The 57,671-nt window shown below is 49.1% G+C and carries 48 protein-coding genes (1 of these 48 running past the window's edge); 30 read left to right on the forward strand and 18 right to left on the reverse strand.

The annotated features are described in order from the left end of the window. The first annotated feature begins 52 nt into the window (after window positions 1-52). The 3 genes from DWY89_RS12825 to pepD all read left to right on the forward strand — a co-directional run bounded on the left by DWY89_RS12825 (window position 53) and on the right by pepD (window position 3,999). Window positions 53-1,318, forward strand: coding sequence for an OPT/YSL family transporter (locus DWY89_RS12825; protein WP_147353339.1), 1,266 nt, complete (start codon window positions 53-55; stop codon window positions 1,316-1,318). 27 nt (window positions 1,319-1,345) lie between these two features. Further along, the gene (locus DWY89_RS12830) at window positions 1,346-2,410 is read left to right on the forward strand and encodes a hypothetical protein (RefSeq protein WP_022360655.1); all 1,065 of its coding nucleotides are present in this window, start codon (window positions 1,346-1,348) and stop codon (window positions 2,408-2,410) included. A gap of 140 nt (window positions 2,411-2,550) precedes the next feature. Beyond that, window positions 2,551-3,999 carry a beta-Ala-His dipeptidase gene (gene pepD, locus DWY89_RS12835; RefSeq protein WP_182426687.1) on the forward strand — a complete coding sequence of 483 codons (1,449 nt, stop codon included), beginning with the start codon at window positions 2,551-2,553 and terminating at the stop codon, window positions 3,997-3,999. 75 nt (window positions 4,000-4,074) lie between these two features. Here the strand turns inward: pepD and DWY89_RS12840 are convergent, their stop codons facing one another. The 3 genes from DWY89_RS12840 to DWY89_RS12850 all read right to left on the reverse strand — a co-directional run bounded on the left by DWY89_RS12840 (window position 4,075) and on the right by DWY89_RS12850 (window position 7,649). Next, entirely contained in the window at window positions 4,075-5,073 is a 999-nt protein-coding gene (locus DWY89_RS12840; RefSeq protein ID WP_022360657.1) for an isocitrate/isopropylmalate dehydrogenase family protein, read from the reverse strand. A gap of 385 nt (window positions 5,074-5,458) precedes the next feature. Next, entirely contained in the window at window positions 5,459-6,772 is a 1,314-nt protein-coding gene (locus tag DWY89_RS12845; protein ID WP_118469468.1) for an SLC13 family permease, read from the reverse strand. Between the two features lie 13 nt (window positions 6,773-6,785). Then, window positions 6,786-7,649: a DUF6282 family protein gene (locus DWY89_RS12850; RefSeq protein ID WP_022360659.1), complete on the reverse strand. Its 864-nt coding sequence runs from the start codon at window positions 7,647-7,649 to the stop codon at window positions 6,786-6,788. Window positions 7,650-7,860: 211 nt separating this feature from the next. Between DWY89_RS12850 and DWY89_RS12855 the strand changes: the two genes are divergently transcribed. Next, a complete protein-coding gene (locus DWY89_RS12855) occupies window positions 7,861-8,781 on the forward strand; it encodes a LysR family transcriptional regulator (RefSeq protein ID WP_022360660.1) in 921 nt (306 codons plus the stop codon). Window positions 8,782-8,787: 6 nt separating this feature from the next. On the opposite strand, the gene DWY89_RS12860 is transcribed toward DWY89_RS12855, so the two are convergent. After that, complete coding sequence (locus DWY89_RS12860; RefSeq protein ID WP_118469467.1) at window positions 8,788-10,767, reverse strand: LacI family DNA-binding transcriptional regulator; 1,980 nt, start codon at window positions 10,765-10,767, stop codon at window positions 8,788-8,790. A gap of 378 nt (window positions 10,768-11,145) precedes the next feature. On the opposite strand from DWY89_RS12860, the gene DWY89_RS12865 reads away from it, so the two are divergent. The 5 genes from DWY89_RS12865 (at window position 11,146) to DWY89_RS12885 (ending at window position 17,340) form a co-directional block, all read left to right on the forward strand. Beyond that, window positions 11,146-12,174: a sugar ABC transporter substrate-binding protein gene (locus tag DWY89_RS12865; RefSeq protein WP_107001728.1), complete on the forward strand. Its 1,029-nt coding sequence runs from the start codon at window positions 11,146-11,148 to the stop codon at window positions 12,172-12,174. 99 nt (window positions 12,175-12,273) lie between these two features. Beyond that, window positions 12,274-13,782: a sugar ABC transporter ATP-binding protein gene (locus DWY89_RS12870; RefSeq protein ID WP_118522933.1), complete on the forward strand. Its 1,509-nt coding sequence runs from the start codon at window positions 12,274-12,276 to the stop codon at window positions 13,780-13,782. Next, window positions 13,782-14,768, forward strand: coding sequence for an ABC transporter permease (locus DWY89_RS12875; RefSeq protein ID WP_107001726.1), 987 nt, complete (start codon window positions 13,782-13,784; stop codon window positions 14,766-14,768). The genes DWY89_RS12870 and DWY89_RS12875 overlap by 1 nt, the downstream gene beginning before the upstream one ends. Window positions 14,769-14,804: 36 nt before the next feature. Continuing rightward, window positions 14,805-16,280, forward strand: a complete 1,476-nt coding sequence (locus DWY89_RS12880) for a glycoside hydrolase family 32 protein (RefSeq protein ID WP_022360665.1) — start codon at window positions 14,805-14,807, stop codon at window positions 16,278-16,280. 97 nt (window positions 16,281-16,377) lie between these two features. Next, a complete protein-coding gene (locus DWY89_RS12885; protein ID WP_181357259.1) occupies window positions 16,378-17,340 on the forward strand; it encodes a carbohydrate kinase in 963 nt (320 codons plus the stop codon). 116 nt (window positions 17,341-17,456) lie between these two features. Here the strand turns inward: DWY89_RS12885 and DWY89_RS12890 are convergent, their stop codons facing one another. From DWY89_RS12890 to DWY89_RS12925, 8 genes are all read right to left on the reverse strand, one after another. After that, the gene (locus DWY89_RS12890) at window positions 17,457-19,211 is read right to left on the reverse strand and encodes a [FeFe] hydrogenase, group A (RefSeq protein ID WP_118524742.1); all 1,755 of its coding nucleotides are present in this window, start codon (window positions 19,209-19,211) and stop codon (window positions 17,457-17,459) included. After that, window positions 19,205-21,046 carry an NAD(P)-binding protein gene (locus DWY89_RS12895; RefSeq protein ID WP_118524743.1) on the reverse strand — a complete coding sequence of 614 codons (1,842 nt, stop codon included), beginning with the start codon at window positions 21,044-21,046 and terminating at the stop codon, window positions 19,205-19,207. The genes DWY89_RS12890 and DWY89_RS12895 overlap by 7 nt, the downstream gene beginning before the upstream one ends. 366 nt (window positions 21,047-21,412) lie before the next feature. Further along, complete coding sequence (locus DWY89_RS12900) at window positions 21,413-22,600, reverse strand: J domain-containing protein (protein ID WP_118524744.1); 1,188 nt, start codon at window positions 22,598-22,600, stop codon at window positions 21,413-21,415. A 158-nt stretch (window positions 22,601-22,758) separates the two neighbouring features. Continuing rightward, window positions 22,759-23,277 carry an Hsp20/alpha crystallin family protein gene (locus DWY89_RS12905; RefSeq protein WP_118524009.1) on the reverse strand — a complete coding sequence of 173 codons (519 nt, stop codon included), beginning with the start codon at window positions 23,275-23,277 and terminating at the stop codon, window positions 22,759-22,761. Between the two features lie 316 nt (window positions 23,278-23,593). Then, window positions 23,594-24,952: an MATE family efflux transporter gene (locus DWY89_RS12910; RefSeq protein WP_117796633.1), complete on the reverse strand. Its 1,359-nt coding sequence runs from the start codon at window positions 24,950-24,952 to the stop codon at window positions 23,594-23,596. After that, on the reverse strand, window positions 24,945-25,394 hold the full coding sequence (locus tag DWY89_RS12915; protein ID WP_117796634.1) for a MarR family transcriptional regulator: 450 nt from the start codon (window positions 25,392-25,394) through the stop codon (window positions 24,945-24,947). Before DWY89_RS12915 ends, DWY89_RS12910 begins: the two co-directional genes overlap by 8 nt. A 153-nt stretch (window positions 25,395-25,547) precedes the next feature. Continuing rightward, window positions 25,548-25,988, reverse strand: coding sequence for a peptidylprolyl isomerase (locus tag DWY89_RS12920; protein ID WP_117796635.1), 441 nt, complete (start codon window positions 25,986-25,988; stop codon window positions 25,548-25,550). 115 nt (window positions 25,989-26,103) lie between these two features. Continuing rightward, window positions 26,104-26,541: a transcriptional repressor gene (locus DWY89_RS12925; RefSeq protein ID WP_117796636.1), complete on the reverse strand. Its 438-nt coding sequence runs from the start codon at window positions 26,539-26,541 to the stop codon at window positions 26,104-26,106. Between the two features lie 250 nt (window positions 26,542-26,791). Between DWY89_RS12925 and DWY89_RS12930 the strand changes: the two genes are divergently transcribed. The 5 genes from DWY89_RS12930 to DWY89_RS12950 are packed head-to-tail and all read left to right on the forward strand — an operon-like array spanning window position 26,792 to window position 31,754. Further along, window positions 26,792-27,808, forward strand: a complete 1,017-nt coding sequence (locus DWY89_RS12930; RefSeq protein ID WP_117796637.1) for a metal ABC transporter substrate-binding protein — start codon at window positions 26,792-26,794, stop codon at window positions 27,806-27,808. Between the two features lie 16 nt (window positions 27,809-27,824). Beyond that, window positions 27,825-28,490: a metal ABC transporter ATP-binding protein gene (locus DWY89_RS12935; protein ID WP_117796638.1), complete on the forward strand. Its 666-nt coding sequence runs from the start codon at window positions 27,825-27,827 to the stop codon at window positions 28,488-28,490. Beyond that, window positions 28,487-29,290 (forward strand): metal ABC transporter permease, encoded by an 804-nt coding sequence (locus DWY89_RS12940; RefSeq protein ID WP_118524012.1) that lies wholly within the window; start codon window positions 28,487-28,489, stop codon window positions 29,288-29,290. The genes DWY89_RS12935 and DWY89_RS12940 overlap by 4 nt, the downstream gene beginning before the upstream one ends. Further along, window positions 29,287-30,855 carry a permease gene (locus DWY89_RS12945; protein ID WP_118524745.1) on the forward strand — a complete coding sequence of 523 codons (1,569 nt, stop codon included), beginning with the start codon at window positions 29,287-29,289 and terminating at the stop codon, window positions 30,853-30,855. The genes DWY89_RS12940 and DWY89_RS12945 overlap by 4 nt, the downstream gene beginning before the upstream one ends. Beyond that, complete coding sequence (locus DWY89_RS12950; protein WP_118524015.1) at window positions 30,852-31,754, forward strand: TIGR03943 family protein; 903 nt, start codon at window positions 30,852-30,854, stop codon at window positions 31,752-31,754. Before DWY89_RS12945 ends, DWY89_RS12950 begins: the two co-directional genes overlap by 4 nt. A gap of 150 nt (window positions 31,755-31,904) precedes the next feature. Here the strand turns inward: DWY89_RS12950 and bsh are convergent, their stop codons facing one another. Continuing rightward, the gene (gene bsh / locus DWY89_RS12955) at window positions 31,905-32,879 is read right to left on the reverse strand and encodes a choloylglycine hydrolase (RefSeq protein WP_118524016.1); all 975 of its coding nucleotides are present in this window, start codon (window positions 32,877-32,879) and stop codon (window positions 31,905-31,907) included. 290 nt (window positions 32,880-33,169) lie between these two features. Here bsh and DWY89_RS12960 point away from each other — a divergent pair, with 290 nt between their 5' ends. Further along, window positions 33,170-34,294, forward strand: a complete 1,125-nt coding sequence (locus DWY89_RS12960; RefSeq protein ID WP_118524746.1) for a M20/M25/M40 family metallo-hydrolase — start codon at window positions 33,170-33,172, stop codon at window positions 34,292-34,294. A gap of 303 nt (window positions 34,295-34,597) precedes the next feature. Next, window positions 34,598-34,873 (forward strand): hypothetical protein, encoded by a 276-nt coding sequence (locus tag DWY89_RS12965; protein ID WP_118524019.1) that lies wholly within the window; start codon window positions 34,598-34,600, stop codon window positions 34,871-34,873. A gap of 109 nt (window positions 34,874-34,982) precedes the next feature. Here DWY89_RS12965 and coaBC read toward each other — a convergent pair whose 3' ends face one another. After that, on the reverse strand, window positions 34,983-36,176 hold the full coding sequence (gene coaBC / locus DWY89_RS12970) for a bifunctional phosphopantothenoylcysteine decarboxylase/phosphopantothenate--cysteine ligase CoaBC (RefSeq protein ID WP_118524747.1): 1,194 nt from the start codon (window positions 36,174-36,176) through the stop codon (window positions 34,983-34,985). A gap of 602 nt (window positions 36,177-36,778) precedes the next feature. Here coaBC and DWY89_RS12975 point away from each other — a divergent pair. Together DWY89_RS12975 and DWY89_RS12980 are read left to right on the forward strand one after the other, a co-directional pair. Then, the gene (locus DWY89_RS12975; RefSeq protein ID WP_022359587.1) at window positions 36,779-37,402 is read left to right on the forward strand and encodes an ECF transporter S component; all 624 of its coding nucleotides are present in this window, start codon (window positions 36,779-36,781) and stop codon (window positions 37,400-37,402) included. 6 nt (window positions 37,403-37,408) lie between these two features. Then, window positions 37,409-38,173 carry a type III pantothenate kinase gene (locus DWY89_RS12980; RefSeq protein WP_118524020.1) on the forward strand — a complete coding sequence of 255 codons (765 nt, stop codon included), beginning with the start codon at window positions 37,409-37,411 and terminating at the stop codon, window positions 38,171-38,173. Between the two features lie 132 nt (window positions 38,174-38,305). Here DWY89_RS12980 and sstT read toward each other — a convergent pair whose 3' ends face one another. Continuing rightward, a complete protein-coding gene (sstT, locus tag DWY89_RS12985; protein WP_118524021.1) occupies window positions 38,306-39,529 on the reverse strand; it encodes a serine/threonine transporter SstT in 1,224 nt (407 codons plus the stop codon). A gap of 417 nt (window positions 39,530-39,946) precedes the next feature. On the opposite strand from sstT, the gene DWY89_RS12990 reads away from it, so the two are divergent. The 5 genes from DWY89_RS12990 (at window position 39,947) to DWY89_RS13010 (ending at window position 45,956) form a co-directional block, all read left to right on the forward strand. Then, entirely contained in the window at window positions 39,947-40,456 is a 510-nt protein-coding gene (locus tag DWY89_RS12990; RefSeq protein ID WP_117796647.1) for a QueT transporter family protein, read from the forward strand. Between the two features lie 225 nt (window positions 40,457-40,681). Continuing rightward, window positions 40,682-42,073, forward strand: a complete 1,392-nt coding sequence (gene murC / locus DWY89_RS12995) for a UDP-N-acetylmuramate--L-alanine ligase (protein WP_118524022.1) — start codon at window positions 40,682-40,684, stop codon at window positions 42,071-42,073. Window positions 42,074-42,621: 548 nt separating this feature from the next. Next, window positions 42,622-43,686 (forward strand): DnaD domain protein, encoded by a 1,065-nt coding sequence (locus tag DWY89_RS13000; protein WP_118492973.1) that lies wholly within the window; start codon window positions 42,622-42,624, stop codon window positions 43,684-43,686. After that, entirely contained in the window at window positions 43,673-44,665 is a 993-nt protein-coding gene (locus DWY89_RS13005; protein WP_118482233.1) for an ATP-binding protein, read from the forward strand. Before DWY89_RS13000 ends, DWY89_RS13005 begins: the two co-directional genes overlap by 14 nt. Window positions 44,666-44,774: 109 nt before the next feature. Next, window positions 44,775-45,956, forward strand: a complete 1,182-nt coding sequence (locus DWY89_RS13010) for a ribose-phosphate pyrophosphokinase (RefSeq protein ID WP_022359580.1) — start codon at window positions 44,775-44,777, stop codon at window positions 45,954-45,956. A 122-nt stretch (window positions 45,957-46,078) separates the two neighbouring features. On the opposite strand, the gene DWY89_RS13015 is transcribed toward DWY89_RS13010, so the two are convergent. The 3 genes from DWY89_RS13015 to asnS form a co-directional block, all read right to left on the reverse strand. Next, a complete protein-coding gene (locus tag DWY89_RS13015; protein WP_118524748.1) occupies window positions 46,079-47,938 on the reverse strand; it encodes an AAA family ATPase in 1,860 nt (619 codons plus the stop codon). A 5-nt stretch (window positions 47,939-47,943) separates the two neighbouring features. Continuing rightward, window positions 47,944-49,014, reverse strand: coding sequence for a DNA repair exonuclease (locus DWY89_RS13020; RefSeq protein ID WP_118482235.1), 1,071 nt, complete (start codon window positions 49,012-49,014; stop codon window positions 47,944-47,946). Window positions 49,015-49,141: 127 nt separating this feature from the next. After that, entirely contained in the window at window positions 49,142-50,533 is a 1,392-nt protein-coding gene (asnS, locus tag DWY89_RS13025) for an asparagine--tRNA ligase (RefSeq protein WP_118482236.1), read from the reverse strand. Window positions 50,534-50,884: 351 nt separating this feature from the next. On the opposite strand from asnS, the gene DWY89_RS13030 reads away from it, so the two are divergent. The 7 genes from DWY89_RS13030 to glgD all read left to right on the forward strand — a co-directional run. After that, the gene (locus tag DWY89_RS13030; protein WP_118492996.1) at window positions 50,885-51,748 is read left to right on the forward strand and encodes a DUF6282 family protein; all 864 of its coding nucleotides are present in this window, start codon (window positions 50,885-50,887) and stop codon (window positions 51,746-51,748) included. A gap of 42 nt (window positions 51,749-51,790) precedes the next feature. Beyond that, complete coding sequence (locus DWY89_RS13035; RefSeq protein WP_118524023.1) at window positions 51,791-52,870, forward strand: TRAP transporter substrate-binding protein; 1,080 nt, start codon at window positions 51,791-51,793, stop codon at window positions 52,868-52,870. A 23-nt stretch (window positions 52,871-52,893) separates the two neighbouring features. Continuing rightward, window positions 52,894-53,394 carry a TRAP transporter small permease gene (locus tag DWY89_RS13040; RefSeq protein WP_107001703.1) on the forward strand — a complete coding sequence of 167 codons (501 nt, stop codon included), beginning with the start codon at window positions 52,894-52,896 and terminating at the stop codon, window positions 53,392-53,394. Then, the gene (locus tag DWY89_RS13045) at window positions 53,391-54,680 is read left to right on the forward strand and encodes a TRAP transporter large permease (protein WP_207722853.1); all 1,290 of its coding nucleotides are present in this window, start codon (window positions 53,391-53,393) and stop codon (window positions 54,678-54,680) included. The genes DWY89_RS13040 and DWY89_RS13045 overlap by 4 nt, the downstream gene beginning before the upstream one ends. Before the next feature lie 138 nt (window positions 54,681-54,818). Then, window positions 54,819-55,793, forward strand: coding sequence for a LysR family transcriptional regulator (locus DWY89_RS13050; protein WP_118524749.1), 975 nt, complete (start codon window positions 54,819-54,821; stop codon window positions 55,791-55,793). Window positions 55,794-56,050: 257 nt separating this feature from the next. Continuing rightward, window positions 56,051-57,325, forward strand: coding sequence for a glucose-1-phosphate adenylyltransferase (locus DWY89_RS13055; protein ID WP_118473001.1), 1,275 nt, complete (start codon window positions 56,051-56,053; stop codon window positions 57,323-57,325). After that, window positions 57,322-57,671 carry the 5' portion of a glucose-1-phosphate adenylyltransferase subunit GlgD gene (glgD, locus tag DWY89_RS13060; protein ID WP_022359575.1) on the forward strand. 772 nt of this gene lie beyond the right edge of the window, so only the first 350 of its 1,122 coding nucleotides appear in the window; it begins with the start codon at window positions 57,322-57,324; its stop codon lies off the right edge, out of view. The genes DWY89_RS13055 and glgD overlap by 4 nt, the downstream gene beginning before the upstream one ends.

The raw sequence follows: 57,671 nt of genomic DNA on the forward strand, positions 1-57,671 counted from the left end.
CTTCCAGTCCTACTTTTACTTTTGTTGCATCTTCCGTAACAGATTCAATTTTTTGATAACGATTCTTTATAAGGTGTTTGATACAGAGATGTTCCCGGCAAAAGAAGCATGGGCACCCGGTATTGCAGCAGCAGAGGCTATGCTGGCAGTTGCTGAAAAGGGAAAGAACTCCGTTATCCTTATGATTGGTATGGTTGGCGGAATCGTTGGAAAGATTTTTGGTATTCCGACCGATATCCTGGGCGTAGGCTGGATTGGAAATATGTGGGCTCTTGGTGCATTTGGCGTGGGCCTTCTGATTTCCGAATACACTCCGAAATTCTTCAACATCAAACTTGGCGATTACTATGTACCTCATGGTGTCATGATTGGTGCCGGATTCGTTGCTCTTATCCAGATGATTCTGATTCTTCAGAAAAAGAGCAAGAAAGAAAAAGAAGCGGCAGCAGCTGAGGCTGCAACTGGAAAGGTAGAAAAGAAAGAATTTACCAGAAGCTTAAAGAGCATGAAGTTCTCCCTTGCAGAAGGTTTTGGCGCATATATTCTGGTATCCATTGTTATGGCAATTATGTGTGGATTTTCGGCAGATATGAGTGCTGGAATGTTCGTATGGTGGATTATCTTTGCAGCCCTTTCTGCAATCATTTCCGAGCTGATTGTTGGTATCTCCGCCATGCACTCCGGATGGTTCCCGGCATTTGCAACAGCTTTCATTTTCCTGATTCTTGGAATGCTGTTTGGATTCCCGCCGGCACAGCTGGCAATCCTGGTTGGCTTTACTTCCGCAACCGGACCGGCCTTTGCTGATATGGCATATGACCTGAAATCTGGTTATATTGTCAGAGGCAACGGTGAAGATGTTCCGTTTGAGATGGAAGGAAGAAGACAGCAGTATATTGCAAAAATGGTCAGTGCTGTAATTGCAATTCTGGTTGTTCTCTTTACTTACAAAGCATATTTTGAAAAAGGAATGCTCGCACCGGTTGATGCTGTATATGTGGCAACTATTGATGCAGGAACTAATATGGCAGTAGCAAAGAACCTGATTATCTGGGCTATCCCGGGAGCACTTCTTCAGGCAATCGGCGGTTCAGGCCGTCAGTTAGGTGTTTTATTTGCGACCGGTCTTCTGATTGCTTCTCCGATGGCTGGTATTACAGTACTCGTTGGTCTTTTGATTCGTTACATTGTAGTTAAGAAATATGGTGATCTTGGACAGAGTAAACTGTATATTCTGGGTGCCGGATTCATTACCGGTGCCGCCCTGTACAGCTTCTTCAGCTCCACGATGAACCTTGGAAAGAAACTTAATAAATAAAAATATATATTATAGGAGGAACTTATTATGGAATATCCGGTTGGCGTAGAAATGTCAAACACTTACTTATCATTTGAAGTAACAAGTGCTGCTTTAAAACTGGTACGTGATTTCATGCTTGTAAAAGAGGGTGAAAATGTAGTTATCACCGCTGATACATCTGCAGATTTCCGTGTGGTTGAGGCGGTTGCAGGTGCAGCATATTCAGTTGGTGCAAATCCGGTTATTATTCACTATCCGACTTCCGGAAAAGCGTATGAAGAACCGATTCGCCCGGTTGCAGATGCAGTAGTGCATGCAGATGTATGGATTGAGTTAGCATACTATTGCTCTATGCATACTCCTTGCTTTAGAAAAGCAATGGAGAATGGTGCAAGATTTACTTGCTTAAATGGTATGGATGTTATCATGCTGGTAAATACGGTTGGCCGTGTTGACTATGATGTCCTGATTGAATTTGGTGAGTATCTGACAGATAAAGTTCATCGCTCAAATGAAGTAATTGTTACGGATAAGAATGGAACAAATTTAGTTGGCTACAATCAGGGACGCGGCGTTAAACATTCTGGACAGAGAGCAACCAAGAAGGGCTATCCGGTTATGTTAGGCGGTCAGGTAAGCTGGTGTCCGGTAGAGGAGACTATCAATGGTAAATTAATTTTTGATTCTGCTCTGTTCCCACCGGATACATTAGGTCTTCTTAACAGCAATGTAGAGCTGACCCTGGAAAAAGGTGTTGTAACAAAAATAGAAGGCGGAAAAGATGCTGCTATCTTCGAAAAATGGCTGAATAAATTTAATGACCCGAATATGTTCCGTCTGGCTCATTATTCCATCGGCTTTAACCCGGGCGTAACCAAACCTACCGGACGTATTGTTGAGGATGAGAGACTCTTTGGATGTATCGAGATGGGTATCGGAAGTCAGGGAGCCAGCTTAATGGGAGCTTGCTGGGATGCTGCTGCTCATACAGATGGTATTGTTTCTAAACCGACGATTCTTCTGGATGGCTATAAGCTGGAAGAAAACGGAATCTATGTAGATCCGGAAGCAAGAAAATTCTGTAAAGCACTTGGCGTTGAAGGATATTAATCATTACAATGGTAGTAAACATACCTAAATAATACCTCTAATTGGGAAAGGGCGCTGTCAGAATTGTCAGCGCCCTATTATCTCAAAAGCGTTTATCCTAAATTTTCGTATCAAATTGTATGTACGGGGAGATTATATTTATGGAAAGACAATCTAAAAATGAAAAGCTGCTTCAATATTTTAAAGATATCTGCCGTATTCCGAGACAAACCGGTGACGAGGAAGCGATCAGCCAGTATCTGCTCGATTTTGCAAAAGCCAGAGGCCTGCAGGCAGAACGGGATGCCCATCATAATGTGCTGATTCGGAAACCGTCAACGATTCCTGGATATAAGGGACCAACGGTTATTGTGCAGGGTCATATGGACATTGTCTATGAAAAGAGCGCAGATAGCACTCATAAGTACGAAGATGGTATCCATGTTGTGGAAGAAGATGGTTATTTGAAATCAGCGGATGGAACCTCTCTTGGTGCTGATAACGGACTGGCAGTTGCTTATGCAATGGATTTGCTGGATCGAAATGATCTGCCGCTTCCGGCCCTGGAGATTTTAATTACTTCCAGTGAAGAAGTGGGCCTAGAGGGAGTTAAGCATCTGGAACTTACAGATGTCAAAGGAAGCTATCTGATTAATTTGGATGCAGAAGAAGAAGGTGTTTTCTTTACAAGCTGTGCAGGAGGAGTCAGAACCGATCTTTCTCTTCCGCTGAAATATACGGGCTCAACGGAAGATATTGCATATACATTGACATTATGTGGATTAAGCGGAGGACATTCGGGTCTGGATATAGCTCTTGGAAAAGCAAATGCAATTCAGCTTGTGGGAAGAATTCTTTATCATATTGCTCCATTTGCACGTATTTCTTCGCTGGATGCGCCTGGAAAAGCAAATGCAATTGCATCTAAGGGAACGATTGTTATGCACACATCAAGTCAGGACGAAGAGGCATTATTAAAAGAACTCTCTAAACTGGAAGAAATGCTGAAAGCACAGTTTTCTGAAACAGAAAACCTGTCATTCCGCCTGGAGAAGGAAGAGCAGAAAAAAGAGGTAACTGTGTTTACAAAGGAAACGGTGAATTTGATTATCGAGGCAATTACGTTTCTTCCGTGCGGCGTTATCAGCCGAACCAGAGAAAATGTGGAAATGGTACAGACATCTTCTAATATAGGCAGTATGACGATTCAGGATGGAACACTTGAGTTCCTGTGTTCCGGAAGAAGCTCTGTAAAATTAGAAAAAGCACAGTTAAAAGAAAAAATGCAGATATTATCGAAGGCATTGGAAATGAACTGCACCTTCCATGGTGATTATCCGCAGTGGGAATATCGTAAAGAATCTAAACTTCGTGATATTTGTGCGAAGACATACCGTGAGTATTCTGGAAAAGATGCTGTTTTCACAGGAATTCATGCCGGAATCGAATGTGGATATCTGGCAGAAAAACTGGGAGATCATATCGATATGATTTCCTGTGGTGCAAATCTTTATGATGTTCATACACCGCATGAAAAAGCAGATGTGGAATCTTTCTATCGGATGGAAGAAGTAATTATTGCGATCCTTCAGGAGATTGCAAAAGCTTAGTGTTTAGCACAATATAATATATTAAAGCCCCGGAATCAAAAAATTCCGGGGCTTTTGCTGTGCGTGTATGAAGTTTTACAGTCTCGCAATCACTGCGTCCACATATTCCTCGGTGGTTGCAGTTCCATGCAGATCTCTTGTCAGGTGCTTGCCTTCTGCCAGAACCTCATCCACAGCCTTGCGGATGCGTCCGGCGGTCTCATTTTCACCTAAGTACTCTAACATCATGCAGGCAGACCACAGGAATGCGGTCGGGTTTGCCAGGTGCTTGCCTGCAATATCCGGTGCACTGCCATGTACGGCCTCAAACATAGCATAGTCAGAACCGATATTGCTGGATGGAACGAGTCCCAGGCCTCCGATCAGGCCGCTGCACAGGTCCGAAAGAATATCTCCGTACAGGTTCTGCATTACCATAACATCAAACTGGTTTGGATTCATGACAAGCTGCATGCAGGTGTTATCGATGATTTTATCATCACCTTCAATCTCCGGATATTCCTTTGCAATCTCTTTGAAAATGGAAAGGAACATGCCATCGGACATTTTCAGGATATTTGCCTTATGAATACAGGTTACTTTCTTGCGTCCGTTCTTTTTCGCATACTCGAATGCATCGCGGATAATGCGCTCGCTTGCCTGTCTTGTAACAATCTTAATTGCATGAACTGTATCCGGATTTACCTGCTCCTCTACACCAACATAAAGACCTTCTGTATTTTCGCGGAAAATCACGATATCCACATTCTCAAATGGAGTTTTTACTGCCGCGTTGGACTTAACCGGGCGGATATTGGCATACAGGTCATACTGTCCGCGAAGTGTTACATTCAGGGAGCGGAATCCTTTTCCAACCGGAGTCGTAATCGGGGATTTTAAGAGTACTTTGGTGCGCTCGAAGGAAGCATAAGCTTCCTCTGGAATCAAAGCACCGTTGCGTTTCCACTCATCCTCACCAACATTGAAAATTTCATATTCCAGCGGTGCATCTGCCGCTTTTAAAATCTTTAACACATTATCAACTAACTCCGGACCGATACCATCGCCGCGAAATACTGTAATTTTATGACTCATTTCTTTATCCTCCTTCTTGATTTTCCCAATCGTAACTGTTCAGTACCTTCACAGTCACGCGCAAAAATCCATTAAAAATTGCCTACGGCAATGGGATTTTTGCCTGCTGACCTACTGAACAGTTACTTCCAATCTTCATATTTTATCGAAAGCTGCCAGAACAGGCTGACAGCTTTTCGAACAAACAACTTCTCATTCAAGTCGAACGTCCGTGAGACTTGGCGCGTGATTCTGGTCAGCGTAAGCTGACATATTCTTTACAGAATCACTGCGCATCCTCGCGGAGCGTTTATCTCAGTCGGAGACAAGGCTTCCACTGAGACAAATTTGCTATTACTCACCACCTGAAGATGTGGGAGTTTTCTCGACTGAGATAAAATTTCCCTTACAGAACAACTGCTACAATCAGGTTATATACCGCACAGCAGATAACGCTGATCGGCACTGCCACAAAAAGCAGGCGGTTGAACAGGTGATTTCGGTCTTCCTCGTTTCCGCAGGAACCAAGAATCAGGCTGCCGCCGGATGAGAACGGGCTGATCGCACTGCTCTGTGCACCAAGAATCGTGCAGGCAAAGAGTGCTGCCGGATTTAATCCGGTTGCTGCCGCAAGTCCCGGAATCAGCGGGAACAGGGCTGGTGCTACAACACCGGTTGTAGAACTGAAGAAACTCATAAATGCGCCTACAAAGCTGAATGCCAGCGGAATCAGGGCTGTCGGAACATTGGAACCAATCCATGCAGATAATGCATCAATGGTACCGGCCTGAACTGCAACGGCGATAAGCATGCCGGCTCCGGCAATCATGAGGATGGTGTTCCACGGAACACGTGCGATAACTTCCTTCTGCGGTGCCAGATCAAAGAGCAGTGCGATGATGGTAAAGAAGAATGCCACCAGTCCTACATCAACCTTTCCGGCAATTTTTGCAATCAGCTCATTGCCAGGAACTGCCATCTTTAAGAGCGGGAATACCAGGACAATCACCATCATCAGAATCATTAAATGCAAGGTTGTTTTCTGTTTCTTGTCAAACGGCTCCGGGCGATTGAACGTTACGCCTTTTCCGATACCGCGGTTGCTCTTGAAACCGAAGCGGAAAATTGCAATCAGAATCAGAGAAAATACAATCGCGAAACCAAAAATTTTCATTTCATCTACAAAGGAATTCGTTGCTTCAAATGCTGGTTCTGCTTCATAAGCAGTATCAATCAGACCGCGGAATACGACGCCCAGCGAAGCTGTGGGGAAGTTTCCGCCTGCCAGTGCACCGCAGTTGATCGCCACCGCACCGGTCAGCTTGTCCATCTTTGCTTCCTCACAGATAAGGATGGTAATCGGTGCCAGGAATGCCAGAACGGTAAAGTATGCAGCGCCCATAACAGAAAGTACAACTGCTACAAAAAATAATGCAAAAGGAAGCATGCCCGGAAACTTACGGCACATATAGAGAAGACTGGCCGACATTTTTTCAAGGGTTCCATTCACAGCTGCAAAGTTGTAAAACAGTGATACTGACAGGATGACGAACATGGTGCTGACCGGCCAGAAGCCAATCAGTTCTTTTGTTTTCAATCCCATGCCAAAACAACCAATCAGGTATGCAAAGGCAATACAGAAAAATCCCGTATTGATTTTCGTTTTATATCCCAATATAACGGCAACCGCAATGGATGCCACCAAAACTGCACTTAACATATGACGCGTCCCCCTATTCTTCGATGCCCAACAGTTTTGCCGGAATAGTGTGCGTCATATGGTACACGTGTTCTTCCGGAATTCCATGATCTACCAGATACTGCATATATTCTGCCAGCGCCAGCTCCCAATGCGGGTTTTCTGTCTGGCCGCCATCGGTATCAACCATGACATTTTTATAGCCAACCTCTTTGATGAGTTCCAGGTTGTCTGCCAGATTGCTCTTATACTTTCCGCCGCCCATGTTCTGTGCATAGCAGCGCTCTAAGATAACGTCATAATCCTTTACCAGGCGAAGCTGATCCTCATGGCTCATGCCTACAATCCACCATTCAGGATGGGTTACAACGATGTTTTTTACTCCCATATCCCGTGCAGCTTCCACAACCGTGAAAATCTCCTCCGGTGCGATGTGAGCGGTTCCCAGTACCGCATTGTGGTCGCGGATCAGTTCCAGCACGGAACGAAGCTCCGGCACGATCTTTCCATCTTTTACGACCTCCACGCTCTGGCTCAGATCCTGGTTCATCTTCTGCATATGGTTCTTCGCCGACTGGGTCGGAAGCCATACCACCTTTGCTCCCAGGCGAAGCGCCACATCGACTGCCTTCGGATTGATGCCGCCGACTACCTTATTTAAGGTAATACTGCCAAACATCGTAAAATTGTTCGTTTTCCCGTGTACAATCTCGTTGTGGCGGTTGCACAGATACGCCCGATCCATCGTGGTTCCCTGATGTGTCTTGATGACGATAGCGCGTGCCCCAACCCGGATCGCCGCCTCCATCAGTTCGAAATCATCATACGCCCGCAGACGCAGATCTGGATTCGTGTGAACGTGCATGTCGATAACACCCTTCATTAAATCCTGTTTCATCTTGCTTATTCCTCCTATTTATAATCGTCCACAGAGGCTTTTTCAAAGCTGTGTTCCCTCGCCGGATTCCTATTCGATTTTCCAGCCGCTGCTTCAGTCTCTGCCATTGATTTTTGCTTGTTTTTATCTTATACTATTTTTGTTATAGGAGAAAGGCAAGATTTGTTATACCAGATATCGGAAATTCCGATATCTCGTGAGGGGGATTCTCATGGATTTAAAGGAACTAGACTATATCGTAACCGTCGCTAACGAGGGAAGCATCTCCCGCGCAGCTGAAAAACTGTTTATGGCGCAGTCGAGCTTAAGTCAGGCGGTCCGCCTGTTTGAACAGGATCTGGGGACGCCGATTTTCGTCCGTACTGCCCGCGGGGTCCGTCCAACCTCTGCCGGGGAGGCATTTATTTTCCATGCCAGACAGATTTTACAGCAGTACCAGGAGGCGCGCAGCGAGGCTTCGGATATTGAAAATTTAAAGGGCGGCACTGTCATTTTCGGCATCAGTACCTACCGGGGGACCTACCTGCTGCCGCCGGTCCTGAAAAAATTCCATGCCCTGTATCCACGAGTTCATGTGGAGATCTGTGAGATGGACAGTATTGATCTGGAAAATAAGATTTTAGAGGGACTTTTAGATCTGGCGCTGATAGCCGCGCCACCGGTTCGGATCAAACACGGTGTGGATTTCCTGATGCGGGATGAGATCATGATCGCCACCACCGCCGACCACCCGGTCATGGCGTTTGCGAAGCCATGTGAATCGGAGCCGGAACAGATGTGGATCGACCTAAAGGACACCGCACCATTTGAGTATATTCTGGGACCGCCCAGCACCGTCCTCGGACGGACTGGCCGCCGCTCCCTGCGCGAGGCTGGCGTGGAACCGCTGGGACTCGACACCTACCTCTCCGCCTCCTTCGCTGCGGCGATGGCGCGGGAGGGAGTCGGACTCGCATTTACTTACCGTTCCTGCCGCATCATGCGGGATGAGTTCCGCTATCTGCGGATCGGGAAAGATGGTATTTTCCTCGATCTGGCGCTCGCCTGGCCCGCTGGAAAATACCGCTCGCGGGCGGCGATGGCGCTCGCGAAGCTGTTTCAGGAGATGGCGCCGGAGCTGCTGAAGCGGTGAGCTTTTTTACCCCAGCTCCTCCGGCAGTGCCTCAAAGAAAATATCCTTCCAGGCACGTTTCAGCTGTTTTTCATGAACTACATAAGGCTGCACTCCAATATATTTTGGAACCTTATCACTAACCAGGGATTTAGCGACTGCAAGAGCGGCTGCTTTTCCCTGGTCATATGGTCTTTGGGTGCTGAGTCCTTTTACAAATCCTTGATTCATTTCTTCTGCAATCTCAAAATCCAGATCTGTGGTAAAGACAGCGATATCTGTCCGGTTCAAAGCTTTTAGGGCCTTGATGGCGAGCAGGGCGGGGCGGTCCCAGCTCACATAGAGCGCCTGGATATCCGGGTGCTCGTTTATCATCTCATAGCATACCTTGTAGGCATTTTCAATTTGAATAAATCCCTTTCTGGCAGTGATTTCAATGTCGGGATAGGATTCCCTTAATATTTTTTCGGCACAGTTATCACGCTCGGTAGTGCCATAAAACATGGCACCGTGGATGATGAAGCCGACTTTGGCGTGCGGTTTTTCTTTCAGATATTCACCGATCATGCGCCCTGTATTGGTGCCATTTTCCCGCTCATTGACGGAGATACAGGAGACGTAATTGTTCCGGCTGAAATTCTGCGGGACATTGCTTAAAAAGATCAGCCGCGTCATTTTGGACAATTCCTGAAATGCCGGACCCGTCTGGACATCGTCGGTGGGGATGGCGATGACGGCGTCCGGGTGCTGCATTTTGATGCTTTCGAGCTGCATATTCTGGAGGGCAGGATCAAAATGGGCGTCCATGGTGGAAATAATATCGATTCCGTACTGTTCCAGTTCATCCCGGATGCCTTTCTGATGCAGGGCAGCCCAGGCGGTTCCAGTGTAGTGGAAGGAGATGGCGACGCGGTAATTTCCAGTTCGCAAAAGCTGTTTTTCCTCCTTGGAGAGGCGGATGCTGTCCGGGGAGACGGCGTGTTCACCGAGCGGACCGTTGTCGATGATCCGGGTGGAATCACGCAAAATCAGCTCTACATCTGCGTAGCGGGTCAAAGGTGCGCCGGAGAGGTGGTTGATCTCGTCAAAGAGTGCCTGCGAGGCGAGTTCTGCCATCTGGTCGATGTCCCGGTGGATGCAGGATAGCGGTGGGGCGGTCAGCTCGCACCAGAGCATATCGTCAAATCCGATGATGGAAATATCGCGCGGACAGTCTTTTCCCAGCTCCCGCAGCGCCTTGAGAAGAAACATAGTCAGCCGGTTTCCACCGGCGATGATAGCGGTGGGGAGATACCGGGTGATGCTTTTCTGAATATTCAGGCTGATGGTATCACTGGACTGATACAGATTGATCTCCGCGATGCAGGAACTGCTCAGGGTATGGTTGGCGGAGAGAAGCGCCCGCTCATATCCGGCAATCTTGTCCTGTTTGGCGAGGCTGTCTGTTTTTTCTACCAGAAACAGCACATTTTCGTGTCCGCTCTCAAAAAAATAGGAAGTAGCGGAGTGAAATGCTTTGGTGTAATCAAAAAGGATCCGCGGAGTGACATCGTCATCGATGAATCGTTCGACACATACAAACGGGATACCGGATTCATAGAGAAATGAATAGGTAGCCGGATTGCTGCTTGCCGGGGAGAGAAAGATGCCGATGGTCTTGGCACTGGAGATTAAGTTTTGCAGGATGCTTTTCTCCTCTTCCAGGTTGTCGTTGGTGACGGCGGTGTAAAACTGATAGCCCTGGCTGGTCGCGTAGGACTGCAGCTGATTGCACAGATCGCAGTAGAGCGCGCTCTTGATATTTGGAAAGACAGCGACAATCTGTGAACTGCGTCCGCTGCGGATTTTACGCACCTTTTTTTTGATTTTTTCAGAATATCCACTTTCTTCAATAATAGCTTCGATTTTATCCACCAGTTCCGGGCTGACATAGCGCGTATGGTTGATAACATGGGAAACGGTGGCGATGGAGACGCCTGCCTTTGCGGCGATTTCTTTGATGGTCATAAAACTCCCCCTTTCTGGTACGGATTTAGTCCGGCTGTTCCTGCGCGGCTGGATTTGAATTTGCCGCAGTTTTGTGTTTCTGTTTTTTTGATTATAGCACAAAAATAGGAGCAAAACGATAAGGTAAATATAATTTACGTAAAAAATTAGAAAGAGCGGTAGAAGTGCATAAATATCAATAAAACAGGATGAATATATCGCTGAAATTAGTGCAATATGCCACAAGAGTATTGACGAAAGGGCATGGAATAGAGTAATATCTAGATATCAGACAGGGAGACTCCTTCCAGAGAGAAAAATTTTTACGTAAAAAAGAAAACTATAACAATCCGTTTGAAATGCACTAAACAGTGATGAAGTAAGAGGAGGATCAGATTTATGAAAAAAAGTCTTAGATTTACAGCAGCAGGTCTTTCAGTTTGCATGATGGCAGCAATGCTGGCAGGATGCGGCTCTTCCAGCAGTACCGATACAACAGCGGCAGCCGATGCTTCTGAGGCAGCGGCAGATACGCAGGGGGCTGAGGCAAAGACCAGCGATTTATCGTTTGCATTCTGTACGAATACTTTAAACAATACTTTCCAGAGTTCCATTGATGCAAAGCTCAGCGAGCTGTGCAAGGAAAACGGCATTTCCTATACCTGCCTGGATCCGGATTATGATTTAAACAAGCAGCTCAGCCAGTTATCTGACTGTGCAAACAGCGGTTACGATGCAGTATTTGTTATCCCGGTTGACTCCGCAGGTATTACCTCCGGACTGGCTGAGATTGCAGATGCGGGTATTCCGATTTTCAACGTAGATACCGCGGTCATCGATGATGATATCGAACAGTTCGTGACACAGTTCGTTGGAACCAACGCATATATGGCAGGCCAGTTAGTGGGCGAGCAGATGACGAAAGATTATCCGGATGGCGCAAAAATTGCAGTTCTGGATTTCCCGTCCAATGAAAGCTGCGTGGATCGTGTCAATGGTTTCCTTGAGGGTCTTGGCGATCAGAAAGATAAATTTGAGATTGTAGCACAGCAGGATGGCGGTGCAGCGCTCGATCAGTCGATGGGACTGGCTGAGGATATCATCACAGCAAACCCGGATCTGGAAGCATTCTTCTGTATCAATGACCCGTCTGCCCTGGGTGCGGCAGCAGCTATCAAGGCAGCAAACAAGACCGGCGAGATCGGTGTATATAGCATCGATGCATCCCCGGATGGAAAACAGGCACTCTTAGACGGCGAGTTCACCGCAGTTGCATGCCAGGTTCCGCTTCAGATTGCAGAATATGCATTTGACGCAGCTGAGAAATATGTAGGCGGCGATACCGCAATCGATGAGAAGAAAGTATATCTGGATTCCCATCTGGTAGAGAAAGAAGAGGCCGAGAAGACTCTGAACGACTGGCAGTAATGAACTGCGAGGAAGCTTAACAGTTACGTGAAATAAAATAAAACATGGAAAATGCGGCGATGGGGTTCATTGCCGCATTTCTAAAAAACGGAGGGTTCTATGGGAAAAACAATTCTGGAAATGATAGATATCAAGAAAAGTTTTTCCGGGATCTATGCATTGTCAGGGATCAATTTTTCCCTGGAAATGGGCGAGGTTCATGCGCTTCTGGGAGAAAATGGAGCGGGTAAATCAACGCTTATCAAGGTCCTTGGAGGAATTTATAAACCGGACAGCGGAACAATCAAGATTAATGGTCAGGAAGTTGAGATAAATGGTGTTTCGGACGCCCAGGAGAAAGGAATCGGAATCATACATCAGGAGATCGTCCTGGTTCCGTATCTGACGGTCGCGCAGAACCTGTTCCTGGGACGGGAAATCAAGACGAAATTCGGCACCGTGGATATGCGGGAGACGAACCGCCGGGCAGGCGAGATGCTGGCAAACCTCGGGGTCAATATCCACCCGGATACGCTGGTAGAATCTTTGACGATCGCCCAGCAGCAGATGGTTGAGATTGTAAAGGCGGTATCCTTCGACGGACGGATCATCGTCATGGACGAGCCGACGTCCTCCCTTTCCAATGACGAGGTAGAACAGTTATTTGGAATCATTGAGAGATTAAAAGCAAAACAGGTAAGCATTATATATATTTCCCACCGTATGGAAGAACTGTTCCGGATCTCGGATCGGGTTACCATCATCCGCGATGGCGCCTATGTGGGAACAAAAAAAACATCGGAGACGAATGCGAACGAGCTGGTAGCCATGATGGTAGGACGGGAGTTAGAGAGCTTCTATGCCAGAGATTACAACGATCTGGAACATGCAGAAACGGCGTTGGAAGTGAAGAATTTAACCTGTGAGGGTGTGTTCTCAGATATTAGCTTCCGGGTAAGAAAGGGAGAGATCCTGGGATTTGCGGGTCTGGTCGGAGCCGGACGAAGCGAGATCATGGAATGTATCTTTGGAGCCAGAAAATACCAGAGCGGAACCATTCTTTTAAATGGAAAGGAAGTCCGCTTCACGACACCGATCCAGGCAATCAAGGCGGGCATCGGACTGGTGCCGGAGGATCGGAAAAAACAGGGACTTGTCCTTGGCAATACGGTCGGTTTTAACCTCACGCTGGCATCGATTGACTCTTATATTAACGGAATTGCCATCAGCGACCGGAAATGTCAGGAAGTGATTGATTATTATAAAGAAAAGCTTCATATCAAAGCAGTGGCAGACCGGGTGGAACTGGTGGAAGCGGGAAGTCTTTCCGGCGGAAACCAGCAGAAGATTGTCCTTGGAAAATGGCTGGCAATCAAGCCGGATGTCCTGATTCTGGACGAGCCGACGAGAGGCGTCGATGTCAATGCGAAGTTTGAGATTTATTCCGTTATTAATGAGCTGGCGAAGGCGGGTATCGCCGTTATCATGGTATCCAGCGAGCTGCCGGAGATCATCAATATGTGCGATAACGTATGTGTCATCAAGGCGGGAAAAATGACGGGAATGCTCGGAAGAGAAGAACTGGATCAGGAGAGAATCATGCAGTATGCAGCAGGAGGCGAAGAGTGATGAACGGAAAGAAAAGTACAGCAGGCAATTCGGTACTCTCGGTATTTACCGGAAATACAGGAATTATTGGAGTGCTGGTTATCTTATGTGTGGTAGTCGCACTGGCAACCGATAAATTTTTGACACCGAGCAATATCATTTCAGTGCTCAGACAGATTTCCATTAATACATACATTGCACTGGGAATGACGTTGATTATTATTCTCGGACACATCGATCTGGCAGTTGGCGCGATCGTAGCGATGAGTGGAACTCTGACCGTAGGATTTGTAGTTAATCAGGGACTTCCGATTGGCGTGGCGATTGCGGCTGGCATCATCATCGGTGTTGTGGCTGGTCTGATTGATGGTATGGTTGTATCGAAATTCCGTGTTCCGGCATTTATCATTACGATGGCAATGATGAATGTCTGCAACGGTATCGCGTATGTATATTCGGGCGGACAGTCCACCCGTATTACGGATAAGTTTTTCATTGCAATCGGAACGGGTTATCTGTTTAACATTATTCCGCTGCCGGTTGTCTATATGGTTATTTTAATTATCGTATTTAGTTTTCTGCTTTCTAAAACAAAATTTGGTACCTATGTGTATGCAATCGGCGGAAACCGTGAGGCGGCGCGTCTCTCTGGTGTTCCGATCAAGAAAGTCGAGATCATCGTGTTTACATTGTCGGGCGCCCTGGCGGCGTTTGCAGGTCTGGTTCTGGCATCAAGAATGTATTCCGGACAGCCGTCCGTCGGAAGCGGTTATGAGATGGATGCGATTGCAGCCTGCGTCCTCGGCGGAACCTCCATGGCAGGCGGACGCGGACGCATCAGCGGCACAGTATTCGGTGCGATGGTAATCGGTATTATTTCCAATGGTCTGAATCTGATCGGCGTCAGCTCCTACTGGCAGCTGATTGTAAAAGGTCTGATCATTGCCTGCGCGGTTGTACTGGATTCTCAGAAGGGCAATCTGGCACTCCTCAGAAAAAAGAAATAATTCCAAAAGTACATTTAGAAAGGCAAGGAGAGAAGAATGGATTTTTTCAGAAAAATGTCATTTGCGGATTCGACCGGTGATGCGATTCCGTTTTATCATGAAGGTAAATATCATATTTTTTCACTGACATCCCCGCCAGGAACCACGGTATATCCGGCTAGACTGCGTACTACATGGAGCCACTCTGTTTCGGAGGATCTGGTGCACTGGGAGGAGCTGCCGACAGCACTGTATCCGGGCGAGGGCGATGAGCCGGATGCGTCCGGCGTGTGGACGGGATCGGTTATCTACGGCGAAGGAAAATATCACGCATTCTATACGGGTTACTGCCTGACGGCAGAATATCAGCAGACGATCTGCCATGCGACGAGCGAGGATGGTATCACCTGGACGAAGGACGCGGCAAACCCGGTTATCACGCCGATGATAGAGTTATATGAAAAGCTGGACTGGCGTGATCCGTATGTATTTTATAATGAGGAAGATAAATGTTACTGGATTCTGATCTCGGCGAGACGGCTGGATATGCCGGTGACAAGACGCGGCTGTATCGTCCTGTATCGCTCGAAAGATCTGGTAAACTGGGAGTATTATGGTCCGTTGTATTCGGCAGGCAATACGAATTGTCCGGAATGCAGCGAGATGTACAAGATAGGCGATACCTGGTATCTTTCCTATTCCCGCTTTTCCGAGTTTGTCAACACGATTTACCGCACTTCCAAATCTCCGTTTGGACCGTGGAAAAAGCCGAAGAAAGACGGCATCGGCGGACGCCGCTTCTATGCAGCTAAATCCATGCAGGATGACAACGGGCGCCGTTTCTACTTTGCCTGGGCGCATGACCGTGCAGAAAACAGCGACCGCGGCGAGTGGTACTGGGGTGGCACGTTCTGTATTCCGCATGAGGTCGTTGCAACGTCAGACGGACAGCTGGATGTGAAGCTTCCGGAAGAGTATGTAAACTGCTTTAAAGAGAAAGTTGACTGGAAATACCTTCCGGTCATGGGAGAATATAAGCTGTATGGCGATACAACGGTTGAGCTGGATGGATGCGGGACAACCTCGTATGGTTTCCTGGAGCAGCCGGAAGAAAAATTCCTGTTTACCGGCACGGTGATCCCGAAAGAAGCGAATGATTCCTTCGGAATCCTGTTGAAATCCGACTGGGAGGCAAGCGGCTGCCTGTTCTTAGAGTTTGATGTGGCGATGCAGCGAGTATCCCTTCTGTCCCTGCCGATGGGAGTTGACCCGTTCTGGGAGCAGTCCTGTCAGGCAGTTCCGAAGGCAACCGAACCGGGACCGGATGGCGTTCGGGTGGCTGAGAAGACCTTTGAGATTAAAGATGGACAGGCAATTGATGTAAAGATTTCGGTCGATCATGATATGGTTGAGGTGTTCGTGGGCGAGCAGGTGGCGTTTACCTATCGTATTTTCCGGAAACCGGAGTACGAGCTCGGTCTGCTGGCGCAGGACGCGAAAGTAGAATTTGCAAATATTGCGATTCGGAAGTAAAATTCCTTGTGAGAGACGAACGGATGTGGCTGTCCGCCTGTGAGAGGGCTGGATGGCGGCACCATTGATATAACTTGTAATACGGAGGATGATTCGTATGAGAATAAAAACAGACATCACAGCGCTGGGAGAGCTTCTGATTGATTTTACTCCAGCAGGCGTTTCACAGCAGGGAATGCGTCTGTTTGAGCAGAATCCGGGAGGTGCGCCGGCCAATCTGCTGGCGGCGGCTGCGAAATTTGGAAGGAAGACAGCATTTATTGGCAAGGTGGGTAAGGATATGCACGGCGATTTCCTGAAAGAAACCCTGATCCGGGCAGGTATCAATACGGACAACCTGATTCAGGATGAAAAGTATTTTACCACGCTTGCATTTGTAAGCCTGAAAGAAAACGGGGAGCGCGAATTTGCCTTTGCGAGGAAGCCGGGGGCAGATACGAATCTGTGCATGAAAGAGATCGATCCGGAGATCCTGGAAAATACGAGAGTATTTCATGTCGGTTCCCTGTCGCTGACCGATGATCCATCCCGGACGGCAACCTATGAGGCGATCAATATTGCTAGAAACAGCGGTGCGGTGATTTCCTACGATCCGAACTACCGGGCGGCGCTCTGGAGTGATCCGGAGACCGCACAGCTTCGGATGCAGTCGCTGATTCCCTATGTAGATATGATGAAGATTTCGGATGAAGAAACCTCGCTTCTGACCCCGTATCAGGACCCGGAGGAAGCGATTCAGTATCTGCTCCGTCAGGGGGTGCACCTGGTGGCGGTGACGCTCGGAAGAGATGGCGCCCTGATCGGCAATGAAAATGGAATCGTAAAGGCGGAGGGCTTTTCCTCCCATGCGGTCGATACAACCGGTGCTGGTGATTCCTTCTGGGGCGGTTTTCTCGCTTCCTATCTGCAGGAAGAAACCTCGCCGGAACACCTGACCCGGGCGCAGATGATTCAGTTTGGCAGGGTCGGCAACGCAGTGGCAAGCCTGTGCGTCGAACGCCGCGGCGGAATCTCGGCAATTCCGGAGATGGAGGAGATTGAAGAGAGGCTGAGAGGCTAGAAGAAAAGATAGAGTAAGTAGTTGGTAACTAGCCTCAGATTGGTCATCTGTGAATGACACAAAACCCCAGAGAGCGGCAACTCTCTGGGGTTTTGTTGTGTGACTGTTTGGATATATTAATATTCCTCCACATGCAGCAGATGATGTGCACGATCGGATAACGGAGCTTCAAGATACTCGTCATACAGTGTCTGAACCGCCTTGTTTTCATGGCTGAACCGGATGGCGCTGCGGGCGTCGTAGCCGCGCAGGCACTGGTCGCGGTCTGCGCAGTCCTTCGGCTTATTCTGGAAGGATGGGCGGATCGGCTGACCGCCGCCGTTGATACAGCCGCCCGGACATGCCATGACTTCAACGAAATCATAGTGGCATTCGCCGCGTTTCATCGCCTGAATGAGGCGTCTGGCCTCTCCTAGGCTGCTGAGTGCTGCACAGTGCAGTTTCACACCCTTGATATCGATTTCCAGTTCCTTAAAGGAACCGATCTGGCGCAGAACCTTCAGCGGACTCTGTTCGCCGATCTCCGGATTTTCACCGGTTACGGTGTGGTAAGCGGTACGAAGAGCTGCCTCCAGTACGCCGCCGCTGGCACCGAAGATAACACCGGCTCCGGTTGCTTCGCCGAGAGGATCGTCAAAATCGCACTCCGGAAGTCTGGATACATCGATATGATCGGCCTTGATGAGACGGCAGATTTCACGGGTGGTCAGAACATAATCAATATCCTGTCCGGTTCCGGCGCTGTCCATGCCCGGAAGAGTCAGTTCACGCTTCTTGGACATACACGGCATGATGGAAACACAGGTGATATTTTCCGGTGCAATGCCTTTTTTCTGTGCAAAATAAGTTTTGATGACAGCACCGAACATCTGCTGCGGGGACTTGGCAGTGGAAAGCTGCGGCAGAAGCTCCGGATACTGGCTCTTTGCAAAGCTGACCCAGCCAGGGCAGCAGGAGGTGAACATAGGCCAGCTGTATTTATCCGGCTGCTGTAAGCGGGCTAAAAGCTCGTTGCTTTCCTCCATGATGGTCAGATCGGCTGCAAAGTCAACATCGAATACATAGTCAAATCCAACGGATTTTAAGGTGGATACGAAACGTCTGTCAGTAGCAAATTCCGGGGAAAGACCAAATTCTTCACCCCATGCGGCCCGGACAGCCGGAGCGACAACCGCTACGGTTACCTTGTCATCATTTGCCAGTTCACCGTGGATACCATTGATGGCTTCCACATCATCCCGCTCCTGGAGAGCGGCAGTCGGGCAGTGGGTAACGCACTGTCCGCAGAGAGAACAGTCGGATTCTTTGATTTCCAGATTGTGGGAAACATCGACGGTTGTATGGGAACCGGTTCCGGACACATCCCAGATATTTAAGGTCTGGATCTTGTCGCAGATCTGGACGCAGCGCATGCATTTGATACATTTTCCTGCATCACGGATCAGTGGGAAAGTAGAAGTCCAGATCATTTCCGGATATTCGTTTTTATAACGGTCAACGGTCAGGTTCAGATCACTTGCCACCTGTTTTAATTCACAGTTGGAACTGCGCACACAGGTGGGACAGTTGGTGTGATGCTGGGAAAGAAGCAGTTCCACGTTGATCTTGCGGGCTTCACGGACTCTGGGGGAGTTTGTGAGAATCTCCATGCCTTCCTGAGCCTGGTTGTTGCAGGAGGTAACGAGATGGTGGATTCCCTTCACTTCTACAACGCAGACACGGCAGGCACCGATCTCATTGATATCTTTCAGATAGCAAAGATAAGGAACGTGAAAACCGTTGTCGCGGCAGGCGTCCAGAATCCGGGTTCCTTCTGGAACCTGCAGTGGTATATTATTAATTTTGATGGATACAAGATTCGTATTTACCATGATGTGGTCCGCCCTCCTTTGAAGTTTCCATAACCGAAGTGATCGCAGCGCAGGCAGCGTCTGGCTTCCTGGCCCGCCTCCTTGAGGCTCATGCCGCATTCGGTAAGTGTAAAGTCACATTTGCGTTCTCCGGCTGGGCGTTCGGTCAGGTTGACGCGTCCACACGGAGTACGGTCGGAGAGATCCGGCTCCGGGATCTCCACATCGCAGGTAATCTGATGGTTGTAGCCGAGATACTGATCGATATTGGCAGCCGCTACTTTTCCGGCTGCAATCGCGCGGATCACGGTTGCCGGACCGGTTGCACAGTCGCCGCCGGCGAAAATACCCGGCATGTTCTGGATGGAGGTCCAGCCAGTCGCCTGGATCACGCCCCATTTGGCGTCGATTCCCTGTTCTACGAAGTAGCGGCTTTCGATGCCCTGACCGACCGCGGCGATGACGATATCGCATTCAACCGGGATAGAGTCGGTGCCGATAGCCTTCGGTGAAGGACGTCCGCCGCGGATTTCTCCCGGCATCTGCTGGCTTACCCAGAGAGCTTTTACCTGGCCGTCCTCGTCTGCTTCAATCCGCTCCGGTGCGTAAAGTTCCATGATCTCTACGCCTTCAGCCATGGCACTTTCAACCTCTTCCGGAAGAGCTGTCATATCAGCTTTGCGGCGTCTGTAGGCAACTGCCACCTTGTCTGCACCCAGGCGGACAGAAGAACGGGCTACGTCCATGGCTACGTTGCCGCCGCCGATGACACAGACCTTCTTTCCGGTAAGATCCGGATATTTGCCGTCGCCGATAGCACGTAAGAATTCGACAGCGGAGATAACACCGCCGGCATCTTCTCCCTCAATACCAATCTTTTTATCACTATGAGCGCCGATGGCGATGTAGATAGCATCATATTCTTTGCGGAGTTCATCCAGAGACAGCTGTCCTGGATCGTTTCCGACCGAAGTTTCAAGACGGACTTCCACACCGGTTTCCAGAATGACATTGATATCATCCTGCAGGCGCTCTCGTGGCAGGCGGTAGCTTGGAATTCCGTACAGCAGCATGCCGCCGAGTTTCTTGCGTTTTTCAAATACAGTGGTCTGATGTCCCATCAACTGCAGATAATAAGCAGCGCTCAGGCCGCTGGGGCCGCCGCCGATGATCGCGATGCGCTTACCGGTGGAGGTTGGACAGACCGGTGCCGGTACATATCCTGCCATATCCACAGCTACACGTTTGATACCGCGGATATTGATAGAATTATCCAGCATGTTGCGGCGGCAGCGGGATTCGCACGGATGTTCGCAGACGAGCGCGCAGGCGGTCGGGAACGGGTTGTCCTTGCGGATCAGGCGGACGGCGTCGGCATAACGGCCTTCGGCAGTCAGGGCGATGTAGCCCGGAATATCGACGCCGGCCGGACATAAAGCTACGCACGGAACCGGCTGGTCGAGGTTGCTGCGGCAGCGGTTATGTAAAATATGTTCCATAAAATCCTCTTTGAATCCGTCCAGACCTTTTAAAACCATCTGGGCGGCGGTATAGCCGATGGCACAGTCTGCTGTACTTTCGATGACGCGGGCAGTTTCCTGCAGCATGGTTAAATGCTTCATGGTTCCTTTTCCGTTTAGGATGTCTTCCAGAAGATTGGAGAGCTGCGCGAGACCGATTCGGCAGGGAACGCATTTGCCGCAAGTCTGTGCATGGCACATTTTTAAAAATGCAGCGGTCAGGTCGACAGGACAAAGACCTGGCGGGCTGGCGATGATGCGCCGTTCCAGATCTTTGTAAAGCCCTTCTACGACATTCTGAGCCTCGCTGTTAGTAGGTATAACGAGTCTGCTCATAAGGTATAAACTCCTTTCATAAATGTGAAATAAAATGCGTTATGTTTTTCGATGCAATTATGTGTTTACTATAACATAAAACGAGCGAAAAATACAAGATATTTATTGCGAAATATCTAAAAAAAGAAATGAAAGTGAGGTAAAAACAGATAAAATAGATAAGAAAGATAGGTATAAAGTGCGAAAAAATGTTGAATATATAGCTACGGTAATTTCATGACAATTAAAAAGTGATGAAATTGTGGATTGCCCGCAATTAAAATATCATATTTATGAAAATCACAACCATATATATGAAAATAATAGGGCGAAAATTCTATGATATTTTTGGCTTTACAGACGTTCAGTAAAAAACGGCAGGAGCCGTCAAGCTGCGCTCCTGCCGTTGGGTCCGCCCTGTCTGTTTTTGTTCAGTCCGCAGGCGTGTTCAAATTCGCGAAGTTTCTGTTCTGCCTCGGGGGTCAGATGGTTCGGGACATCGATCTGGACCGTCACGTACTGATTGCCATGGATGGACGGATTCTTCATGGAAACAATGCCTTTTCCCTTTAATTTAATCTTGGTTCCCGACTGCGTCCCGGCTGCGATCTTGCACAGGACATTGCCGTACAGGGTGGAAACCAGCGCCTCACCGCCGAAGACTGCGGTGGTAAACGGAATGCGGACGGTCGAGTAAACATCCATCTCCTTGCGCTCCCATCCCGGTTTCGCGGTGACGGTAATATTTAAAAGAAGATCGCCCGCCTCGCCGCCGCCCGTTCCCGGCATGCCTTTTCCTTTCAGACGGATAGATTTACCGGTATCGATGCCCGCTGGGATGTGAACCTGTAAAGACTGGCGCTTGCCGGTCTGTGGGTTCTGCAGAGTGATGAGCTTCTCGCAGCCGGATACGGCTTCATCAAAGCTTATGGTTACATCGGACGTGAGGTTAGAACCTTTCTCACGGGAATTGGCGCTGTGAAAGCCCTGACTGCCGCCGAAGCCGCCAAAGCCAGACCCGCCGCCAAAATGAGCGCTAGAACCGCCAAAACTGGAACCACCGGTAAAATGAGTCCCAGAGCCGCCAAACCCGGAACCGCCCGTGAAATGTCGGCTGCGGGAACTGCCGCCCGAACTCTTGCCGTGGAACATGCCGCCAAACATATCTCCAAAAATGTCACCCATATCGTCCATGTCATCCCCGGTAAAATGGTATTCTGCATAACCGCCCGGACCGCTCTGATAGTGCCAGGCACCGCCCTGACCGGTACCGCCAAAGCCGGAGCCAAATGGACCATTTCCAGAAGCGCCGGCACTGCCAGCTCCGCCGTATGCGGCGCTGTTCGGGTCAAATGCGGCGTGACCGAAGCGATCGTAGAGTTTCTTTTTTTCTGGATCACTTAAGATCGAATAGGCTTCGTTGACATCCTTAAACATCTGCTCTGCCTGGGGATTACCGGCATTGGAATCCGGGTGATACTTTTTGGCAAGTTTCCGGAATGCCTTTTTGATCGTCTCCGCACTGGCGTCCCGCTTTATCCCCAGTATGTCATAATAGTCTCTTTTCTCTGCCATTGATTATCACCTCCGTAGATGCAGTGATTTAAGTTTCAATTATTTAGGTTATGATAAAAGATTGGGTATGATAGAAGCTGCCGCATTCCTGCGACAGCTCCTGAAGCTATCTGGCTGCTGGCAACACAATGTGTGAGCCGCAGCTGCCTATCTGATTATTAACCTTCGATGGAAACGAAATGCTTCTCTTCAACCGCTTTCTTTTCCAGCTCTTTCGGGAAGGTCAGGGTCAGAGTGCCATTTTCAAATTTGGCATGGATATCCTTTTCTTCCAAGTTCTCGCCGACGTAGAAGCTTCTGCTTACATTGCCGCTGTAGCGTTCCTGGCGGATATATTTAACGGTTTTCTGCTCGGCTTTAGCGTCCTTCTTGGAAGCATCTGATTCTGCGGTCGTTGCATCTTTCTGATTCTCCTCCGGCATATCTTTCGATGTAACTTCTTTCGAACCGCTGACGGTCAGATAGCCATCTTTCAGCTCAATCTGAAGTTCGTCTTTCTTAAATCCCGGCAGGTCGATGGAAACTTCATAATCCTTATCGGTTTCCTTGACATCCGTCTTCATCAGCTGGGAAGAGGAAGCACCATACAGTCTCTGGTTAAAGCTTGGGAAGGAAAAATCCATCCAGTTATCAAAGTTATCAAATACACTATTATTAAAAATACTCGGCATATACATAAGTCATCTCTCCTTTTCGTATTATCTTAACGTTACTGTTCACGCATACGTGCCCAGTAACATCTTAACATCTATGTGAAAACATCGGCGGCAACAAGCTTGTTCTCATTTCCTTGTTCCTCTCCTTTGTTCTAGCTGTAATATAACACACATAATTAGCACTGTCAAGAGGTGAGTGCTAATTTTCTGTGAAGATTTTGTGAACAGCGCAATTATTCAAGGATAGGCACTTTTGAAACCGAAAGTGCCGTGACGATAACAGGCAGACACCTTCGCTCTGAAAGTGCCTGCCTGTTACGGAGCAGTTCCTGTGTTTTTATATGATTTCTTCTACTGGCGGGTGCTGCTGTTTCCGGGTCCAGTAGATATAATATCCGATATTTAGTACAATGCCGACGATCGTAGAAACGGGGGCTGCGAGACCGATCTTGGTCAGGCTGGCATCCGGCTGGATACTCATGAAATACGCTAGCGGGAGACGCACCAGAAGTGTCTGGATGAGTCCCTGTGTCATAACCCAAAGTGTCTGGTTATTTCCGTTGAAATATCCGATCATGCTGAACAGAACCGCGGTCACGATGGACTCGAGTGCGAATCCTTTCAGGTAATCATAGCTGTTCTGGATGACCGCCGCATCCGTCGAGAAGAAGCCGGACAGGACATCGCCTTTTAGGAGAACCAGGGTAAAGACGATACAGCCGACGCACAGACCGACGCCGATTCCCGTAAAAAGGGTGTGCCTGGCACGTTTGACTTTCCCTGCCCCCACGTTTTGGGAGACGAAGGAAGCCATCGACTGCATCAGGGCGCTCGGGACAAGCATGGCGAAATTGACGATTTTGCATGCTACACCGTAACCGGAGGACGCTTCCAGTCCCAGTCGATTGACAAAGGCGCACAGGGCTAAGAAGGAAAGCTGGGTTAAAAATTCCTGAAGCGCCAGCGGCAGTCCGATGGAAAGAAATTTCGGACACTGGGTGTTGAAGCGGAAATCGTGCCGGGTGATCGTAAATGGCAGAGTTTTCTTAATTAAAAGAATAATCGCGAAAATAACGCTGAGCGCCTGCGCGGAGACGGTCGCGATGGCGGCACCGGCGGCGTCCATATGAAGACCAGCTACCAGTGCGAGGTCGCCGATCACATTGACGATGCAGGCAACCAGGACAAAGAGAAGCGGTGACTGGCTGTCACCGAGCCCGCGGAAGATGGAGGACAGCAGGTTGTAGGCGACGATGAAGAAAATGCCGCCTCCGCAGATGCGGATGTAGCTGGCGGTCTGATCCACCGCCGCCTCGGGTGCCTGCATGAGAATGGCGATCGGGCGGGCAAAAAAGACCATGACGACGAATAAAACGGCGGAAATGATCGTAAATACAATCGAAGCTCCGCCGACAACTGCGCCGATCTGCTGCGGTTTCTTTTCACCGAGATAGCGGGCGATCAAAACGGTGATACCCATAGCGAACTGAATTACGACGAAGGTGACGAGGTTTAAGACCTGGCTGCCCGTCGAAACGGCGGAAAGACCGGAGGTCGAACCGAACCGTCCAACCACCAGCAGATCGACCGCGCCGTATGCCGCCTGCAGAATCAGTGCACCGAGCACCGGAATCATGAAAGCGATCAGTTTTTTCAGGATACTGCCCTGTGTAAAATCAGCTTTATCATTATTCATGGGAATCCCTCCGTTTGCACATAATCTGATAAAATGTCTCCATCGTCTGAATCATCTGGCGGGCGTCCTCCTCAGTAATGGTGTCTAAAGACGGGGCGAGCGCGCTGAAGTATTCGGTGTCGTACGTCTGTGAGAGCGTCCTGCCCGCTTCGGTGATGGAAATGTAGGTAACACGCCCGTCGTTCTGCGAGGTTTTCTTTTGGAGATAACCGCCCGCTTCCATCTCCTTGACAGTCCGGGTCACGCCTGGGCGAGGCAGGTTCAGCGCATCGCTGATGTCCGATATTTTTACATGGATGCCGTTTCGCTCCAGCGACTGGATGACATCCAGATATTGAATATAGGAGGAAGTGACTCCCTTCGGCAGCGGCGGAAGCATATCCCGGATTCGTTTGCCCTGATAACAGGCGTCCAACATCCGCTTGATTGTTTCGATGGTCATATGGAAAGTCTCCTTATCAAATAGTTACTTGTGATAATTACCGTGGGTAATTATAGTGGAGGAGTGAGAATTTGTCAAGAAAAAATACCGCCAGCTCCCGGGATGGGCGCTGACGGCGCGTGTTGTTATAATGTAAGGGCAGTTGTGTTACGGTTATTTTACTTCAACCAGCTCAATCTTAAAGTTAAGCTCCTTACCAGCCATCTCATGATTGGCATCAAACGTGATATTTACCTCATTCTTTGCGATAACCTTGACCGGGAACGGCTGTCCCATCTGGTTGGTTAAGTATACCTGCTGTCCAACTTCCAGTTCCTCGGAACCTGGCAGTTTAGCGATCTCCAGTTCCAGAATGGCGTTCGGATCCGGCATGCCGTAAGCTTCCTCCGGCATCAGGTGAATCTCTTTCATCTCGCCTACTTCCATATCAGCGACAGCGGCATCGAAGCCTTTGATCATCTGACCGGCACCGCAGACAAACTCAAGGGGTTCGCCACGATCGTAGGAAGAATCAAACTGTGTTCCGTCATTAAAGGTTCCTTTGTAATGAGTGCGGCAGGTTTTGCCGACATTGCGTCCTGTGATTTCAGACATGATAAAATCCTCCAAAAGATATTGATATGCGGTAATGGGAAAATCCGCCTCAAACGGCCGTTTTCCGGTAAATTCGTGTGCATATGCTACCAGTATACTAAAAAATGCAGGAACATTAAAGCTCTTTTTCAGAACCTTCTTTGGCGGCGCATTCCTGGCAGAGGCCATGCAGCAGATCACCGCTGCATTGGAGCAGAAAGCCATGCTCTTCTAGGAGATGCTGACGGAGTTCATCCATGAAATCGCAGTCAAGGTGAAACAGGCGTCCGCAGCGGGTACATTTAAGATGAAGATGCTCCATACAGTGGGCACCTTCTCCGGCATATTGGTAAACGGCTTTGTCATTTTCAGCATCTGGATATTTGATAACGATGTGCTCTCGGCACAGTTTGTCTAAAAATCGGTAAATGGTGGTAGTATTGGTTTCTGCCCGTTTTTCTTTCAGATAATTTTGTATATCGGCAACGCTTACCGTGCTGGAAGCGTGCTCTTTCAGGTATTCGAGAATCTCAGTCCTTGTTTTGGTTGTATATGGTTTTCGGATCGAAGTCATACGGCAATATCTCCTTTGTCTGTTAGCTCCTATTTTAGCGGTGAAGGGAGGAAGCGTCAAGCCGCATAAGAATAAAATGCAACTCATTTGCAAATTAATCTTGACGATGTAAAAAAAGGGTGCTATATTAATAAACGCAAATTACTTGCATTTATTAATGTGTAGAGCAGAAGACACAAAGCCTGCTGTTGACAGGCAGGTGCTTCTGCAAATGCTATGCGATAACCTACAGCTGAAAGGAGCAGACAGAATGAAAAAGAAAAGTGTGTTTATGGGAATGATAGCAATCTCTGCACTCGTGTGGATGACGGGCTGTGCCGGAAGGGCGGTGGAATCGTCCGATATAGAGACCGAACAGGAGGAGAAAGACGGAAGCGGGGAAACAGAGACGGATGTAATAAGCATCGATGGAGACAAGTTAAAGGTCATGGCGAGCTTTTATCCGATGTATGATTTTGCCCAAAAGATAGGCGGCGATCGGGTGGAGGTGACGAATATGGTGCCGGCGGGAACGGAACCTCATGACTGGGAACCGGCAGCTTCTGACATCAAGAAGTTGGAAGAGGCAGATATTTTTATATACAACGGAGCCGGAATGGAGCACTGGGCTGCCGATGTGCTTACGTCGCTGGACAATAAAAACCTGATTGCGGTGGAAGCATCTACGGGAATTGATCTGCTGGAAGGCTCAGAGCATGAGGAGGAAGAAAACGGAGAGAAGGATGAGCATGCAGAAGAGATTACCTATGACCCCCATGTGTGGTTAGCGCCGGAAAATGCGAAGAAGGAAATGGAAAATATAAAAGATGCACTTGTATCAGCGGATCCAGATCATCAGGAGTATTATGAGAAAAACTACCAGACCTATGCGAAGAAGCTGGATGATCTGGATGCAGAGTATCAGGAAAAATTATCGGATGTGAAAACACGGGATGTGATAGCTGCACATCAGGCATTTGGGTATCTGTGCCAGGCATACGGTTTAAACCAGAGCGGAATCGAAGGATTATCCGCAGATTCAGAACCGGATGCAGCCCGGATGAAGGAGATTGTGGATTTTGCAAAAAAACATCAGGTTAAGACCATCTTCTTTGAGGAGCTAGTAAGTCCGAAGATATCGGAAACAATTGCAAAAGAAATCGGAGCGCAGACAAAGATGTTAAATCCATTAGAAGGGCTTAGTGATGAGGAATTAAAAGCAGGGGCGGATTATTTTTCTGTAATGGAATCAAATCTTGAGACATTGGTGGAAGCACTGAATCAGTAAAGAAAAGGGAGCGGGCATGAAGATAGTGGATGTAGATCATCTTTCATTTGAATATGGGAACCGCAGAGTGTTACATAATTTAAATTTTTCAATCCGGCAGGGCGATTATGCAGTGCTGACAGGGGAAAATGGAAGCGGTAAAAGCACATTGATGAAAGTATTGTCGGGAGAGTTGGAGTCGGCAAAAGGAAGGGTTGTGATAGCAGGAAGTGATTCTTTGACAGCAGCGCTTCATCGAATCCGCATCGGCTATATGCCGCAAAATGGAACCAGCCGCAACGCATTTTTCCCGGCAACGGTGGAGGAAATCATGGAAACCGGAATGTATCATCCATTCTGGAAAAAGTGGGCTGTTAAAGATAAAAAGGAAAGAATATGCCGGACATTGGAAGAAATGGGAATGAAAGATGCGTTAAACCGGCGGATAGGGGAACTTTCCGGTGGTCAGCAGCAACGGGTTATGTTGGCACGTGTGTTGATTTCCAAACCTCAGCTTCTCCTTCTGGACGAACCGGCTGTCGGAGTGGATCAGGAGTCCCTTCGGCAGTTGGCAGCGGTATTAAAACGCAGAAATCAAGAAGAGGCGATGACAATTTTTTTGATTACCCACGGAAATCAAGCTGTATTTTCCGGAGCAAATCGCTTTTTTAAGATGGAAGAAGGAGGGGTAGAGGAAAAATGAGTATTTTCGAGTATGGATTTATGCAGAGGGCATTTTTAGTAGGAATTTTGCTGGCTGTTATTACGCCGCTGATTGGCATGACGGTAGTACTTAAACGGATGTCGATGGTGGGAGATGCACTGGCCCATGCTTCTTTAGCAGGGGTAGCGATCGGAATGCTGTTTGGAATCAACCCGGTAGCCGGAGCAGGCGGTATCTGTGTGGTGGCAGCGCTGGCAATTGAGGCGATTCGGCGTCGTCTTCCCCGGTATTCAGAAAATGCGATTGCGATCGTTATGTCTGCTGGAATAGGTCTTGCCGGAGTATTGTCCGGATTTGTTAAAAACAGTGCTAACTTTAACAGCTTTTTGTTTGGAAGTATCGTGTCAATCAGCACAGCGGAACTTTTGGGGGTATGTGCTGTCAGCGCAGCGGTACTGCTGCTTCTTATTTTATTTCGGAAGGAACTTTTTTATATAGGATTTGATGAAAATGCAGCCAGAATCTCGGGAGTTCCGGTGCGTAAGGTGAATTTTCTATTTACTGTTTTAACAGCATGTACCGTATCGATCGCATCAAGAACCGTGGGAACCTTAATTATTTCTTCGATGCTGGTGGTTCCGGTAGCGTTTGGAATGCAGATGGGAAACAGTTATCGGATGACGGTTCTGTGGTCTGTTTTGGCAGCGGTCGGGACAACGATTCTTGGATTGTTTATCTCGTACTATTGGGGAACAAAATCGGGTGGTACAATTGTACTTCTGGAAGTCGCGTGCTTTGTGGCAGCTCTTGGAATCAAAGGAAAGGAGATGGGACGATGACAACACCGGTTTATATCGTAGAAGGGTTTCTGGGCAGCGGAAAGACGAAACTGATAGAAAATAGTCTTCGTCTCAGACATTGCCGGAATGTACTGATTTTTCAGTTTGAAGAAGGAGAAGAGGTACTGGATACAAAGGAGGCAGAGAGGTGCAGTTGGAAAATCCGGAGCTGGGATCGGGATGAGCTGGAGACACATCTGGAAGAGGTAGCAGACAGAGTGGAGGTGGAGCTTGAAATCCACCGCTATGAAGAGATCTGGGTGGAGTGGAACGGAATGGAACGTTTTGGAACACTGGAGAAGCTTCTCCTGTCCAATGCGCTTCGACGAAGGATTCATATCGAAAGGGTAATGTATCTGGCAGATGTGGAAATGGCGGGAATGATGCTTGGACAGACCGGGGAAGGTCCGATTTCACAGGTAGCTTCTAGTGATGTGATTTACTTGAGAAATACGGAAGATGAAAACGCGGTAAAGCAGTTGGAGCATATGTGCAAAGCACTGGCGCCATCGACAGAAGTCTGGGAATATTCAAAAGAAGCCCTGTTGGATGAATTGGGAAAACAGAAGGGAAGCCCGCTGTTAGAATGGCTCGCTTTTGCGCTGCTTGCCTGTTTTTTACTGATGGTAGTGGCACTGGCAGAACAGCGAGGCGTGCCGTTGATCCGCTATTTTACTATTTTTATGGGAGTGTTTTTGCAGGCGGTTCCATTTTTACTCTTGGGTGTCCTGATTTCCTCGGCCATTCAGGTCTTCATTCCGGTAGGGGTTCTGGAGCGGATATTTCCGTCTAATCCGGTCTTTGCGATGGGAATGGGAATTGGAGCCGGATTTTTTTTGCCGGTGTGTGACTGTGCGTCGATCCCTGTTTTCCAAGGATTACTGAAAAAAGGGGTTCCGCTTCCGGCTGCCATCTGTTTTATGACGGCAGCACCAATTGTAAATCCCGTTATACTTCTTTCAACGTATTATGCTTTTAATGGGAGTTTTCGGGCAGTTTTTTACCGGACCGGTCTGGGAATCCTCTGTTCCTTTTTGATTGGCACCAGCTTTTTCATCCGGAAACCGACGGATTATTTGAAAGGAGAAGCTGGAAACACTTCATTTTGTACCTGTGGCTGCTATCGGGAGAGCAGAAGCGGAAGGCTGGGCAGGGCAGAACAATTTTTGTGGCATGCCCGCATGGAATTTTACTCGGTTGCCAGGTATCTGGTTGTGGGAATTGCGGTATCCACCCTGTTTCAGGCGGTGAATCTGGGAGTTTTAAAAGAATGGGGGGCTTCCTGCCTTCCGGTGGCGTTGTTTGCGGCGATTCTGCTGGCATTTCTGCTTTCTCTGTGCTCGTCCTCGGATGCAGTGGTGGCGAGAAGCATGGCGGGAACTTTTTCAACGGTTCCGCTTCTTGGATTTCTCGTATTTGGACCCATGATGGATATCAAAAACGTGATGATGCTGCGAGGATATTTTAAAGCATCGTTTATTGTCAGGCTGGCGCTTACGGTATTTGCAGTCTGCTTTGGAGTGGTGCTTACAGCAGGACTTCTGGGAGGAGGAATGGCAGGATGAGAAGGCATTATATCAATCCGGGGGCACTCATTGAGGCAGTGATAAGCCTCCTCTTTGGACTGAAACTCTTCTGGATGGCGTATACAGGCCAGTATCTTCTCTTTGTGACTCCCAGGATGAAAGGGTATCTGTATTTTGCGGCGCTGGTAATGGCAGTCTGGGCATTTTCCTGCTTTGCCCGGACCGGGATACCGGAATACCGGCAGCATCTGAACCGGACGCTGGTTCTTCTAATCCCACTCATGGCGCTGCAGCTGCCATATCAGGCGCTGGGGGCATCGGGGAATATGTCCTATTCCAGCCAGGGACTGGTACAGGCGGGGCGTCCGGGAGAAGAAAGCGGACAGAATGAGAAGACGGATAAGCAGGCTGTGTCTGGCGAGAGTGAAGCGGCAGTGACACAGGCAGCGGATATGTATACCGGCTCATCTGATGACGGGACAGAATCCCTAGAAGAAACACAGGGCGGCAATATAGATGAAACAGCAGGAGCACAGGAAGATTCAGAAAGGATCGAAACGCCTCCTGGGCTGGATACAGAAAACAGGCGGATTGTCGTGGATGATGCCAGTTTTTATCCGTGGCTGGTGCAGCTCAGCTATTATCCGGAGATGTACGAAGGATATGAAATCCAGATGCATGGAACTGTTTACCGGGATGATACACTCACAGTGGGGCAGTTTGGCTTGATCCGTATGCTGATGAGCTGCTGTGTGGCAGATCTGCAGCCCTGCGGACCGCTGTGTATCTGGGATCAGGCGGAAACTCTTTCACAGGATGAATGGGTGACAGTCACAGGAACCTATCATTATGATGAAGAGAAAGGAATGGAGATTCAGGTCTTGAAGGTAGAAAAAGCAGAGGCGGCAGAGGATGAATACGTATATCCGGTTTATTGATGTCGGCCGTTCGGCTTGAACAGGGAGAGGAAATGTTTGCGGAATATTTCCTCTCCCTGCTTTTTGCTTTATAGGAACGTGTGTCCGGAGTCTTCATACGGTGGGCTGCCTGCCATGCGTGAAGAAGAGGATAGAAGAAAATGCTTCGTCCTAATTCTCCCACCGTATCTGTTCCCCCTGTACCAGCGGAAATCTTGAAAGAGTCTCCCCGTCCAGGTTCTCCCGGTTCATATCCACTGCCGTGATCTGATGGTTTTCATATGTCGTGTAGTAGTAAATCCCCTTATCCGCGTTGCAGCAGGAGGTGTAGAGTGTGATTTCATATTTTCCATCGGAGACCTCGCAGCATCCGCGCTGCTGGTCAACCGAACCTAGGATATGGAAAAACTGGCTGACACTTTCTAGCTCGGATGCGCCGGAGCGGGCATTTGATTTTGTAAAAGCGACCCGTGCAAACCGGGAAGCGGAGGAGAGGTCTCCCGGAAGTCCGAGAGCGCCCATGCCGCGGCTGTAGGTTGTAAGCGGCAGATCGGCAGAAAATGTATTCTGCGGCTGCTTCGGGGACAAGTTCATGTAATTGTTGAGGGAGAACAGCTGCTGCGGGAACGGCGGATTGTTTGTCAGGACACCCACCGGATTGTCGTAGATATGCAGCCCGTCCGCCATCGGCTCGATGACGATGCATTCATTTTTATCGGCAAGAATCCAGTGAAGCTGCGCCGGGGCAAACTGCTCGTTGAATGGAGTGTCGGTCAGTACCATCTGGGCGAGGCGGACGCGAGCCTCTTTCACGGACGCGCACTGGCTGAGAATCCAGGGGATGAACTCAAACTGTGCGATGTTGTCATGATCCTCCTGCGGCTTCTGGTAGGAGGCATTGCCGACGAAATTCAGTCCCGCCATGCAAAGCCCCTTCTCATTAAAAGCATCATAATAAAGCGGATAATCCCCTGCCACATGTGCCATGCCGATGATGGCATAGTGGGTCGAAACCGCGCTTGCGTGGCGGAAAGTAAGTGGATAGTTGCGAGGTGTGACGGTTACCTCGTCCCCGTAAGAAAATTCATAATCTAAGGTTCTGCCGAAGTAGAAATCGGCGGTTTTGTAAGTTGCGGCTGTACACATATATGGTCTCTCCTTTTTATCTCAGTCGAGAAGACTCCCACCTCTTCAGGTGGTGAGTAATAGCAAATTTGTCTCACGGACGTTCGACTTGAAATTAAAATTTTTTGTATTTTTAGTATAACAGATTTTTCAGCGAATATAAAAAAGAATATGAAAGTACATTTAAAAATTTCCGCGTTGCTTACAATCATGTTCCGGTGTATAATACACAAAACAGAGAAAAATAGTAGGAATTAGCGGGAGAGTAAAAAATAGATAGAAAAAAGAATGGAAAACAGGAGGAAGTCATCATGGCACAGATTGAGATAAACGAAGCCCGCATCCGCGCTGAATTTGATGAGCTGGCGCGGATCGACTCAGAAAGTTTCGGGGAACGCGAGATGGCGGATCGCTTGAAGGAAAAGCTCGCAGAGCTGGGAATCCAGGCAAAGGAAGATGACACAGCCGAGAAAATAGGAGGCAATGCGGGAAATCTGTTTGGAACGTTAAAGGGCGGGATGTCTGGCACGCCGATCCTGCTGTCCGGGCATATGGACACGGTCGCGCCGGGAATCGGAAAGAAGCCGGTTTTTCATGAGGACGGAACCATCACTTCGGATGGAACCACCGTGCTTGGCGCGGACGATCTGACCGGCGTGATTGCTATCTTAGAAGGCATCCGTGCCGTGCAGGATGCGGGAATCCCGCACCGGGATATTGAGATTTTATTTGCGGCGGCGGAAGAGCAGTTTACAAGAGGAAGCTCGGAGTTCGATTTCAGCCAGATGAAAGCGAAGGAATCTTACGTTTTGGATGTAACTGGACCAGTCGGGACAGCGATCCTGCAGGCACCGACGATCCTTTCCTTTGAGGCGGCAGTCAAAGGGCGTGCAGCACACGCCGGATTCGAGCCGGAGAAAGGCATCCACGCGATTCAGACGGCGGCCCGCGCGATTGCCGCATTGAAGCTGGGGCACGTGGATGAGGAAACAACCCTGAATGTGGGCTTGATTTCGGGCGGTTCGGTTGTGAATGCCGTTCCGGAACTCTGCACCTGCCGGGACGAGATCCGCAGCTACAGCCATGAAAAGGCAATGGAGACCCTGGAAGATGTCCGCCATGTCTTTGAAACCGCCGTCAAAGAGGCGGGGGCAGAGCTTTCTTTCACACACCGCCTCCATGTTAAAGCCTTCCATCTGGAACCGGACGCGCCGGTGGCAGTTCATTTTGCCGAGGCCTGCCGCACCCTGGGAATCGAGCCGAAATTCGGCAGCACCTTCGGCGGCAGCGACGGAAACACGATGATGCAGCACGGAATCCCATGCGCGGTGCTTTCATGCGGTATGTACGATGTTCATTCCGTGCGGGAGTATGCGAAGATAGGCGATATTGTAAATGGGGCGAGATTGATCGCGGAGTTGATTACGCAGGGGTAAGAGGCGAGTATAGAGTAAACTTCACAAGTGTTGATAAGACCGTTTGACGATATGCAGCATAAAATATAGTCGAACGGCTTTATTATTTTATTCAAATAAAAATATAGCCGTTCGAACAAAATTTCAACAAAAATACAGAGAGTTTTATCGTAATGATTTCGTAAGAAATTGTCTATATATTTCGGAGGGGAGATCTGATATTATACGAATAAGAAACTAGAAAAGCAATCTTGTAAAAATAAAAAGCGATAACAAATATTTTATGAGATTTTTTTGCTTAGATAGAATCGAGAGGTGATCGATATGAAGAAAAAATTCTGGCTGACATTATACAATTTAGGCGTCTCTATTTTATTCTTATTGTCATTGTACAGTTATGCAAAAGGCATGGCAGGCTTTTCTTTATTTTTAGCGCTGGCAGTTTTTGGAGAAATTGCGGCAAGGGCTTTTATTGAATGCAAATACTTGCAGGAGAGTCCAGAGATAAAAGAGGATACGGCTTATCGAATCACGAAAGTATTGCGATTGCTTTGTGAAATTATCTTGATCATAGGAGTATGGCGGATTCGTTTTAAATAGCCACATTCTAAAAATAATGCTTATGATATATTCCATATTCAATGAAAGAGGAGGCATCCGTCCATCAACCTCGGTTGCTTCCTCTTTCTCTATCTATTTCAATCAAAATCTATTTCATCATATCGCGTAAAACCGTCAATATTTCCATCGCCGCTGCTTCCTTACTCATCTGCTCCAGATGGCGGGTCTGCTGCTTATCGATCAGCGTGATGACGTTTGTATCGGTTCCGAATCCGGCGCCGGCTACCTTTAAGTTGTTGGCAGCGATCAGATCCAGATTTTTGCGTTCCAGCTTGCCGCGGGCGCGTTCCTCGAGCTGGGAGGTCTCCATCGCGAAGCCGCAGAGCAGCTGTCCCGGACGTTTGTGTGTGCCGAGGTAGCTTAAAGTGTCCTCAGTGCGCTCCAGCGCCAGGCTCAGATCGCCGTCGGATTTCTTGACCTTTTCATCAGAAACGACTGCCGGACGGTAGTCAGCGACGGCTGCCGCCTTGATGATAATGTCCTGTTCCTCACTCCGGGAGGTGACTGCTTCAAAGAGGTCGTGTGCGCTTTTGATGTGGACAGTATTGACAAATGGAGGCGGAGTCAGTGAAGTTTCGCCGGTGACGAGTGTCACGTCGGCACCGCGCAGCATCGCCATCCGTGCCAGCGCATAGCCCATTTTTCCGGTCGAATGGTTCGTGAGGTAGCGCACCGGATCGACCGCTTCCTGGGTCGGACCGGCGGTCACAAGGATCTTCTTTCCGGCGAGATCCTTCGGGTAGGCGATCGCGCGGAGAATATATTCCAGGATCAGCCCCTCATCCGGGAATTTGCCCTTTCCGGAATCGCCGCAGGCGAGCAGACCGCTTGCCGGTTCGATGATGGTAAAGCCGTAATGTTCTAACAGGTGGAGATTATCTTGGGTAATAGGATTCTCATACATCCGTGTGTTCATCGCCGGAGCAATGATGCGCGGGCACTGGCAGGCCAAGAGCGTGGTCGTCAGCATATCATCAGCGAGCCCGTGTGCCAGCTTGGCGCAGACATTGGCAGTCGCCGGGGCGATGATCGCGAGGTCGGCTTTCTTTGCCAGTTCCACGTGCTCTACTTCAAATTTAAAATTCCGGTCAAAGGTATCTGTCAGGCATTTATTGACGGTCAGGGTTTCAAACGTCAGTGGAGTAATAAACTCCATCGCATTTTTTGTCATGATGACATGCACATCGGCGTGCTGTTTCTTTAAAAGGCTGGCAAGGTTTGCCGCCTTGTATGCGGCGATTCCGCCGGTTACTCCCAAAATAATTGTTTTTCCGGTTAACATAATACATATCCTTTCGGTTTGCACTCTGGTTTTCTGGGTCATTTTCGAACAGCATAGCATCTGGAGGAAAAATTGTAAACCTTTTTTGGCTTCCGTTCTCTGTTGGGGTCTTTGGTAAGCGCACATAACAGGAGAGGAAAGAAACATGTATTTTGTGAAAAGACAATAAAAAACAGCACATATTCTGGTAGAATTGTTGGTTGTATGTTGAAAAGTGATGTGATATAGTGTGGAGGTGTCTGCTGGCTGACCTGGTTTTCACTAGATGTGAACAGGGACAGGCGGCAGCAGTTGTATTGTATCCCATAGAAAACAGGCACCGAACGTGCTGGCAGCAAATCTGCGGAAAGCGGCAGAAGAAAGAAACTTCTGCCGGAATGTGCGTATCTGCATACGGATCTGTATCTGAGATGGAGAATCATACCGGAAGAGACGGGGAATTAAAATGCCCTGGCTCGCGGCTTTTCTGGATGGTATCGCCGGAAAGAACAGAATTTGTACGGATTTTATGCACATGATATTGGCGCAGGTAAGCGGCAGTCTGGTGAACAGAAGGTGCAGCAGGTTTTTCGAACGGGAATAATAACAAGGAGGAAAATTTCATGAACACAACAAACAACACATCTAAACTTGTCATCTTAGGTCTTATGACCGGCATTCTTCTGCTGATGGCGTACACTCCCCTCGGATATCTGAATATTGGGCCGCTGGCGATTACATTTAATGTGATTCCGGTTGCGATTGCGGCGATCACACTGGGACCGGCAGGCGGCGCAGCGATCGGTGCAGTCTTCGGCATGACCAGCTTTTTACAGTGCATCGGCATCGGCGGCAGCAGTGCGATGGGCGCGATGCTTTTCAGCATTAACCCGTTTCTGGCATTTGTACAGAGATTCGTTCCGCGTATGCTGGATGGTCTTCTGTTAGGCTACATTTTCCAGTTTGTACGCCGCAGAACCGATGCGTACATGGCGAGTCTGGTAACCGGATTCTGTTCCGCGTTTTTAAATACAGTTTTCTTTATGACGGCTTTAGTGGTTCTGTTTGGCAATACCGAATATATGCAGGGGCTGATCGGCGGAAAAAATATTATCCTGTTCGTATGCGGTTTCGTAGGAATCAATGCAGTATGCGAAATGGTATCGTCCACAATCCTCACCGGTGCAGTCGGCGCAGCACTTTACCGGGCAAAATTTGTACCGGCTCTGGAAAAAAGCAGGGGGTAAGACAGTATGATTTTGGTATTGGATATCGGAAATACGAATGTGGTTCTCGGTTGTATTGCGGATGGGGAAATCCTCTTTACAGAGCGGATGGCGACAGACAGCGGGAAAACAGAGCTTGACTATGCGATTTCCCTGAAAATGGTGCTGGAGCTGCGGGAAATCAAGGTAAGTGAGATCACCGGCGCGATCATCGGTTCGGTAGTACCGCCGGTTACCTCCCTGATGCGGGAGGCGATCCGCAAGGTGACGGGGCAGGAAGCTCTGGTCGTCAATGTGGATATGAATATCGGTCTGGAAGTGCTGATGGACAATCCGTCCTCCGTCGGTACCGATCTGATCGTCGGTGCCGTCGCGGGAATCAATCGGTATCCGGTGCCGCTTATTCTGATCGATATGGGAACGGCAACCACCATCTGTGTGGTGAATGAGAACAAGCAGTACATCGGCGGCATGATTCTGCCGGGAATAGGTGTATCGATGAATTCCCTGACCAGCCGGACCGCCCAGCTTCCGCGCATCAGCCTTGACCCGCCAAAGCGCCTGATCGGCAAGAATACGGTTGAATGTATGCAGAGCGGCGCTCTCTATGGCAATGCGTCCTGCATCGACGGTATGGTAGACCGGATCCAGGAAGAGCTTGGACAGGAGGCAACTATCGTAGCGACGGGCGGACTGGCGAAGCGGATCATTCCGCTGTGCCGTCACCACATCGAGCTGGATGATGAGCTGCTGCTGCGGGGGCTTTGGATTATTTACGAGAAGAATAAATAAGGTCTGTGATTCTGATATGAAAAAAGCGGTTGGAGAGAGTCTAACCGCTTTTTACTGTATAGGATAATCGAATCGCAAAAGAAAATCCCCGGTGTATACAGCACCAGGGATTTTTGCGTTTAAGTATTTAAATTAATAGGTAATCTCCCGTCCTTCTTTTCTCCACTCCCTAAACTGTGCCGCTGCGGAAAGCAGAAGATCGCAGGAAGAGTTGAGTGCTGTCTCGACCGAATCCTGTACTACACCGATGATAAATCCAACACCGATGACCTGCATGGCGACATCGCTGGAGATGCCAAACAAGGAGCAGGCAAGCGGAATTAAAAGCAGGGAACCACCGGCAACACCGGATGCGCCGCAGGCGGAAAGTGCCGACAGGACGCTTAAAATGATGGCGGTCGGAATATCCACCGGAATTCCCAGCGTATTGGCTGCCGCCAGCGTCATGACGGTGATGGTAACAGCCGCACCGTTCATATTGATGGTCGCACCGAGCGGGATGGTAACGGAGTAGGTATTTTTGTCCAGTCCCATTTCCTCGCAGACTTCCATGTTGATCGGGATATTTGCTGCCGAGCTCCGGGTAAAGAAGGCGGTGACCGCGCTTCGTTTCAGACACTTGAAAATCAGCGGGAACGGGTTTTGGCGGATGCACCAGTATACGAGGATCGGGTTGGTTACGAAGTAGATAAACAGCATCGATCCAACCAGTACGGCGAGAAGCCGTCCGTATTCGGTGAATACCTGCAGACCGTTGGTAGACACAGTGTCAAACACAAGGCCGAGGATACCAAACGGAGCAAAGTTGATGATCCAGGTAACTACCTTTGAGAGTGCACCGGCGAAATTATCCATGATTTCCTTGGTTCGCTCACTGGCAGCGCGCAGTGCTACACCGAACAGAACCGCCCATGCCAGAATACCGATGTAATTCGCTTCTGCAATCGAAGTGATCGGGTTCTTTACAACGTTTAATAAAAGTGTCTGCAGAACCTCAGCAATTCCCTGCGGTGCGGAGGTCTCTTCTGCCGCCTGCGCCAGTGTCAGGGTGATCGGGAATAATCTGCTTGCGATGACCGCAATCACAGCGCCTAAAAGAGTATTAAACAGATAGAGGCAGACAACCGTGCGGATGATGCCGCCGTGGCTCTGCTTTGCCTGACAGAGGGAACTGATAACAAGGAAAAATACGAGCAGGGGCGCGATGCCCTTTAATGCGTTGACAAATAGATTTCCAAGGATTGAGATTCCGACTGCCTGCGGAATCATCATTCCCAGAACAGCGCCGAGAATCATGCCGCCCAGAATTCGTTTAGGCAGGCTGATGGCTGTCCAGCGTTCATAGAGTGCTTTCATAAAATACATACTTCCTTTGTGATGATGAAATGGGGTTGACGAGTGTCGGGGAGCTGAGTCAAATGTGCAAATGCAATATCTCCCGAATGATTCAACTGTCTGTGCAGCATCCGGCACAAAATCATGTAGATTCTATTATACAGGAGATAGAAAGAAAGGGAAAGTGCTTTTTTATGGCAGAGTGATAGAGAAATAGAGAAAAAATTTTTGCCCGTGTTCCGTGTGGTCAGTGGCAGAACTTGCAGTGGCGATAAGCGAAAAGAAAACTTGTATTTCTATCTGCTCTATGTTATACTCATACCCGTTGCAAAGCCCGCAAAAACAAGGTCTTACAGGGCTGCCGCCGATTTCCGGCGTAAAATGAATCGAGTGTTCGTGACCTTCCACTCGTAAAACAAAACTAAAGGAGAATTGAATATGAAAGAAAACAACCTGAAAAACACGTATTTTCTGGCGTATGGCGCGGTGATCGCGGCCATCTACGTAGCGCTGACGATGGCATTCCAGCCGATCAGCTTCGGACCGGTGCAGTTCCGCATTTCGGAAGCACTCTGCATCCTGCCGTTCTTTACCCCGGCAGCGATCCCGGGACTCTTTGTCGGATGCTTTTTATCCAATCTGTTCTGCGGGGCAGCCGGATTGGATATCGTATTCGGAAGCCTGGCAACCCTGATCGGGGCAGTCGGCTCCTATGCGCTCCGCAAGAGTAAGGTTTTAGTATGTGTACCGCCGATCCTGGCCAACACGATCATTGTACCGTGGGTGCTCCGGTTTGCATACGGCTCTGAGGATCTGATTCCGTTCATGATGCTGACCGTCGGGATCGGCGAGGTGCTGGCAATCGGTGTGCTGGGAAGCATTCTTCTGGCGGCGTTAAACCGTTATAAAACCATGCTGTTCGGCAAGTGTCTGGCAACGGGACGCTAAGAAAAAGACATAACTTAAATGATATAAAAGATGCATGTTACAGACGGATCGCAGTGCGATGGCTGGCGTGTATCTTTTATTTTTTTTTGCCTTATATTGACAATTTCATGTAAAAGAAGTTAAATTAAAAGGACGTGAAAACACAATGCCTCGCGGTTCCATATCGTTTTTCTATGGCGTCTGCGAAAACAAAAACCGCCTGCGGCGGGGAAGGAATGCACAAATATGAGTGAGAATGTATATCAGATTGATTTTAATAAACCAGAATCCGTCCATTTCATCGGAATCGGCGGTATCAGCATGAGCGGACTGGCAGAGATTTTGATGGACGAGGGATTTACCGTGTCTGGCTCGGACGCACACCGTTCGGAGCTGACCGATAACCTGGAGGCGCGCGGCGTGAAGGTATATATCGGACAGAAAGCGGAGAATATCCAGGATGGCATCGATGTGGTAGTCTACACGGCGGCGATTCACCCGGATAACCCGGAATTTCAGGAAGTAAAACGGCGCGGCATCCCGATGCTGACCCGTGCGGAACTCTTGGGCGAGATGATGCGGAACTATAAAAATGCGATCGCGATTGCCGGAACACACGGCAAAACGACGACCACTTCGATGGTGACGGAAATTTTCTTGCAGGCGAAAAATGACCCGACGATCTCGGTCGGCGGCATTCTTCCGGCGATCGGCGGCAACATCCGTGTCGGCGGACCGGAATTTTTCGTGACGGAGGCGTGTGAGTATACCAACAGCTTCCTATCCTTCTACCCGACGATGGCGGTCATCCTTAATATAGAAGAAGACCATCTCGATTTCTTCAAGGATCTGGCGGATATCCGTCATTCTTTCAAGTTGTTTGCCGAGCGCGTACCGGCTCAGGGCGCGATTGTCATCAACGGCGATATCGAGAACTATCAGGGGATCATAGAAGCGGCAAAAGGCAAGGTTATTACTTTTGGTCACAGCCGCGGCAACGATTACAGTGCCGGTGATATCCAGTATGACGATTACGCGCATCCGTCCTTCGATCTTTATATCGGCGGTGAGAAGAAAGAGCGCCTGACGCTCGGTGTGGCAGGTGAGCACAATGTATACAATGCGCTGGCAGCCATCGCTGTTTCCCTGGAAAATGGCATCTCCATGGACGCCATCCGCGTGGGACTGGCACATTTTACCGGAACCAATCGCCGATTCGAAAAGAAGGGTGAGGTAAATGGATTTACCATCATCGACGACTATGCGCATCATCCGCATGAGATCGAGGCTACCTTAAAGACGGCGCAGAACTATCCACACAAGACACTCTGGTGCATCTTCCAGCCGCACACCTACACGCGGACGAAGGCATTTCTGCCGCAGTTTGCCGAGGCGCTCTCACTGGCAGATAAAGTCATTCTGGCGGATATCTACGCGGCGCGCGAGACGGACACGCTCGGCATCAGCTCAGAGGATATCGTGAAACTTCTAAAAGAAAAAGGAAAAGAAGCATGGTATCTGCCGACGTTCGATGAAATAGAAAAATTTGTCATGGAACATTGTACACAGGGCGACCTGTTGATAACCATGGGCGCCGGAGACGTTGTAAATGTAGGGGAAAACCTCCTTGCGAAATAGATGCACTCCCAGAGTACATATAGTTATCCACATTATCCACATAGTTTTCAACATATTATGTAAAGGAACTATGTGGATTTTTTGCGCCTAAATGCGGAAATGGGGAAATGCCGAAAATGTTGATAAAATAAGGATTTTGTCGGAGGAAGGGTTATTTTTTGAGGATTTTTGAAGGCTTTTTCCACATTATCCACATTATCCACAATCAAAATAGTGGAAAAATTGGTCTAAAAGTGTCGGCCGCGAACCATAATTAGGAGTATTTCTTTTTAAAAAAAGGTATGTTATGATAGGAACAGACGCAGTGAACCTGTGATAAATGGATGAAAACTGTCTTGTCCGGAGCAAAATTGTGGAAAAGTCCGGAAACAAAATCAAAACGGTGGAAAAGTAAGAAAACAGGAAGATTTGGATGGAACAAATAGAGAATATTTCAAAATAAAAGTAAAATACAGCAGTTTGAATGGTTTACACAGCCGCAGGCTGCTGATAGATAAATGGTAACAGGAAATGTGAGGACACAGAATGGCTAAGAGGGAAGTTAGACGATGGGAATAGGATTCAAAAACCGGCTGGCGGTGGGCGCGACGCCGGTTCCGGACGTATTTATTGATACATATATGGCGGGAGCCAGTGGAGAATATGTGAAGGTATATCTGTACCTGCTCCGCCACCAGCAGGAGGAAGTCTCGATCGGACAGATCGCGGACGCGCTCAACCACACGGAGGCGGACGTGCAGCGCGCGCTGGCATACTGGCAGAGAGCCGGGGTGCTGGGAACGGAAGTCGGTGAAGAGGCACAGCGATCGTTTCAGGAGACGCCGGGACAGCAAATTTCGCCGGTTTTTGCTTCAACGGAATCCCTGGCAGGCGCTGGTTCCTTTGCGCCATCTACAAAAACTGCCGCGCGGGAAGCCGCAGCCTGCGATATGTCACGCCTGACCTCGGATGAGTCGTTTAAGCAGCTCATTTATATTGCCCAGCAGTATTTAAACAAGCTGCTCACACCGACGGACTGCCAGATTCTTGGAAATCTCTATTCGAATCTGGGATTTTCCGGGGAATTGCTGGAATACCTGATTGAGTACTGCGTGCAGAACCACCACACCAGCCTGCGCTATATGGAAAAGGTGGCGCTCGGCTGGCATAAGCGCGGCATCAAGGATGTGGAACAGGCGAAAGCGAGCGGCAGGGGCTACACGAAGGGTTCATTCGCGGTTATGCGGGCGATGGGGCTTTCGGACCGGAGCCCGGCGGAGGTCGAGAGTGAATTTATCGAAAAATGGTTCTGGGAGTACGGTTTCACGCGCGAGCTGATCGTCGAGGCGTGTAGCCGCACGATCCGGCAGATACATAAACCGTCGTTTGACTATGCAGACAAGATCCTGCGGGATTGGAAAAATGCCGGGGTCAAGAGCTTCCGGGATGTGTCAGAGCTAGATAAAAAACGGAAGGAAGAAGGCGGGGCGAAGCGCCGGCAGGCGTCTGCAGGCAGCAGCCGTTCTTCCAACCGGTTCCACAATCTGGAGGAACACGGATATGATTACGACGAGATGGTATGGAGCATGATAAACGGAGCGCAGAAGACAGGAGGGGACGATGGCACTCAGTAATTCGCAGTATGAATCGATCATGCGTGTTTATAACCGGACACAGCTTCAGAAGAAACATGAGCTGGACGCGCGGGTTGACGAGGTCTATGAGAAAATACCGGCGGTCCGGGAGATGAACGATGCGATCGCCGCCGCGGCGGTCAAGAGCGCGAAAGAGCTTCTGGCGGGCGATGCGGACGCGGTGAAACGTTTGCGAGGGACAATCGCAGACCTGAAAGAGCAGCGTCAGGTGCTGATGAGCGCCTACGGCTATCCGGCGGACTATCTGGAGATGCAGTATAATTGTCCGGACTGTAAGGATACCGGGTACAAAGACGGCATAAAATGCCACTGTTTCCGTCAGCGGGAGATCGATCTGTTATACGCCCAGTCGAATATCCGGGAAGTGCTGGAGCGGGAGAATTTTTCTCATTTTTCCTATGATTATTTTGATGACACGAAGATCGATCCACGTAGCGGCAAGACTGCCCGCGCGTATATGGAGCAGGTGACGGCGTTCTGCCACCGCTATGTGGACGGATTTAAAGAAGAAAAGGGAAATATCTTATTTACCGGAAAAACGGGGCTTGGAAAGACGTTTTTAAGCAACTGCATCGCGAAAGAGCTGATTGAGCGCTGTTTCAGCGTCGTGTATCTCCCGGCGGTGGAGATGTATGAGATATTTTCAAGGGACCGCTTCGCAAATGATGCGACCGATGAGGATCGCGACCGCTCCCAGTATTTATTAGAGTGCGATCTGCTGATCATCGACGATCTGGGGACGGAGCTGGTGAATACGTTTACGACTTCCCAGCTCTTCTATGTGGTCAACGAGCGCTTAAACCGGAAGAAAGGCACGATCATTTCCACCAATCTGCCGGTCAATGAGATGCGCGACGAGTTTACCGACCGCGTCATGTCACGGATCATAAGCCAGTATCAGATCATTCCGCTCTACGGCGAGGATATCCGGATACGAAAAAAGCTGGAAAACCGGTAATGGGTTGACTTATAAGGGACATAATGATATAAAAGAGACGTTAGAATGCGCTAACATATGCAAAAAAAGCGAATTAACAGAGAGTAAACAGGCTGGAGGAAAATGGAAAATGCTGTACGAAGAGAAAATCATTGAGACGATACCGGTAGGTCCGCTGGGACTGATTCCATTAAAGGGATGTGAGGAACTGGTAGGCAAGGTAGACAAATATCTGGTGGACTGGAGAAATGAGCGCGAGAGCGAGCACAAGACGTCGATCGCATTTTCAGGTTATCAGAGAGACTCCTACATCATCGGGGCAAACACACCGAGATTTGGTTCCGGCGAGGCAAAGGGCGAGATCAAGGCGTCGGTGCGCGGCGATGATCTGTATCTGATCGTGGATGTCTGCAACTACAGCCAGACATATTCTCTGTGCGGCATGGTAAACCATATGTCCCCGGATGATCATTATCAGGATCTGAAACGTGTCATTGCGGCAGCAGGCGGAAAGGCACGCCGTATCAACGTAATCATGCCGTTCCTGTATGAGAGCCGCCAGCATAAGCGCTCCGGTCGTGAGTCCTTAGACTGCGCGCTGGCACTGGAAGAACTGGTAGATATGGGCGTTGAGAATATCATTACCTTTGACGCACACGATCCGCGTGTCCAAAACGCGATTCCGCTCAAGGGTTTTGAGACCGTTCAGCCGATTTACCAGTTTATCAAATATCTGCTGAAAAATGAGAAAGAGCTGGAGATCGACAGCGATCACATGATGGTCATCAGCCCGGATGAGGGCGGTATGTCCCGCGCTGTCTTCTTCTCCAATGTGCTGGGACTCGACATGGGTATGTTCTACAAACGCCGCGATTACACCAGGATCGTCAATGGACGCAACCCGATCGTTGCCCATGAGTTCTTGGGATCCAGCGTAGAGGGCAAGGATGTCCTGATCATCGATGATATGATCTCCTCCGGCGAGAGCATGTTAGATGTAGCGAAGGAATTAAAGAGCCGCAAGGCGAGAAAGGTATTCGTATGCGCGACCTTCGGTCTGTTTACCAACGGACTGCAGAAGTTTGACGAGTACTATGAGAACGGTCTGATCGACCGCGTCCTGACCACCAACCTGGTATACCAGACACCGGAGCTTCTCTCCAGACCGTACTATATCAGCGTCGATATGAGCAAATACATCGCGCTCATCATCGATAACCTGAACCACGATGCCTCCTTAAGCGAGCTGTTAAATCCGACTGGACGTATCAATAAGCTGCTGGCGAAGTATCGGGCGGGAATACGGGACTAAAAATAGACCTTTAAAATAGAAACAAAAAGAACGTCATTTCCGGACCAATACATGTCAGAAAATGGCGTTCTTTTTAATGTCATAGGAAACAGGCAATGTCACGGTTATGTATGAAAGGAGTCCTACAACCGCACTTCATGCACCGCAGCTCCTTCCGCCTTCAGCACCCGCATCTCCCTCTCATGACAAGTAAATACAAGAATCTGCCCGGAATAGGCGGTTGGCAGCCATTTGAGGACGGTTCTCAGGCGCTCGTCGTCGTAGAGGACGAAGCTGTCGTCAAAGATGAGCGGCAGCCGGTCTGCATCGCCCTGGATAAAGTGGGCGGCGGCGAGGCGCAGCGCCAGATAGATCTGGTCGGCGGTGCCGCTGCTGACCTGTTCAAGCGGGATCAGCTTCCGGCGGGTATTTAAAAACGCATTCAAGTTCTCATCGATGCTGATGCTGGAATAAATTCCGCCGGTAATTCCGGCGATCAGGTCGGACGCAGTCTTATTTAAGTACAGGCCGAAAGAATCCCGGATGGTCGTGGAAAGCTCTTTTAAGGTATCAAGCGCCAGATCCACGGAGGCGATCTCCTGATGGATGCGCTCATTTTCATTTAAAATGTGTTTGAGCGCCGCTGCCCGGTCTTTGCAGGCGGATAGGTGCTCCAGCTTTTTCTCTAACTCCCACTGGACGCGCTGTTGTTCCTCGATGACAAGGCTGCAGTCATTCTGCTTTGCCATCAGCGCCGAGATCTGTTCGGAACGTTTTACCAGTGAATCCTCCGAGTTTGTAACGGCGTGGCAGAGCGTGATGAAGCGGTCCAGCCGCTGGGACAAAAGCTTCATGGATTCATCCGAAATCTCGGATTCGCCCAGGTGGCGGCTCAAAATCTCCGATAAAACAGAGGCACTTTTCTCCGCCTCCTGCCTGCGGCGGCTCCGGTGCCGTGTGACGCAGATTCCCAGCATGAGAAGCACAAGAGCGGCGACGCCAAATATGAGGGCGGTGGGACCAGCTCCCAGCCACGGGGACGGAAGCGGGAAGAACGCCAGATATCCGCAGTATGCGGCGCAGATGGCGCAGATCGCCGCTGCGATAAAGAAAAACACCTGGAAAAACCGGGATCCCTTGCTGGAGGAAGACACCTGTGCATGCTGATAGTCCTGGTAGAGTGTTTCAGCCTGACTGCGGTACGCCTCGATGGACGCCTCATCCGTAAAGGAAAACTCATCCAGTACCTGACGGCTCTTCTGCAGCCGGTCGGATAAATCTTCTTTTTCTATTTTCTGATGTTCCAGTTCATTTCGAACCGAGTCACGCAGCTTTGAGTATTCCTGTAACTGATTCTCATATTTTGGCGAAGAAAGCTCGCGTTCCAGCGCGCGGATCTCGCTAAGAAGGGAGGTATAGTTGACCGAAGCCTCCGGGCTTAACTGGGATTCAAATTGTTTGCGCTGATTTTTCAGATAGGCGGTCGCCTTAGTGATATTGAGCGCCATATTGCCAGAGGTATTCATGTTAGCAATATAGTTTTTCAGTTCCGAAACCATACCTTCATCGGTCGCACTCTTTAACTGGCTGATGCTGATGGTGTTGTTGTACATGGTTTCACTCATGCCGCCCAAAATTTCCTGCAATACGGCGCGGCCGTCCGGTTCCTCGCGTCCGGTCGTCTCGTTGATGACGGTAAATTCCTTCTTGTTTTTCTGGAACGAGCGCTCGATCCGGTAAATGGTGCCGTCGTCGTATTCAAGCCGGAGCTGCCCCTCGTAGGTGCCGCTGTTTTCCCACGGCTCATATTTGCTGTAGATGTCGTTTCTGGCGGCGCGCCCCCTCTGACGCTCGATGCCGAAGAGCATGCCGCGGATAAAGGTGTGGATCGTGGATTTGCCGGCTTCATTTTTACCGTAAATGACGTTTAACCCGTCCTCAAAGGAGACGGCTGTGTCATGAAATTTTCCAAACCCACTGATATAAAGATCAAGAAAACGCATGGAAGCTAACTCCTTTCATCGGTGGTGAGAAGCAGGGCGTGGATGCCGTAAAACAGCGCCTTTTTCTCCACCGGACTCATGTCCGGTTTTTTCAGTGCCTGGATGTAAAAGCCGATCATATCGCTTGGATGCTCGGCAAACAGGGCGGAAAAATCGTATTGCGGTTCCGTCTCATCGATGATATCCGCGATGCGGAAACGCAGCTTTAAGGCGTCCAGATCGAAGGAAATATCGGGATCGCGCATGCCCTGCACCTTGAAGCGGAAAATATTGTCATTGCCGCGCTGTTCGATCTCATGGGCGATTTTTAAGTACAGCTCCGTGTTGGTCGTATCCGGCGTGACGCGGACGATGAGTGGGATGTAGCGGAGCTTCGCCATCGGAATAAAGTCCAGTGTCGTTACCTGACCGATTTCCGGGTCGATCTCGCCGTAAAGGATGCCGTGCCTGCCGGTCTCGGTCTTATCAAGCGGCTCCGGGGAACCGCAGTATGCCATCTTTTTGTCCAGTAGGATCTCTGGCCTGTGGATGTGCCCCAGTGCGATATACGAAAATCCGGAGGAAGCCAGCGCCGCCCGGTCGATCGGGACGTGGTTCGCGTCGCCACCGTGCCCCAGCAGAATGTGGATTTTTCCATCCTCCGGCGCTTCAAGAGCATCAAGGCGCGGCTCCGGGATCTCCGCAGTATAGTAAGAAAAGCCGGTCACCTCGGTGTTGATATCCTCAAAATAGACGGATGAGACATCCTCACTTTCCAGAAACGTCACGTTGGAAGCCCAGGAAAAGCTTAAAACAGCTGAATTTTTGCGGATCCGGTCGTGATTGCCCGCGATGATGATAACCTGTGTCTGCGGGATCGTGGAAAACAGGTAATTGACCTCTTTCAGGTCGCGCAGCAGCGGCTGGCGGTGGAACAGATCCCCCGCGATGAACAGGCAGTCCACGCGCAGCTCCTTTGCCTTGGCGATGATGGCGGTAAACGTATCGCGGATATCGCGGCTGCGCTCCCGGCTCCACGGCTTGTCGCTGTCCGGGGACATGCCCCAGTGGATGTCGCCGGTATGGATAAATTTCACATTCTCTCCCCCTTTCAGGAGTCTGTCACTACGTATGTACATATTGAAATAATAATAGAAAAGGGACTGCTGCAAATAGCAGAAAGCAGATTCCAGTATTTGCGACAGCCCCATAGTTGCTTATTGTTTACAGTTCACAGTTGTTTACGGTTCTCGGGAACGGAATGACATCGCGGATGTTGGAAACGCCGGTTAAGTACATCACGCAGCGCTCGAATCCAAGACCAAATCCGGAGTGTCTTGCGGAACCGTATTTACGCAGATCCAGATAGAAATTGTAGTCCTCCTTTTTGAGTCCAAGCTCGTCCATACGCGCCTCTAACTTCTCTAAGCTGTCCTCACGCTGGCTGCCGCCGATGATCTCGCCGATGCCCGGTACGAGACAGTCCATCGCTGCAACGGTCTTGCCGTCCTCGTTCATCTTCATGTAGAATGCCTTGATCTCCTTCGGATAATCGGTAACGAAGACCGGTTTCTGGAAGATCTTCTCGGTTAAGTAGCGCTCATGCTCGGTCTGTAAGTCACAGCCCCAGAATACCTTGTAGTCGAATTCGTCGTTGTGCTCTTCGAGGATGCGGACGGCCTCGGTGTAGGTTACATGACCGAACTCGGAATTTAATACGTGGTTTAAGCGGTCAAGGAGTCCCTTGTCGATGAACTGGTTGAAGAAATTCATCTCTTCCGGTGCGTGCTCTAAGACGTAGCGGATGACATATTTTAACATATCCTCGGCAACTTCCATGTTGTCGTTCAGATCCGCAAATGCCATCTCCGGCTCGATCATCCAGAACTCAGCTGCATGACGGGTCGTGTTGGAGTTCTCTGCGCGGAAGGTCGGTCCGAAGGTGTAGATATTGCGGAATGCCATCGCGTAGGTCTCGCCGTTTAACTGGCCGCTGACAGTTAAGTTAGTTGGTTTTCCGAAGAAATCCTGAGAGTAGTCAACCGTGCCGTCGTCCTTTTTCGGAACATTGTTCAGATCCATCGTGGTAACCTGGAACATCTCACCGGCGCCCTCGCAGTCACTTGCGGTAATCAGTGGAGTGTGGACATACACGAAATCGCGCTCCTGGAAATACTGATGGATCGCGTAAGCTGCCAGGGAACGTACACGGAACACAGCCTGGAAGGTGTTAGTTCTCGGACGCAGGTGGGAGATGGTACGCAGATACTCAAGGCTGTGGCGTTTCTTCTGAAGCGGATAATCCGAAGCGGACGGTCCCTCAACGGCTACCTCGGTCGCCTGAATCTCGAACGGCTGCTTTGCCTCCGGGGTCGCAACCAGGGTACCTTTTACGATAATGGATGCGCCTACGTTTAACTTGGAGATCTCCGCAAAGTTCGGCATTGTATCATGGTAAACAACCTGAAGCGTCTCAAAGTAGCTGCCATCGCTCACAACGATGAAGCCAAAGTTCTTGGAACCGCGCACGCTTCGTACCCAGCCGCCGATCTGAACTTCTTTGTCCAGATACGTCTCTCTGGAACGGTAAATTTCTCTTACAGTGGTTAAATTCATCTCAGTAAACTCCTTATTTTGCAAAATAAACTTTCTCATGCGGACTGCCCTGCAGTGTGCAGACCGTGTTTAACTTTCATTATACTGTATTTTCCTTGTAGATTCAAGGGACGGAGGGAAATTTGCTAGGGGAAGAAACCTGCCCGTATAAAAAGTGACAGCTTTAAGAATTAACAGAAACAAATGCAAAAACAGAAGGAAAGGGCAGAAAACAAGCTGGGTATTGTGTCAACTCTGTGAATACTTGTTTTACAGAGACAAATGCCCGGTGTTAGAATGGGGATAAAGAAAGAAAACCGCGGAATACTTTCAAAGAGTCTATCAAACGGAAAGGGTGTAGACAGAAGAATTATGACTGAACTTGACGCAAATAAAAAAGCGGAAGAGCTTCTGAAAGGTGCGTACGATTTACATGTACATTCATCGCCCTCTGTTTTTCCGAGAGAATTGGATGGATTCCAGTTGATCCGGGAGGCAGACGCGGCAGGAATGGCGGGAGTGATGCTGAAAAGTCATTATGAATCAACGGCTTTGCGGGCAGAACTGATCAACCGCTACAGCGGCTGTAAGGCGAAAGCGTATGGCGGGCTCTGCCTCAACTGCCCGGCGGGCGGCTTGAATGTATACGCGGTGAAAAATGCATTGCGGGCGGGGGCAAAAATTGTATGGATGCCGACCCGGGATGCGAAAAACAGCCTAGTATTCGGAAACATGGAGGGAGATTTCTTCGACCGCAGGGGTATTACCATTCTGGAACAGGATGGAACATTAAAAGAATGCGTCTACGACATCATGGATGCTATCAAGGAAAAAGACGCATTTCTGGCAACAGGACATATCAGCCCGGAGGAATCCCTGATTTTATGCAGGGAAGGACGGAAACGGGGGGTCAATATGATTTTGACACATCCAGAGTTTCCAAGGACGAGGATAGGAAGAGACGATCAGGCGGAACTGGCGAAGCTGGGGGTTGTGATTGAGAAGAACTGGTTTAATCTGGCACAGAAAAGTGTGATGCCGGAAGAGATGGCAGAGACGATTCGGACCGTTGGAAGTGGACACGTATATCTGGCAACGGACCGCGGGCAGGAAGGGGCGCCGACACCCGTTTCGGAATTGAAACGGTTTATCGCCGTGATGCTGACCTGTGGGATTGCGGAAGCACAGATACGGGACATGGTCCAGAAGGTACCGGAAGAAGTGGTATGCAGATAAATTTATATAAATGCACATTTTTTAGAAGGAGGATTTTACATTATGAGGAAAGACAGAGTATTGGCAGGGGCATTAGCAGCAGTGACAGCGCTCAGCATGACAGCGTGCGGCGGCGGACAGGCAGGTGGTACCACACAGGCAGCGGCGGCAGGAACACAGGCGGCAGTCGAGAACACCGCTAACCCGAATGCCGAGACAACACTCAGCATCGGTTATACGACCGCAGCAAACGCAGATGATCCGTATCACTTTACAGCAACCAAATTCAAAGAGATCGTGGAAGAAAAATCCGAGGGCAGAATTGCGGTCAACCTGTATGCGAGCAGTCAGCTTGGTTCCGAGCCGGAGATGTGGGAAGGCATGCAGACCGGAACATGCGACATGGCAGTCATGACGAATGCATATGTTTCTTCTTATGTACCGGCAAACGGTGCATTGGATCTTCCGTTCATTTTTAGCGATCTGGCACAGGCACGTGAGATCGTAGACGGCGATTTCGGTCAGTCCCTGATCGACAATATGGACGGAACAGGCGTTACATGTCTTGCATTTTCTGAGGGCGGATTCCGTCAGTTATGTACAAAGGACAAAGAAATCAAAGCACCGTCCGATTTGAATGGACTGAAGATCCGCTGCATGGAGACAAAGATTTACCTGTCTGCTTATAAGGCACTGGGTGTAAATGCAACCCCGATGGCATGGGGCGAGCTTTTAACTGCTCTGCAGCAGGGTACCGTAGATGGCTGTGATGCACCGTTAAGCGTATTATATACCAACGGTTTCCCGGATATCTGCAAATACATTGATAATGTAAACCTGTTCTATTCTCCACTTCCGGTATGTATTTCTACCAGCGTATATGAGTCCTTATCTGAGGAAGATCAGGCGATCTTAAAAGAAGCAGCACAGGAAGCAGCCAAAGAAACACGTGAAAACAACGATGCAACCGCTGAAAAGATGGAGTCAGATCTGACGTCTCAGGGCATGACGATTGTATCCTCTGAGGATGTAGATACAGAGGCATTCCAGAGTGCCGTACAGCCGTGCTATGACGAGATGGAATCCTACATCGGTTCTGAGTGGGTGGATCAGATTAAATCCCTGACCGGCACGGAGGGGTGATTGCAGAAAGAGGGTTTGACAGCATGAAAAAATTAGAGCAGGTTTCAGACATAATTAATAAGTGCGTCAGTTACATAGGAATGGTGATCTTTATTGTCCTGATTGTTGCCTGTGTGGCACAGGTGTTTTTCCGCTTCATTCTGAATAATTCACTGTCATGGAGCGAAGAACTTGCCCGGTACTGTTTTATCTGGATGCATATGCTGGGTGCTTCCTTGTTGATTGAGGGAAGCGGACATGCTACAGTAACAGCAATCCTGGATCTGATGCATGGAACGCTTCGAAAAATTGTCGATATTATCATTGAATTAGTTATCTTTTTTGATGGAACCGTAATGCTGTACGCAGGCTTAAAGCTTGCGTACAGCTCCAGAACCAACTTGAGCACCGCGCTTTCTGTCCCGATGTGGTGTATCAATTCCTCCGTGGCAGTCGGCGGAATCCTTCTGATGTTTCAGGCATTTGTAGCGATTGCGATGATCGTATCAGCGACAGAGAGAAAGGAGGATAAACCGGTATTATGACACTTGTATTAGTAGTATTATTTGGTCTGATGCTTTTAGGCATTCCGGTTGCATTTGCAATCCTTTCTGCCGGAATGGCATATCTGGCGACAACGGGAGGAAGTATGCTGGTAGTCGCACAGCGGCTGATTTACGGTCTTAACTCCTTCACACTGCTTGCAGTCCCACTGTTTATATTGGTAGGAAACCTGATGGATTTCGGTGGTATTTCCAAACGTCTGACCGATTGGGCGAAGAGTATTTTAGGCTGGCTTCCGGGCGGACTTGGAATTGTAACCGTATTCAGTTGTGCGATCTTTGCAGCGCTGACGGGCTCCGGTCCGGCGACGGTAGCAGCGATTGGTTCAATTATGCTTCCTTCTATGCTGAAGGCAGGTTATTCCAGAGAAACGAGCGCGGGGTTAGTTGCATCGGCAGGTGCATTGGGACCAATCATTCCTCCGAGTATTCCCATGATTATTTATGGAGTTACAATGAATCTTTCAATTCCGGCAATGTTTATGGCAGGGGTTGTCCCGGGACTTGTTATCGCACTGGCGTTATCGTTAGTCAATGTCGTATTCGCATACAGGAATCCGGAGGTTCTGAAACATGCGAAGACGATGAAGTTTGATTTTAAAGAATCCATGAAATTGTTCTGGAAAGCGCTGGGCGCTCTGGGACTTCCGGTTCTGATTCTAGGCGGTATTTATGGCGGTATCTTTACACCAACCGAATCCGCAGCGGTCGGCATTGTTTATGCGCTGATTCTGGGTTTTGCATTGAAAGAACTGAAAGTAAAAGATTTACCGAAGATCCTGATCAATTCCCTGAAAACATCGACAATGGTCAATTTCATCATCGCGGCGGCGTCCCTGTTCTCCTGGGTTGTATCGAAATCCCAGATCGGAATCGTGATTTCCAATGCATTTATCAGCTTCGTAGGTGGCAGCCAGGCACTTTATCTCTTCGTACTAGTTGTAGTGCTCTTAATTGTAGGCTGTCTGATGGATAACGTAGCGGCAACTCTGATTCTGGCACCAATTTTAATTCCGGTTGGAATTGCACTCGGATGTAATGAACTCCACATCGGTATGCTGTTCTGTATTTGCCTGGTAGTTGGATTCGTAACACCTCCGTTTGGATATAATCTGTTTACGGCGGTTTCGATTTCAGGCTTGAATTTTAAACAGATTGTAAAGGGAGCGCTTCCGTTCCTTTTGACGGAAATATTGCTTCTGTTTGTATTTGCATATGTACCGGGAATCATCACATGGCTTCCGAGACTAATGGGGTACGGATACTAAGTATTAGAAAAATACGTAAGAAAAAGGGGCTATGAAAAGACAGCAGAAGAGACTTGAAAGGTCAATGCGCTGTTTTTTTACGGCTCCTTTTGGTTAGAATAAGAAAATAGATAGAACTGAGAACTGGCGGAGGAAACAATGAAAATAGGATTCGAAGTTTTTTTGGTGGTAGCCAGAGAAATGAGTATTACAAAAGCTGCAAATGAGCTTCATATTACACAGCAGTGCGCCAGCGATCATATAAAGAGGCTGGAAAAAGAGTATAATGTCGTGTTGTTTGAGCGGCGTCCCAAATTCCGTCTGACACAGGCTGGCGAGATCATGCTTCATAACCTGTTAAATATCCAGATTATGGAGACGAGTATGAGCCGGAGTCTAGCGGGGATAGCGGAGGGGACGGTGGGCGGTTTTACCTTGGGAATCAGTACATCCCGCGCGCCGATCATACTGCCCCGTGTGCTGCCGCGATATTACCAGTGTTACCCGAAGGTAAATATATCCTTTACGGAGGAGGACACACAGATTCTGGAGGAACGCCTGTTGAACGGACAGGTAGATTTATTTATCGGGGTCAATACGTCACCGCATCCGGATTATAAAATCCAGACCCTGACGACGGATGAGATCATCCTGGTTATCTCCGCCAAGCTTTTGAGGCGGGAATTTAGCAAGCAGGAGATCCGGCAGATGGAGGATGGGATTGATCTGAAACGGTTTTCCAACATTCCGTTTACGCAGAGTTTCAAGACCGGAAAAGTCAACCATGCGATTCAGGAATATCTGGACAGTTATAATGTAAAGCTTAATGTCATCTATAACATCAGTGATAGTGAGACGCAGATTCTGCTCTGCGCGTCCGGCATCTGTGCGGCGCTGTGCCCGAAAATGCTGCTGGCAGCCGCGTACCGTCACAATCAGACCTGTAAACCGGAGGATGAACTCTATATGTTCCCGATCCGGAACTTGGGACGGGAGTTAAAGATCGAGCTGGTCAGCCATCGGAATGCGATGCATCCGATGTATATACAGGACTTTGTCCATATCTTACAGGAGGAGTTGCCGCGGATTGCAGATTCGATGAGTCTGGAAGAATTGAGAAAGAGTATACAGTAAAAAAGCCTTGAATCGGAAATGCTTTTGAGTCAAAAGTGTCTCAGATTCAGGGCTTTTTTTCAGTTCACGGGAGGTTCACTCTCAGATTCCACATCCCGGAATTACGAAAATATTATGTAAAAGGAACGAAAAATGTCGGAAAATGTACAAAATTGGGACAAATTCTATTAAAAATTTGTTCACTATTTTCGTGAAGTATGTTATAATAAAAACAGGTTTAAAATACACATTATATGTGAGCATCGAGGGGTGATATCGTGATTAAAAAGGAAATGATAGCTATGCTGTTGGCAGGCGGACAGGGCAGTCGTCTGGGTGTCTTAACTCAAAAAGTAGCAAAACCTGCGGTTTCTTTCGGAGGAAAGTATCGAATCATCGATTTTCCGTTAAGTAACTGTATCAATTCGGGAGTGGACACGGTAGGCGTTCTGACCCAGTATCAGCCGCTGCGGCTGAATGCACATATTGGAATCGGTATTCCGTGGGATCTGGACCGCAACGTAGGTGGTGTGACGGTACTTCCGCCGTATGAGCGGAGCAAAGGAAGCGATTGGTACACCGGTACGGCGAACGCGATCTACCAGAATCTGGAATACATGGAAACGTACAATCCAGAGTATGTGCTGATTTTGTCCGGCGACCACATCTACAAGATGGACTACGAGGTAATGCTGGAATACCACAAAGCAAACAATGCGGATGTGACGATCGCGGCGATGCAGGTTCCGATGGAGGAGGCAAGCCGTTTCGGTATCGTTATAACCGATGACAACAACCGCATTACGGAGTTTGAGGAGAAACCGGCGAATCCGCGCAGCAATTTAGCTTCCATGGGTATTTACATATTCAGCTGGAAGGTGCTCAAGGAAGCGCTCATCAAGCTCTCGGACGAGCCTGGATGTGATTTTGGAAAGCACATTATCCCGTATTGCCATGCAGCTGGAAAACGTATCTTCGCATACGAGTACAACGGCTACTGGAAAGATGTCGGAACCCTTGGCTCCTACTGGGAGGCAAACATGGAACTGATCGACATCATTCCGGAGTTCAACCTGTATGAAGAATACTGGAAGATTTACACGAAGAGCGATATTATTCCCCCACAATTTATATCGGAGCAGTCCAAGATAGAGCGCAGTATCATCGGCGAGGGCACCGAGGTATACGGCGAAGTCATTAACTCGGTCATCGGAGCAGGCGTTACGATCGGAGAAGGTGCGGTGATCCGTGATTCGATCATCATGAAGGGCACGACGATCGGCGCTGGCACGGTTGTGGATAAGGCGATCGTGGCGGAGGACGTTACCATCGGTGAGAATGCCGAGGTCGGCGTCGGAGAATATGCCGAGAGCAAGTACGACAAGAAGGTATATCAGTTCGATCTGGTAACGATCGGAGAGCGCTCCGTGATACCGGATGGAGTGAAGATAGGACGGAACACAGCGATTTCCGGTGTGACGACGGCAGACGATTATCACGGCGGCGAGCTGGAGAGCGGCGATTATATCATAAAGGCAGGTGGAATACAATGAGAGCGATCGGGATTGTTTTAGCTGGCGGCAACAGCAAGAGAATGAGAGAATTATCCAATAAGAGAGCCATCGCAGCGATGCCTATCGCAGGCAGCTACCGCAGTGTCGATTTTGCTCTGAGCAATATGAGCAATTCCCACATCCAGAGTGTGGCGGTACTGACGCAGTACAACTCCCGTTCCCTGAATGAGCACTTGAGTTCTTCCAAGTGGTGGGATTTCGGACGTAAGCAGGGCGGCATGTATGTATTCACACCGACGATCACGGCAGAGAGCAGCGACTGGTACCGCGGTACCGCAGATGCGCTGTATCAGAACCTCGATTTCTTAAAGAAAAGTCATGAGCC

Origin of the sequence: Clostridium sp. AF27-5AA (genome assembly GCF_003478415.1) — a bacterium.
Taxonomy (GTDB): domain Bacteria; phylum Bacillota; class Clostridia; order Lachnospirales; family Lachnospiraceae; genus Otoolea; species Otoolea fessa.

What these genes read in the sequence shown, in the direction of transcription:
- DWY89_RS12830 (WP_022360655.1), top strand. Translation starts at nt 1,346, where the DNA reads ATGGAATATCCGGTTGGCGTAGAAATGTCAAACACTTACTTATCATTT.
- pepD (WP_182426687.1), top strand. Translation starts at nt 2,551, where the DNA reads ATGGAAAGACAATCTAAAAATGAAAAGCTGCTTCAATATTTTAAAGAT.
- DWY89_RS12840 (WP_022360657.1), bottom strand. Translation starts at nt 5,073, where the DNA reads ATGAGTCATAAAATTACAGTATTTCGCGGCGATGGTATCGGTCCGGAG.
- DWY89_RS12845 (WP_118469468.1), bottom strand. Translation starts at nt 6,772, where the DNA reads ATGTTAAGTGCAGTTTTGGTGGCATCCATTGCGGTTGCCGTTATATTG.
- DWY89_RS12850 (WP_022360659.1), bottom strand. Translation starts at nt 7,649, where the DNA reads ATGAAACAGGATTTAATGAAGGGTGTTATCGACATGCACGTTCACACG.
- DWY89_RS12855 (WP_022360660.1), top strand. Translation starts at nt 7,861, where the DNA reads ATGGATTTAAAGGAACTAGACTATATCGTAACCGTCGCTAACGAGGGA.
- DWY89_RS12860 (WP_118469467.1), bottom strand. Translation starts at nt 10,767, where the DNA reads ATGACCATCAAAGAAATCGCCGCAAAGGCAGGCGTCTCCATCGCCACC.
- DWY89_RS12865 (WP_107001728.1), top strand. Translation starts at nt 11,146, where the DNA reads ATGAAAAAAAGTCTTAGATTTACAGCAGCAGGTCTTTCAGTTTGCATG.
- DWY89_RS12870 (WP_118522933.1), top strand. Translation starts at nt 12,274, where the DNA reads ATGGGAAAAACAATTCTGGAAATGATAGATATCAAGAAAAGTTTTTCC.
- DWY89_RS12875 (WP_107001726.1), top strand. Translation starts at nt 13,782, where the DNA reads ATGAACGGAAAGAAAAGTACAGCAGGCAATTCGGTACTCTCGGTATTT.
- DWY89_RS12880 (WP_022360665.1), top strand. Translation starts at nt 14,805, where the DNA reads ATGGATTTTTTCAGAAAAATGTCATTTGCGGATTCGACCGGTGATGCG.
- DWY89_RS12885 (WP_181357259.1), top strand. Translation starts at nt 16,378, where the DNA reads ATGAGAATAAAAACAGACATCACAGCGCTGGGAGAGCTTCTGATTGAT.
- DWY89_RS12890 (WP_118524742.1), bottom strand. Translation starts at nt 19,211, where the DNA reads ATGGTAAATACGAATCTTGTATCCATCAAAATTAATAATATACCACTG.
- DWY89_RS12895 (WP_118524743.1), bottom strand. Translation starts at nt 21,046, where the DNA reads ATGAGCAGACTCGTTATACCTACTAACAGCGAGGCTCAGAATGTCGTA.
- DWY89_RS12900 (WP_118524744.1), bottom strand. Translation starts at nt 22,600, where the DNA reads ATGGCAGAGAAAAGAGACTATTATGACATACTGGGGATAAAGCGGGAC.
- DWY89_RS12905 (WP_118524009.1), bottom strand. Translation starts at nt 23,277, where the DNA reads ATGTATATGCCGAGTATTTTTAATAATAGTGTATTTGATAACTTTGAT.
- DWY89_RS12910 (WP_117796633.1), bottom strand. Translation starts at nt 24,952, where the DNA reads ATGAATAATGATAAAGCTGATTTTACACAGGGCAGTATCCTGAAAAAA.
- DWY89_RS12915 (WP_117796634.1), bottom strand. Translation starts at nt 25,394, where the DNA reads ATGACCATCGAAACAATCAAGCGGATGTTGGACGCCTGTTATCAGGGC.
- DWY89_RS12920 (WP_117796635.1), bottom strand. Translation starts at nt 25,988, where the DNA reads ATGTCTGAAATCACAGGACGCAATGTCGGCAAAACCTGCCGCACTCAT.
- DWY89_RS12925 (WP_117796636.1), bottom strand. Translation starts at nt 26,541, where the DNA reads ATGACTTCGATCCGAAAACCATATACAACCAAAACAAGGACTGAGATT.
- DWY89_RS12930 (WP_117796637.1), top strand. Translation starts at nt 26,792, where the DNA reads ATGAAAAAGAAAAGTGTGTTTATGGGAATGATAGCAATCTCTGCACTC.
- DWY89_RS12935 (WP_117796638.1), top strand. Translation starts at nt 27,825, where the DNA reads ATGAAGATAGTGGATGTAGATCATCTTTCATTTGAATATGGGAACCGC.
- DWY89_RS12940 (WP_118524012.1), top strand. Translation starts at nt 28,487, where the DNA reads ATGAGTATTTTCGAGTATGGATTTATGCAGAGGGCATTTTTAGTAGGA.
- DWY89_RS12945 (WP_118524745.1), top strand. Translation starts at nt 29,287, where the DNA reads ATGACAACACCGGTTTATATCGTAGAAGGGTTTCTGGGCAGCGGAAAG.
- DWY89_RS12950 (WP_118524015.1), top strand. Translation starts at nt 30,852, where the DNA reads ATGAGAAGGCATTATATCAATCCGGGGGCACTCATTGAGGCAGTGATA.
- bsh (WP_118524016.1), bottom strand. Translation starts at nt 32,879, where the DNA reads ATGTGTACAGCCGCAACTTACAAAACCGCCGATTTCTACTTCGGCAGA.
- DWY89_RS12960 (WP_118524746.1), top strand. Translation starts at nt 33,170, where the DNA reads ATGGCACAGATTGAGATAAACGAAGCCCGCATCCGCGCTGAATTTGAT.
- DWY89_RS12965 (WP_118524019.1), top strand. Translation starts at nt 34,598, where the DNA reads ATGAAGAAAAAATTCTGGCTGACATTATACAATTTAGGCGTCTCTATT.
- coaBC (WP_118524747.1), bottom strand. Translation starts at nt 36,176, where the DNA reads ATGTTAACCGGAAAAACAATTATTTTGGGAGTAACCGGCGGAATCGCC.
- DWY89_RS12975 (WP_022359587.1), top strand. Translation starts at nt 36,779, where the DNA reads ATGAACACAACAAACAACACATCTAAACTTGTCATCTTAGGTCTTATG.
- DWY89_RS12980 (WP_118524020.1), top strand. Translation starts at nt 37,409, where the DNA reads ATGATTTTGGTATTGGATATCGGAAATACGAATGTGGTTCTCGGTTGT.
- sstT (WP_118524021.1), bottom strand. Translation starts at nt 39,529, where the DNA reads ATGAAAGCACTCTATGAACGCTGGACAGCCATCAGCCTGCCTAAACGA.
- DWY89_RS12990 (WP_117796647.1), top strand. Translation starts at nt 39,947, where the DNA reads ATGAAAGAAAACAACCTGAAAAACACGTATTTTCTGGCGTATGGCGCG.
- murC (WP_118524022.1), top strand. Translation starts at nt 40,682, where the DNA reads ATGAGTGAGAATGTATATCAGATTGATTTTAATAAACCAGAATCCGTC.
- DWY89_RS13000 (WP_118492973.1), top strand. Translation starts at nt 42,622, where the DNA reads ATGGGAATAGGATTCAAAAACCGGCTGGCGGTGGGCGCGACGCCGGTT.
- DWY89_RS13005 (WP_118482233.1), top strand. Translation starts at nt 43,673, where the DNA reads ATGGCACTCAGTAATTCGCAGTATGAATCGATCATGCGTGTTTATAAC.
- DWY89_RS13010 (WP_022359580.1), top strand. Translation starts at nt 44,775, where the DNA reads ATGCTGTACGAAGAGAAAATCATTGAGACGATACCGGTAGGTCCGCTG.
- DWY89_RS13015 (WP_118524748.1), bottom strand. Translation starts at nt 47,938, where the DNA reads ATGCGTTTTCTTGATCTTTATATCAGTGGGTTTGGAAAATTTCATGAC.
- asnS (WP_118482236.1), bottom strand. Translation starts at nt 50,533, where the DNA reads ATGAATTTAACCACTGTAAGAGAAATTTACCGTTCCAGAGAGACGTAT.
- DWY89_RS13030 (WP_118492996.1), top strand. Translation starts at nt 50,885, where the DNA reads ATGACTGAACTTGACGCAAATAAAAAAGCGGAAGAGCTTCTGAAAGGT.
- DWY89_RS13035 (WP_118524023.1), top strand. Translation starts at nt 51,791, where the DNA reads ATGAGGAAAGACAGAGTATTGGCAGGGGCATTAGCAGCAGTGACAGCG.
- DWY89_RS13040 (WP_107001703.1), top strand. Translation starts at nt 52,894, where the DNA reads ATGAAAAAATTAGAGCAGGTTTCAGACATAATTAATAAGTGCGTCAGT.
- DWY89_RS13045 (WP_207722853.1), top strand. Translation starts at nt 53,391, where the DNA reads ATGACACTTGTATTAGTAGTATTATTTGGTCTGATGCTTTTAGGCATT.
- DWY89_RS13050 (WP_118524749.1), top strand. Translation starts at nt 54,819, where the DNA reads ATGAAAATAGGATTCGAAGTTTTTTTGGTGGTAGCCAGAGAAATGAGT.